Origin of the sequence: Vreelandella sp. F11, assembly GCF_042466685.1 — a bacterium.
Lineage (GTDB): Bacteria > Pseudomonadota > Gammaproteobacteria > Pseudomonadales > Halomonadaceae > Vreelandella.
Map to the genome: position 1 here is coordinate 3,021,095 of NZ_CP170448.1, position 57,671 is coordinate 3,078,765.

50 protein-coding genes (2 of these 50 running past the window's edge) are annotated in these 57,671 nt (G+C 54.7%); 29 read left to right on the plus strand and 21 right to left on the minus strand.

Going from position 1 to position 57,671, the window contains the following annotated elements:
- On the plus strand, positions 1-861 hold the 3' portion of the coding sequence (gene pabB / locus ACFIOZ_RS13860) for an aminodeoxychorismate synthase component I (RefSeq protein WP_386078732.1). The gene continues 495 nt to the left of window position 1, outside the view; 861 of the gene's 1,356 nt are visible here — the last part of the coding sequence; its start codon lies off the left edge, out of view; it ends in the stop codon at positions 859-861.
- 131 nt (positions 862-992) lie between these two features.
- Positions 993-1,613, plus strand: coding sequence for a phosphoadenosine phosphosulfate reductase family protein (locus tag ACFIOZ_RS13865; RefSeq protein WP_386078735.1), 621 nt, complete (start codon positions 993-995; stop codon positions 1,611-1,613).
- 13 nt (positions 1,614-1,626) lie between these two features.
- Here ACFIOZ_RS13865 and cysB read toward each other — a convergent pair whose 3' ends face one another.
- Positions 1,627-2,601 carry an HTH-type transcriptional regulator CysB gene (gene cysB, locus ACFIOZ_RS13870; RefSeq protein WP_386078738.1) on the minus strand — a complete coding sequence of 325 codons (975 nt, stop codon included), beginning with the start codon at positions 2,599-2,601 and terminating at the stop codon, positions 1,627-1,629.
- A gap of 424 nt (positions 2,602-3,025) precedes the next feature.
- Between cysB and trxA the strand changes: the two genes are divergently transcribed.
- Positions 3,026-3,349 (plus strand): thioredoxin, encoded by a 324-nt coding sequence (gene trxA, locus ACFIOZ_RS13875; protein ID WP_007113240.1) that lies wholly within the window; start codon positions 3,026-3,028, stop codon positions 3,347-3,349.
- A gap of 55 nt (positions 3,350-3,404) precedes the next feature.
- On the opposite strand, the gene ACFIOZ_RS13880 is transcribed toward trxA, so the two are convergent.
- Positions 3,405-4,508, minus strand: a complete 1,104-nt coding sequence (locus tag ACFIOZ_RS13880; RefSeq protein WP_386078741.1) for an AI-2E family transporter — start codon at positions 4,506-4,508, stop codon at positions 3,405-3,407.
- Between the two features lie 224 nt (positions 4,509-4,732).
- Between ACFIOZ_RS13880 and ACFIOZ_RS13885 the strand changes: the two genes are divergently transcribed.
- The gene (locus ACFIOZ_RS13885) at positions 4,733-5,632 is read left to right on the plus strand and encodes an SIMPL domain-containing protein (RefSeq protein WP_386078744.1); all 900 of its coding nucleotides are present in this window, start codon (positions 4,733-4,735) and stop codon (positions 5,630-5,632) included.
- Here the strand turns inward: ACFIOZ_RS13885 and serS are convergent.
- Positions 5,577-6,854 carry a serine--tRNA ligase gene (gene serS, locus ACFIOZ_RS13890; RefSeq protein ID WP_386078747.1) on the minus strand — a complete coding sequence of 426 codons (1,278 nt, stop codon included), beginning with the start codon at positions 6,852-6,854 and terminating at the stop codon, positions 5,577-5,579. The two genes, ACFIOZ_RS13885 and serS, sit on opposite strands and share 56 nt — an antisense overlap.
- Positions 6,855-7,284: 430 nt before the next feature.
- On the opposite strand from serS, the gene ACFIOZ_RS13895 reads away from it, so the two are divergent.
- The 5 genes from ACFIOZ_RS13895 to ACFIOZ_RS13915 all read left to right on the plus strand — a co-directional run bounded on the left by ACFIOZ_RS13895 (position 7,285) and on the right by ACFIOZ_RS13915 (position 16,833).
- Positions 7,285-8,532, plus strand: a complete 1,248-nt coding sequence (locus ACFIOZ_RS13895) for a dicarboxylate/amino acid:cation symporter (RefSeq protein ID WP_386078749.1) — start codon at positions 7,285-7,287, stop codon at positions 8,530-8,532.
- A gap of 159 nt (positions 8,533-8,691) precedes the next feature.
- Positions 8,692-9,282: a DUF4202 domain-containing protein gene (locus ACFIOZ_RS13900; protein ID WP_386078752.1), complete on the plus strand. Its 591-nt coding sequence runs from the start codon at positions 8,692-8,694 to the stop codon at positions 9,280-9,282.
- Positions 9,283-9,396: 114 nt separating this feature from the next.
- Positions 9,397-12,498: an FAD-binding and (Fe-S)-binding domain-containing protein gene (locus tag ACFIOZ_RS13905; RefSeq protein ID WP_386078755.1), complete on the plus strand. Its 3,102-nt coding sequence runs from the start codon at positions 9,397-9,399 to the stop codon at positions 12,496-12,498.
- 103 nt (positions 12,499-12,601) lie between these two features.
- Positions 12,602-13,672 carry an efflux RND transporter periplasmic adaptor subunit gene (locus ACFIOZ_RS13910; RefSeq protein WP_386078758.1) on the plus strand — a complete coding sequence of 357 codons (1,071 nt, stop codon included), beginning with the start codon at positions 12,602-12,604 and terminating at the stop codon, positions 13,670-13,672.
- Between the two features lie 17 nt (positions 13,673-13,689).
- Positions 13,690-16,833, plus strand: a complete 3,144-nt coding sequence (locus ACFIOZ_RS13915; RefSeq protein ID WP_386078760.1) for an efflux RND transporter permease subunit — start codon at positions 13,690-13,692, stop codon at positions 16,831-16,833.
- A 7-nt stretch (positions 16,834-16,840) separates the two neighbouring features.
- On the opposite strand, the gene trpC is transcribed toward ACFIOZ_RS13915, so the two are convergent.
- Genes trpC through ACFIOZ_RS13930 form a run of 3 tightly spaced genes read right to left on the minus strand, consistent with a single transcriptional unit; the run spans position 16,841 to position 19,374 of the window.
- Entirely contained in the window at positions 16,841-17,644 is an 804-nt protein-coding gene (trpC, locus tag ACFIOZ_RS13920) for an indole-3-glycerol phosphate synthase TrpC (protein ID WP_386078763.1), read from the minus strand.
- A gap of 37 nt (positions 17,645-17,681) precedes the next feature.
- On the minus strand, positions 17,682-18,701 hold the full coding sequence (gene trpD, locus ACFIOZ_RS13925; RefSeq protein WP_386078766.1) for an anthranilate phosphoribosyltransferase: 1,020 nt from the start codon (positions 18,699-18,701) through the stop codon (positions 17,682-17,684).
- A gap of 37 nt (positions 18,702-18,738) precedes the next feature.
- Complete coding sequence (locus ACFIOZ_RS13930) at positions 18,739-19,374, minus strand: anthranilate synthase component II (RefSeq protein ID WP_386078769.1); 636 nt, start codon at positions 19,372-19,374, stop codon at positions 18,739-18,741.
- 386 nt (positions 19,375-19,760) lie between these two features.
- Between ACFIOZ_RS13930 and ACFIOZ_RS13935 the strand changes: the two genes are divergently transcribed.
- Positions 19,761-20,681, plus strand: a complete 921-nt coding sequence (locus tag ACFIOZ_RS13935) for a metal ABC transporter substrate-binding protein (protein ID WP_386078772.1) — start codon at positions 19,761-19,763, stop codon at positions 20,679-20,681.
- Positions 20,682-20,698: 17 nt separating this feature from the next.
- Here the strand turns inward: ACFIOZ_RS13935 and ACFIOZ_RS13940 are convergent, their stop codons facing one another.
- Positions 20,699-21,424: a phosphoglycolate phosphatase gene (locus ACFIOZ_RS13940; RefSeq protein ID WP_386078775.1), complete on the minus strand. Its 726-nt coding sequence runs from the start codon at positions 21,422-21,424 to the stop codon at positions 20,699-20,701.
- Positions 21,425-21,542: 118 nt separating this feature from the next.
- Between ACFIOZ_RS13940 and ACFIOZ_RS13945 the strand changes: the two genes are divergently transcribed.
- Positions 21,543-22,841: an NAD(P)/FAD-dependent oxidoreductase gene (locus tag ACFIOZ_RS13945; RefSeq protein WP_386078778.1), complete on the plus strand. Its 1,299-nt coding sequence runs from the start codon at positions 21,543-21,545 to the stop codon at positions 22,839-22,841.
- A 13-nt stretch (positions 22,842-22,854) separates the two neighbouring features.
- Here ACFIOZ_RS13945 and rpe read toward each other — a convergent pair whose 3' ends face one another.
- Positions 22,855-23,547 (minus strand): ribulose-phosphate 3-epimerase, encoded by a 693-nt coding sequence (gene rpe, locus ACFIOZ_RS13950; protein WP_386078780.1) that lies wholly within the window; start codon positions 23,545-23,547, stop codon positions 22,855-22,857.
- Positions 23,548-23,771: 224 nt separating this feature from the next.
- Between rpe and cysP the strand changes: the two genes are divergently transcribed.
- From cysP to ACFIOZ_RS13970, 4 genes are read left to right on the plus strand one after another with little or no spacing between them, the layout of a single operon-like run.
- Complete coding sequence (gene cysP, locus ACFIOZ_RS13955) at positions 23,772-24,782, plus strand: thiosulfate ABC transporter substrate-binding protein CysP (protein ID WP_386078783.1); 1,011 nt, start codon at positions 23,772-23,774, stop codon at positions 24,780-24,782.
- Between the two features lie 26 nt (positions 24,783-24,808).
- On the plus strand, positions 24,809-25,663 hold the full coding sequence (gene cysT / locus ACFIOZ_RS13960; protein ID WP_386078786.1) for a sulfate ABC transporter permease subunit CysT: 855 nt from the start codon (positions 24,809-24,811) through the stop codon (positions 25,661-25,663).
- Positions 25,663-26,490 carry a sulfate ABC transporter permease subunit CysW gene (cysW, locus tag ACFIOZ_RS13965; RefSeq protein WP_386078788.1) on the plus strand — a complete coding sequence of 276 codons (828 nt, stop codon included), beginning with the start codon at positions 25,663-25,665 and terminating at the stop codon, positions 26,488-26,490. The genes cysT and cysW overlap by 1 nt, the downstream gene beginning before the upstream one ends.
- Positions 26,487-27,581: a sulfate/molybdate ABC transporter ATP-binding protein gene (locus tag ACFIOZ_RS13970; protein WP_386078790.1), complete on the plus strand. Its 1,095-nt coding sequence runs from the start codon at positions 26,487-26,489 to the stop codon at positions 27,579-27,581. The genes cysW and ACFIOZ_RS13970 overlap by 4 nt, the downstream gene beginning before the upstream one ends.
- Positions 27,582-27,649: 68 nt before the next feature.
- Here ACFIOZ_RS13970 and ACFIOZ_RS13975 read toward each other — a convergent pair whose 3' ends face one another.
- On the minus strand, positions 27,650-28,303 hold the full coding sequence (locus ACFIOZ_RS13975) for an alpha-ketoglutarate-dependent dioxygenase AlkB family protein (RefSeq protein WP_386078793.1): 654 nt from the start codon (positions 28,301-28,303) through the stop codon (positions 27,650-27,652).
- A gap of 101 nt (positions 28,304-28,404) precedes the next feature.
- Between ACFIOZ_RS13975 and ACFIOZ_RS13980 the strand changes: the two genes are divergently transcribed.
- Positions 28,405-29,346, plus strand: a complete 942-nt coding sequence (locus ACFIOZ_RS13980) for a DMT family transporter (protein WP_386078795.1) — start codon at positions 28,405-28,407, stop codon at positions 29,344-29,346.
- Positions 29,347-29,504: 158 nt separating this feature from the next.
- Positions 29,505-30,098: a YajG family lipoprotein gene (locus tag ACFIOZ_RS13985; RefSeq protein ID WP_386078797.1), complete on the plus strand. Its 594-nt coding sequence runs from the start codon at positions 29,505-29,507 to the stop codon at positions 30,096-30,098.
- Positions 30,099-30,146: 48 nt separating this feature from the next.
- Here the strand turns inward: ACFIOZ_RS13985 and ACFIOZ_RS13990 are convergent, their stop codons facing one another.
- From ACFIOZ_RS13990 to ACFIOZ_RS14000, 3 genes are all read right to left on the minus strand, one after another.
- Complete coding sequence (locus tag ACFIOZ_RS13990) at positions 30,147-30,779, minus strand: thiopurine S-methyltransferase (RefSeq protein ID WP_386078800.1); 633 nt, start codon at positions 30,777-30,779, stop codon at positions 30,147-30,149.
- A gap of 55 nt (positions 30,780-30,834) precedes the next feature.
- Positions 30,835-31,470, minus strand: a complete 636-nt coding sequence (locus ACFIOZ_RS13995; RefSeq protein ID WP_386078803.1) for a TIGR04211 family SH3 domain-containing protein — start codon at positions 31,468-31,470, stop codon at positions 30,835-30,837.
- Positions 31,471-31,558: 88 nt separating this feature from the next.
- Positions 31,559-31,888, minus strand: coding sequence for a DUF1820 family protein (locus ACFIOZ_RS14000; protein WP_007113264.1), 330 nt, complete (start codon positions 31,886-31,888; stop codon positions 31,559-31,561).
- Positions 31,889-32,094: 206 nt separating this feature from the next.
- Between ACFIOZ_RS14000 and ACFIOZ_RS14005 the strand changes: the two genes are divergently transcribed.
- The 3 genes from ACFIOZ_RS14005 to ACFIOZ_RS14015 are packed head-to-tail and all read left to right on the plus strand — an operon-like array spanning position 32,095 to position 36,240.
- Positions 32,095-33,318: an ATP-grasp domain-containing protein gene (locus ACFIOZ_RS14005; RefSeq protein WP_386078808.1), complete on the plus strand. Its 1,224-nt coding sequence runs from the start codon at positions 32,095-32,097 to the stop codon at positions 33,316-33,318.
- A gap of 30 nt (positions 33,319-33,348) precedes the next feature.
- On the plus strand, positions 33,349-35,421 hold the full coding sequence (locus tag ACFIOZ_RS14010; RefSeq protein ID WP_386078810.1) for a hypothetical protein: 2,073 nt from the start codon (positions 33,349-33,351) through the stop codon (positions 35,419-35,421).
- Between the two features lie 60 nt (positions 35,422-35,481).
- Positions 35,482-36,240 (plus strand): TlyA family RNA methyltransferase, encoded by a 759-nt coding sequence (locus tag ACFIOZ_RS14015; RefSeq protein WP_386078812.1) that lies wholly within the window; start codon positions 35,482-35,484, stop codon positions 36,238-36,240.
- A 22-nt stretch (positions 36,241-36,262) separates the two neighbouring features.
- On the opposite strand, the gene mscK is transcribed toward ACFIOZ_RS14015, so the two are convergent.
- Positions 36,263-39,580, minus strand: a complete 3,318-nt coding sequence (gene mscK / locus ACFIOZ_RS14020) for a mechanosensitive channel MscK (RefSeq protein ID WP_386078815.1) — start codon at positions 39,578-39,580, stop codon at positions 36,263-36,265.
- 215 nt (positions 39,581-39,795) lie between these two features.
- Between mscK and ACFIOZ_RS14025 the strand changes: the two genes are divergently transcribed.
- The 4 genes from ACFIOZ_RS14025 to ACFIOZ_RS14040 all read left to right on the plus strand — a co-directional run bounded on the left by ACFIOZ_RS14025 (position 39,796) and on the right by ACFIOZ_RS14040 (position 41,967).
- A complete protein-coding gene (locus ACFIOZ_RS14025; protein WP_386078818.1) occupies positions 39,796-40,827 on the plus strand; it encodes a phospholipase A in 1,032 nt (343 codons plus the stop codon).
- 129 nt (positions 40,828-40,956) lie between these two features.
- Positions 40,957-41,289: a DUF883 family protein gene (locus tag ACFIOZ_RS14030; protein WP_386078821.1), complete on the plus strand. Its 333-nt coding sequence runs from the start codon at positions 40,957-40,959 to the stop codon at positions 41,287-41,289.
- Complete coding sequence (locus ACFIOZ_RS14035) at positions 41,289-41,693, plus strand: phage holin family protein (protein WP_386078823.1); 405 nt, start codon at positions 41,289-41,291, stop codon at positions 41,691-41,693. Before ACFIOZ_RS14030 ends, ACFIOZ_RS14035 begins: the two co-directional genes overlap by 1 nt.
- On the plus strand, positions 41,668-41,967 hold the full coding sequence (locus tag ACFIOZ_RS14040) for a YqjK family protein (protein WP_386078826.1): 300 nt from the start codon (positions 41,668-41,670) through the stop codon (positions 41,965-41,967). Before ACFIOZ_RS14035 ends, ACFIOZ_RS14040 begins: the two co-directional genes overlap by 26 nt.
- Positions 41,968-42,000: 33 nt before the next feature.
- On the opposite strand, the gene ACFIOZ_RS14045 is transcribed toward ACFIOZ_RS14040, so the two are convergent.
- Positions 42,001-43,185, minus strand: coding sequence for an NAD(P)/FAD-dependent oxidoreductase (locus tag ACFIOZ_RS14045; RefSeq protein ID WP_386078829.1), 1,185 nt, complete (start codon positions 43,183-43,185; stop codon positions 42,001-42,003).
- Positions 43,186-43,320: 135 nt separating this feature from the next.
- On the opposite strand from ACFIOZ_RS14045, the gene ACFIOZ_RS14050 reads away from it, so the two are divergent.
- Positions 43,321-44,403 carry an efflux RND transporter periplasmic adaptor subunit gene (locus tag ACFIOZ_RS14050; RefSeq protein ID WP_386078832.1) on the plus strand — a complete coding sequence of 361 codons (1,083 nt, stop codon included), beginning with the start codon at positions 43,321-43,323 and terminating at the stop codon, positions 44,401-44,403.
- Positions 44,403-47,549 carry an efflux RND transporter permease subunit gene (locus ACFIOZ_RS14055; RefSeq protein ID WP_386078834.1) on the plus strand — a complete coding sequence of 1,049 codons (3,147 nt, stop codon included), beginning with the start codon at positions 44,403-44,405 and terminating at the stop codon, positions 47,547-47,549. The genes ACFIOZ_RS14050 and ACFIOZ_RS14055 overlap by 1 nt, the downstream gene beginning before the upstream one ends.
- Positions 47,550-47,644: 95 nt before the next feature.
- On the opposite strand, the gene ACFIOZ_RS14060 is transcribed toward ACFIOZ_RS14055, so the two are convergent.
- Positions 47,645-48,073 carry a DUF3617 domain-containing protein gene (locus ACFIOZ_RS14060; RefSeq protein WP_088700405.1) on the minus strand — a complete coding sequence of 143 codons (429 nt, stop codon included), beginning with the start codon at positions 48,071-48,073 and terminating at the stop codon, positions 47,645-47,647.
- Positions 48,074-48,220: 147 nt separating this feature from the next.
- On the opposite strand from ACFIOZ_RS14060, the gene ACFIOZ_RS14065 reads away from it, so the two are divergent.
- On the plus strand, positions 48,221-48,430 hold the full coding sequence (locus ACFIOZ_RS14065) for a CPXCG motif-containing cysteine-rich protein (protein ID WP_386078837.1): 210 nt from the start codon (positions 48,221-48,223) through the stop codon (positions 48,428-48,430).
- A 6-nt stretch (positions 48,431-48,436) separates the two neighbouring features.
- Here the strand turns inward: ACFIOZ_RS14065 and ACFIOZ_RS14070 are convergent, their stop codons facing one another.
- The 4 genes from ACFIOZ_RS14070 to ACFIOZ_RS14085 all read right to left on the minus strand — a co-directional run bounded on the left by ACFIOZ_RS14070 (position 48,437) and on the right by ACFIOZ_RS14085 (position 52,594).
- Entirely contained in the window at positions 48,437-49,264 is an 828-nt protein-coding gene (locus ACFIOZ_RS14070; RefSeq protein WP_386078840.1) for an ABC transporter permease subunit, read from the minus strand.
- Positions 49,264-50,172 carry an ABC transporter permease subunit gene (locus tag ACFIOZ_RS14075; protein ID WP_386078843.1) on the minus strand — a complete coding sequence of 303 codons (909 nt, stop codon included), beginning with the start codon at positions 50,170-50,172 and terminating at the stop codon, positions 49,264-49,266. Before ACFIOZ_RS14075 ends, ACFIOZ_RS14070 begins: the two co-directional genes overlap by 1 nt.
- Before the next feature lie 35 nt (positions 50,173-50,207).
- Positions 50,208-51,389, minus strand: coding sequence for an ABC transporter ATP-binding protein (locus ACFIOZ_RS14080; RefSeq protein WP_386078845.1), 1,182 nt, complete (start codon positions 51,387-51,389; stop codon positions 50,208-50,210).
- A gap of 101 nt (positions 51,390-51,490) precedes the next feature.
- Complete coding sequence (locus tag ACFIOZ_RS14085; protein ID WP_386078848.1) at positions 51,491-52,594, minus strand: polyamine ABC transporter substrate-binding protein; 1,104 nt, start codon at positions 52,592-52,594, stop codon at positions 51,491-51,493.
- A gap of 385 nt (positions 52,595-52,979) precedes the next feature.
- Here ACFIOZ_RS14085 and ahpC point away from each other — a divergent pair, with 385 nt between their 5' ends.
- Complete coding sequence (ahpC, locus tag ACFIOZ_RS14090; RefSeq protein ID WP_226250748.1) at positions 52,980-53,543, plus strand: alkyl hydroperoxide reductase subunit C; 564 nt, start codon at positions 52,980-52,982, stop codon at positions 53,541-53,543.
- Between the two features lie 171 nt (positions 53,544-53,714).
- Positions 53,715-55,271, plus strand: coding sequence for an alkyl hydroperoxide reductase subunit F (ahpF, locus tag ACFIOZ_RS14095; RefSeq protein ID WP_386078851.1), 1,557 nt, complete (start codon positions 53,715-53,717; stop codon positions 55,269-55,271).
- Positions 55,272-55,366: 95 nt separating this feature from the next.
- Here the strand turns inward: ahpF and phaC are convergent, their stop codons facing one another.
- Together phaC and ACFIOZ_RS14105 are read right to left on the minus strand one after the other, a co-directional pair.
- Positions 55,367-57,286 (minus strand): class I poly(R)-hydroxyalkanoic acid synthase, encoded by a 1,920-nt coding sequence (phaC, locus tag ACFIOZ_RS14100; RefSeq protein ID WP_386078854.1) that lies wholly within the window; start codon positions 57,284-57,286, stop codon positions 55,367-55,369.
- Between the two features lie 118 nt (positions 57,287-57,404).
- Positions 57,405-57,671 carry the 3' portion of a phasin family protein gene (locus tag ACFIOZ_RS14105; RefSeq protein ID WP_007113285.1) on the minus strand. It continues 144 nt past the right edge of the window, so only the last 267 of its 411 coding nucleotides appear in the window; its start codon lies beyond the right edge, outside the window — the gene reads right to left on this strand; it ends in the stop codon at positions 57,405-57,407.

Sequence of the window (57,671 nt, forward strand, 5' to 3'; positions counted from 1 at the left end):
TGGCTTACCCAGCCCCCAGCGCCCACTCATGCATTCACATTAACGGATACCTTTAAGGCAGAACTTAGCCACGCCCAATACGAGGCACGCTTTAACGCCGTTCAGCGCTATATTCGGGCGGGTGACTGCTATCAAATTAACCTGGCGCAGCGCTTTTATGCCGACTACCAGGGGGATGAGTGGCAGGCATACCTGCAACTGCGTAAAGCCACCCCTACGCCCTATTCAGGCTATATGGCCTGGGGCGACAAAGCGGTCATGTCACTTTCACCAGAACGGTTTATTCAGTGCCGCAACGGCGAGGTAGAAACCCGGCCGATTAAAGGCACCCGCCCGCGTGGTGCAACATTTGAAGAGGATCAGGCGCTGGCGGAGCAGCTTTTGAGCAGCACTAAAGATCGCGCTGAAAATGTCATGATCGTCGACCTGCTGCGCAATGATTTAGGTCGCGTCTGCCAACCCGGTACCATCCGCGTACCGCAGCTGTGTCACCTTGAGAGTTACCCTAACGTGCACCATCTGGTCAGTGTCGTACAGGGAACCCTGGCCAATGCTTATACCCCGCTGGCACTGCTTAAAGCAGCCTTCCCCGGCGGCTCGATTACCGGCGCGCCTAAAATTCGTGCGATGCAGATCATAGATGAACTGGAACCCTGCCAACGCAGCGTGTATTGCGGCAGCCTGGGCTATGTGGATGTACGCGGCAGCATGGATACCTCTATCGCTATTCGCACGATGGTGGCCGAGGCGGGAAGAGTGCATGTATGGGGCGGAGGGGGGTTGGTGGCAGACTCCCAAGCGGAGGAAGAGTACACCGAGACGCTGGATAAAATTCGCCACCTAATTGGCGCTTTGGAATAAGCAGCGCGAACTCTATATCAAAAAGGAATATAAAAGCCAAACTAAACGGTATTGGGGCTCGCTGCCTCCTGTTTGGTAGCCTAGTCGGCATGATTTAACTCTCGATATTTAATTCTCGATTAGGAGGCAGCATGTCCTCAGAGCTTGAAGCGATTAACAGGGATTTCGCCAATAATCCTCAAGGGCTAGTTGAGTGGGCGTTGGCACAGGGTGCACGGCCTATTTGCACCACCAACTTTCGCCCCTTTGAGGCAGTGATCCTGCATATGGTGACCCAGGTGCGCCCGGATATTCCCATTGTGTGGATGGACAGTGGCTACAACACCGAGGCGACCTATCAGTTTGCTGATGCAGTCATCAAACAGCTCAATCTTAATCTGGTGAGCTTTATACCCCAGCGAACCCGCGCCCACCGCGAGGCACTGGAGGGATCTATGCCTGGCATCGACGACCCGCGCCACGCGGCCTTTACTCAGGAAGTAAAAATCGAACCCTTCGAGCGCGCGTTGCGTGAAATGCAGCCCGACGTATGGTTCACCGCGCTGCGCGCTGAAGACACGCCCGAGCGTGCCAAAATGCAGCCGGTCAGCCGCAACAGCGATGGTCTATTGAAAGTTGCCCCGCTGTTACAGTGGAGCGCCAAAGACATGTACCAATACCTTCAGACGCATAACTTGCCTAACAACTTTGACTACTTCGACCCTACCAAGGTGGAAGAGAAACGCGAATGCGGGCTGCATTTACAACACTGATTCACACAGCAAATTAATACTCGGGCAGGTCTAAGTCATCGAACAGCGACTGTTCATGGCGCGGGCCTGCCATTAGCGCTTCTTCTACCCGCTCGCGGGTCAGGTGAGGCGCAAAGCGCTCTAAAAAGTCGTACATATAGCCGCGCATAAAAGTGCCACGACGAATACCAATTTTGGTTGTCGAGCTAGCAAACAGGTGACTGGCATCTAGGGCAACGAGATCATCATCAAGCGCCTCATCCACGGCCATATGCGCCACAATGCCGACTCCCATCCCCAGCCGTACGTAAGTTTTAATCACATCCGCATCAGCCGCTGTCAGCACCACATTGGGCGTTAACCCTTTCGCTTTAAAGGCGTCGTCTAACTGCGAACGACCGGTAAACCCAAACACATAGGTGACCAATGGATGTTCGCCGAGCGCCTCTAGGGTCAACGGGCCCTGATACGTGGCTAGCGGGTGCCCCTTGGGTACCAGTACGCAGCGATTCCAGCGGTAGCACGGCAGTAGCACTAAATCGGTAAACAGCTCTAGCGACTCGGTAGCAATAGCAAAATCGGCTTGCCCCTCACTGACCATCTGGGCTATCTGCTTGGGCGTACCCTGCTGCATATGCAGCGCCACATCGGGGTATTTAAGGGTGAATTCGCTGATAATAGGCGGTAAGGCGTAGCGAGCCTGGGTATGGGTCGTGGCTATGGCCAAGCTGCCACGACGCTCATCGCTATGTTCCTGAGCCACCTGTTTAATATTTTCGGTGAGGCGCAGAACCTGCCCCGCCAGATCAATAATCGACTGCCCGGCAGGCGTGACCCGTGTCAGATGTTTGCCGCTGCGAGCAAAAATCTCGACACCAAGCTCGTCTTCTAACAGACGAATTTGCTTGGAGATCCCCGGCTGTGAGGTAAATAGACTTTGCGCTGTGGCCGAGACATTCAGGTTATGCCGATTGACTTCCCAGATATAGCGTAGCTGTTGTAGCTTCATGTCCTCACCTTATTTATTCTCTAGACAGATCTATGTAGACCGTATCTCTATGCAGGCCGAATGTTTAAGTGCATCCATACACTGGTGCCACGTCACGTCTGACTGGGTGTATTGCTTTGCGCTGCTTTGCTTTATGTTGCACTGCTTGGCTCAACCGGCACTCTACAGCACCATATAGAATAAAAAACACCATAATAATGCTTTTATATTATAAAAAAAATGCCCTACCAGCACTCATTAATTTCTGCTATTTAGTTAACTCACTAGGCGGGAAATTTGCCAGCAACCTTCGCGCCCGCTAACATCTGCCCACGCTTATCGCGATAGACACGAGGCGCGGCAAAAGTACGCCAATGGATCGCGTAATGACCGTTGCTCCATTTGAGGCAACGAAACAGTAAGAGCAACGCAAACGGAGAAGCAAATGGCTAATAATGTTGATGTCACCAACGCCAATTTTGAGCAAGAAGTCCTCAACGCTGAACAGCCTGTGCTAATGAAATTCTGGGCGCCGTGGTGTGGCCCGTGCAAAGTGATGGCCCCGGTCGTTGATGAAGTGGCCGCAGAACGTCAGGAGAGCCTGAAAGTCGTTAGCGTTAATGTAGACGACGCTCCTGAAATTGCTGCTGAGCAAGGCGTTCGCGGTGTACCTACCGTGATGCTGTTTAAATCCGGCACCAAAGTCGCCTCACTGGTTGGCGCGCAGTCTAAATCGCAACTGACGCAGTTCATCGAACAAAACGCTTGATCAGTGCGTTTAGTGCTTGTGAAAACCGCCGACGCTGTCGGCGGTTTTTCTTTCGCTAGTTTCGGCGTTTCCAGGGTGGCAAACTTGCATCACTCGCTCGGATATCTTTAACGCGACGTTTCCCAGGCCCTAACAGCCGAGCTATCCAGCGTGTTTGAGGGTGGCTATCCAAAGCGATTTTCAGAGTCATTGTCAGCATCACCGAGAGCAGCATCCCCGCCGCACCAAAGATCCACCCCCATACCACTAGCGATAAAAACGCCACAAATGTGGAAAGCCCCAATGCTTGCCCCATTACCCTAGGCTCTATCAAATTGCCGAGCACAAAGTTAATCACCAGATAAGCGGAAGCCAGCAGTAGTGCCTGAAAGGCGCCGCCATCCTGAGACACCAGCAGCAACAGCACCGGTGGAATGGCAGCAATGGCCGAGCCGATATTGGGTATAAAGTTAAGGGCAAAAGCCAGCACGCCCCACAGTAGCGGAAAATCCACTCCCACAACCACACAGGAGAGCCATACCAGCACCCCAGTGGCCAGGCTGATCATGGTTTTAACAGCCAGATAGCGCTTCAGCGTTAAACTGAATTCGCTAAAGCGCTTCAAGCTGGGGGCAGGGTTTTCCAGTGCACGAGAGACTTTGTCACGCACATTGAGTGTTTCAAACAGCATGAAGATGACCAGCAACCCCACAATAATGCTCTGCATAAACAGATTGCCTAGCTGGCTCAACAGCTCGGGCATCCAAGAGCCCTCATCCTCTCCCTCAAAAAGCGAGTTAATCTGGTCGGGATTAATCGCCAACCCCCGTGAAGAGAGCGCATTAAGCAAGTTCCAGTACTGTTCGTAAAGCCGCGACTCAATGTCCGGCAATGCCGCCACAAAGGTACTAAAACTATTGACCACCAGCAGGCCAATAAGCGATAAAAACCCTAGCAATACCATCAAGGTTAGGAAAGCCGACACCCGCATACTCAAGCCACAGCGATGCAGCCACTGCACTGGCGAGGTACATACTACGGCGATAAAAATCGCCAGTAACAGCGGCACAAGTAGATCAGCGCCCACTTTCATACCCGCAATAATCACTACCAACGCAGCGAGCGCCAACGTGGCATGAAGCGGTATACTGCGGTAATCTTCATCTGACAATTTCGACATGATCCATCCTTAGCTTGCTGTCAATATATAATGGCTGCATACGTCATATTGCACAAACCGTGCAAATAATAAGCAACTGTTTTGCGTTCACTCTTCCCTGCTGAACTTTCTCTTCTTCTAAGCTTCAAAACGACCTGTACGCTTCCCAGTAACGTCTACCCTAACGTTTTGAATTTCGGGCTTAACTCAGCGGCGCAACAGCTCGCACACTAAGGAAGTCATTTATGAAAGCAACTACCCTTAATTTTCCAAAGCCAAGTTTTCGTAAACCCGGTTTTCGTAAACCAGGCTCTCAAAACCTGGGCACTAAACGCTTACGCAGCGGTCTGATTGGCGGAGCTCTGCTGGCACTCATTTGCGCTCCCTTAGCCCACGCTTCACCGCCTCACACGCCCCAACCAAGCCTGCACGTTCAAGCGCAGTCATGGGTGGAGGTAGAACCCGACAAAGCCACCCTCAATGCGCGACTGTGGGAAAACACGCCTGCCCTTTCCACCCTGGAAGAGAGCGATAGTAGCGCACTTAGCGATGCCCGCGAACGTTTGGAGAGCCGTGCCAGCGAATTAATCGAGAAGATGGAAGCCACCGGCCTTCAACGCAACGCCATAAATGCGGGCTCGTTGAACGTCTACCCCGAACACGTTCAAGGATCACGTAACGAAGATGGCGAGCATGAGACCTTGCAGCGCACGCGTCTCGAGCGCCCGATCACCGTCGAATTAACCGATCTGGATCAGTTGAGTGAAGTGTTAGACGCGCTAATAGCCGCGGGTGTCAACTCACTGGACGGCGTGCAGTTCGACCTTCAAGATCGCGACGCTGCCACTGACGAAGCGCTGGTTAAAGCGCTAGAGAAAGCACAGCACAAAGCCACCCTGATGGCCGATAGCTTAGATGCTGAGCTTGGCCATGTGCAGCGCATTGAAGAGACCCAATCGCCCATCTTCCAACCGCGCATGATGGCGATGCGGGCAGAGAGCGATAGCGCGGGTGGTCAATCCGCTCCCGCCAGTGATTACAGCCCCGGCACCATCCGCATTGATGCCGGGGTCAGCGTTGAGTGGGCGCTTAAAGGGCCAGACGCTCCAGGCCGCCCAGATAGCGACGTAGCGGCTCAGGAATAGTTACCGAGCCATCCGCCTGCTGGTGGTTCTCAAGCACCGCCAGCAGGCAGCGACCTACCGCCAGCCCTGAACCGTTCAAGGTATGCAGCAACTGCGGCTTTTTGGCATCCGGATGGCGATACCGCGCTTGCATACGTCGTGCCTGGAAATCCTCGCAGTTTGAGACCGAAGAGATCTCACGATACGTCTCCTGGCTAGGCAGCCACACTTCCAAGTCGTAGGTCTTGGTCGCCCCAAAGCCCATATCACCAGTACACAAAGTCACCACACGGTACGGTAGCTCCAGCGCCTGAAGAATGGCTTCCGCATGCCCGCGCATCTCTTCCAGCGCTTCGTAGCTCTTCTCCGGCTCCACAGCCTGCACCATTTCGACTTTATCGAACTGATGCTGGCGGATCATACCGCGGGTATCGCGTCCGTGTGAGCCCGCCTCGGAGCGGAAACAGGGGGTATGAGCAGTAAGCTTCATCGGCAACGCCGCCTGCTCGACGATTTCATCGCGCACAAAATTGGTCAGCGGCACTTCAGAAGTGGGGATCAGGTGGTACTCGCGCTCATCGTCCAGTTTGAACAAATCTTCGCCAAACTTCGGCAGTTGGCCGGTGCCCATCAGCGAATCGCGGTTGACCATATACGGCACATAGCACTCTTCATAGCCATGCTGCTCGGTTTGGGTATCCAGCATAAACTGGGCCAGCGCGCGGTGCAGCCGCGCAATCGGCCCACGCATTACCGCAAAGCGGGCACCGGTGATTTTAGCTGCCAGCTCAAAATCGAGATAACCGGACTTCTTGCCTAGATCAACGTGATCCAGCACCTCGAAATCAAACTCCCGCGGTGTGCCCCAGCGGTGGAGCTCGACATTATCGTCTTCGCTTTTACCTTCCGGCACGCTTTCGTGGGGCAGGTTGGGAATACCGCTGATAGCGTCGTCCCACTCCTCCTGCACCTCGGACAGTTCGCGCTTGGCGTTATCCAGCCGATCGCCTAAATCGCTGACTTCATCCAGCAGCGGCTGAATATCTTCACCGTTGGCCTTGGCTTTACCAATCGCCTTGGAGCGCATATTGCGCTCGTTTTGCAACTGCTCGGTTTGGGTTTGCAGCTCACGACGACGCGACTCCAGCGCCTGCAGTCCCGCTTTATCAAGCACAAAGCCCCGGCGGGCCAGTTGTTGAGCAACCGTATCAAGATCACCGCGCAGCAGTTTCGGATCGAGCATGAATCCTGTCCCTTGGCCTGAAAACAATAAGAGCAACGCGCCAATGCGCGTGCATAAAGGGGCCTATTGTAGGCAAAAGCGCGGCAGGGAGCCATGGCCGGCATCACCAGATACACCTTTAGCGACGCTTAAAAGCTCCAGCACCAGATAAGTCTGCACTAGCACTGCTCTTTATAACTCCACACTCCAGTAGCGCGTGGTAAGCCTACGGCGCACCTGCTAATGCAGTGCGCAGCGCTGCTAGAAGGTAGCGGCACGTAATAAGCTTGCACTATCGCTAAGTAAAATTCAGTTATCGAGCCGCCCGCATGTGCTATTACCACTCGGCATAACCGCCCGCGCCCACTAGTCAAAAGTGATAGAGTGCCCGCCGATTCGACTGGCGAATCGATGAATAATAGGTTTTCACACTTTTGACAGGAGAAAAGCAGTGCAGGAAACAGCACAGCAAGGAAAATTTGCTTGGTGGCGACGAATTGCCCTATGGAAGAAGATTCTCGCCGGTTTGGCGCTGGGTATTTTGGCGGGCGCGCTGTTAGGTGACACCGCCAGCGTGTTTAAACCCCTGGGCGATATTTTTATTAATGCCATTATGATGCTGATTGTGCCGCTGGTGTTCTCCACGCTGGTGGTGGGTATTACCTCCATGCGCGACCCACAGAAAATGGGCCGTATCGGCGCACGCACGATTACGCTCTATTTGATTACTACCGCCTTCGCCATAAGTATCGGCTTATTGTTATCCACCCTGCTACAGCCGGGCGTGGGCGTTGATTTAAGCTTCGACTCTGAAGTGGCCGCCAACGAAGCGCCATCGTTGGTCTCTATTCTGGTTAACTTAGTGCCACGTAACCCCCTGGACGCCCTGGCCAACGGCAACATTATGCAGATCATTGTGTTTGCCATTGGCCTGGGTATTTCGCTAACGCTGATTGGCGATAAAGGCGAGCCGGTCATGAAGGTATTCGATAGCTTTGCTGAGGCGATGTACAAGCTCACAGGCATTGTGATGGCCTTCGCCCCGTTCGGCGTCTTTGGCTTAATCGCCCATGTCTCGGGCCAGTACGGCTTAGAGATACTGCTACCGCTGGCCAAGCTAATCGGTGTTGCGTACCTGGCCAGCATTCTCCACGTGCTAGTGATCTACTCAGGTTTTATTTCGCTACTAGGGCGGCTAAACCCCATGCGCTATTTGCAGGGCAGCCTGGACGCTATTGTAGTAGCGTTCTCGTCCGCCTCTTCTGCGGGCACCCTGCCGGTCTCTATCCGCTGTGCTCAAAAGAACCTGGGCGTTTCTGAAGGGGTTTCCGGGTTTGTACTGCCCGTGGGTGCCACCATCAATATGGACGGCACCGCGCTTTACCAGGGCGTGGTGGTGCTCTTTATCGCCCAGATGACCGGCACTGATTTGAGCATGATGGACTATGGCATGATTGTTGCCACCGGCACGCTGGCCTCCATTGGCACGGCGGGCGTACCGGGCGCGGGCTTGATTATGCTCTCGATTGTCATGGCACAGGTTGGCCTGCCGCTGGAAGCCATCGCGGTGGTCGCAGGGATTGATCGTATCCTTGATATGGCACGCACCAGCGTCAACGTCGCCGGTGATTTAATGGTGACGACCCTGGTAGGTAAAAGCGAAGGGGAGCTCAACGAAGAGGTCTACAACCGCCGCTAGCCTGAAGCTAGCCATTGATAGCGTCTGACTGGGTGCCCGCTGTGATGAGCAGCGGGCACTGCGCTCTCCCTTCATAGCCTTCCCCTGCCATACAGCAGTTGTGATTCGCACGGTTTCTCGGCAACCTATTAGCATCATTTCTAGACGAGCAACGCAGCTATGCCTACCGCTTTTGATCAAACGCTCGACGCCATCGATGCCCTGCATGCTGAGGATCCGCGCGCAACGACCCTTGCCGATGGCACCTCCATGCCCCAGGAACTGGCCTATGCCCAGCGCATGAGCGACTGGCTAGACCGCGTGCATGACAATCCAGATGAAGTGCTGCGCTTAGCCGTCCGCGCCCAGCACTTACAGCGCTGGTTAGTGCCGCGTGAGGAGTACCCTGAAGGGCGCGTGGGCTATTTAACCTGGCGGCGCGACCAGGGCAAGCGCGCGGGCGAGACGACCGCTCAACTAATGGGCGAGGCGGGCTACAGTGACGAAAAGGCCAATCGAGTCAAAACCATTATTGGCAAGAAAGGTCTGGGTCGGGATCCGGATGTGCAGGCGCTGGAAGATTGCGCCTGCCTAGTGTTTCTAGAGAACTACTTTGCCGATTTCTCGCGCAAGATCGAGCATGACCATATGGTACGGATCGTGCAGATGACCTGGCGCAAAATGTCGCCCCGCGCCCACGAACTTGCCTTGAAGCTCCCCATGTCAGCCACCTCATTAGCACTGGTAAAAGAGGCCCTGGGGGCGGAGTAAGGTGTTAGGTAAGCGACAGAGCAATGCGCTACCGTGAGATGCAGTCGGGCAGCCGCTGCGGTAAAGTAGCGGTCTTCTTTTATTGCGCCCCCGGCACTGACGGTTTGATCAATTATGATTGCATCCTTGGACACCCGTACCGCCCCGTTTGAACGTTTGGGCAAAGATTACCTGCGATTTCTACAAGCTCTCAAAACCCGCGGATTTGAGGGCGAAATAGCGCCTGACTATGCCAACCGCACGGTGCTGGCAACGGATAACTCGATTTATCAGCGTTTGCCCCAGGCGGCGGTTTACCCCAAGCATGCTGAAGATCTCGAACGGCTAACCCGGCTGGCGGGGCAAACTACCCATAGAGGGATTGTGCTAACGCCCCGCGGCGGCGGCACCGGCACTAACGGCCAGTCCCTCACCGACGGTATTGTGGTAGATATCTCCCGCCATATGAACCGGATCCTTGAGATCGACGTTGAAAACCGTCGGGTGCGCGTTCAGGCTGGGGTGATCAAGGATCAGCTCAACGCGGCGCTCAAACCCCACGGGCTGTTTTTCGCCCCGGAGCTGTCGACGTCCAACCGCGCCACCCTTGGCGGCATGATCTCTACCGATGCCAGCGGTCAGGGCAGTTGCGAATACGGCAAAACCCGCGACCACGTACTGGAGCTCGATACCGTTCTGATTGGCGGCCAGCATCTACACAGCCGCTCCCTGTCCCCGGACGAAGAACAGGCCGAGCGCCAGCAGGAAGGCATTCTTGGCCGCGTGCATACCACCGCCGCCGAGATTATCGACCAGCAGCGTGAGCTGATAGAGGCAAAATTTCCGCCGCTCAACCGCTGCTTGACCGGCTACGATTTAGCCCACCTGCGCGATGGTGATGGCCAGCTTAATCTCAACAGCCTGCTGTGCGGCTCGGAAGGCTCGCTGGGGTTTCTAAACGAAGCGGTGCTCAATGTGCTGCCGATCCCCAAGCACTCCACGTTGGTCAATGTGCGCTATACAAGCTTTATGGACGCTCTGCGCGATGCCAAGACGCTGAAAGCCGCCAGCGCCCGCCCCACTTCCATCGAAACGGTGGATGACACCGTCCTCCAGCTTGCTATGGAGGACTTTGTCTGGGACAGCGTGGCCGAATTTTTCCCGGCAACCGGAACGGCACCGATTCGCGGCATTAACCTGATCGAGTTCAATGACGACGATGAGAGCGCCCTGGCCGCTAGGGTTGAAGCCTTCACCGGCCATCTAAGCCAAGACACTACTGTCGAACGCCTGGGCTATACCCTGGCCGAGGGACGCGGGCAGATTCAGAAAGTCTACGCTATGCGCAAACGCTCGGTGGGGTTGCTCGGCAATGTGCAGGGGGAAAAGCGCCCAATTCCATTTGTGGAAGATACCGCTGTACCACCGGAACATCTGGCGGACTTTATTGCCGAGTTCCGCGCCGCGCTGGATGCCCGCGGGCTCTCCTATGGGATGTTTGGTCATGTGGATGCGGGGGTACTCCACGTACGCCCCGCCATCGATATGAAGGATCCAGAGCAGGAAAAACTGATTCGAGCGGTCTCCGATGAAGTGGCAGCGCTTACCCAAAAATATGGCGGCCTGCTGTGGGGCGAACACGGCAAGGGCGTGCGCTCGGAGTACGCCCCCAGGTTCTTTGGCGAGCTCTACCCCAGTCTACAGCGGGTCAAAGCCGCCTTTGATCCGTTTAACCAGCTTAACCCCGGCAAGATCGCCACGCCCTCCGAGATCGGCGAGCTCATCGCCAAGGATAGCGACCCCGACCTGCTGACCATTGATGGCGTGCCCATGCGCGGCCAGCTTGACCGCACCATTGACGAGCGCGCCTGGCAGGCCTACGACGCCGCGGTCTACTGCAACGGCAACGGCGCCTGCTACAACTACGACCTTGACGACCCCATGTGCCCCTCCTGGAAGGCCACCCGGGATCGCCGCCACTCGCCCAAAGGCCGCGCCAGCTTGATCCGCGAATGGCTACGCCTACAGTCACAGGCAGGGATCGACGTCGTTGAAGAGTCACGCAAGAAGAAAGCCGAAGGCGGCTTGGGCTTTATTAAAAGCTTTCCATTGCGGGTGGCGAACACGCTGAGCCGTAAGCACCACCACGACTACTCTCATGAAGTCTACGACGCCATGGCGGGTTGCCTGGCGTGTAAATCCTGCGCGGGTCAGTGCCCGATAAAAGTGAACGTACCGCAGTTCCGTTCGCAGTTCTTGGAGGTCTACCACGGCCGCTACCTACGCCCAGTGCGGGACTACTTGATTGGTGGCACTGAGTTTATGCTGCCCACCCTGGCCAAGGCCGCACCACTGTATAACGCAGTCATCGGCCAGGGCTGGGTGGAAAAGCTGATGCGCAGCACCTTGGGCATGAGTGATTCCCCCGCCCTCTCCCGCGCCAGCGTTAAGAAACAGCTGAAGGCCTGGGGCATCGCCGAAGCGACGCCGCTCTCGCTGGCGCTGTTAACCGAACAGCAGCGCGCCAACAGCGTGATTATTGTCCAGGACGCCTTTACTACTCACTTTGAAGCCAAGCTGGTGTTGGACGTGGTGGAGTTACTCTCGCGGCTGAACCTACGCGTATTTGTCATGCCCTTCTCCGCAAACGGCAAACCGCTCCAGGTGCAGGGCTTTCTGGGCGCCTTTGAACGCACCGCCGCCAAGCAGGCCGAGCGGCTACGCACGTTGGCCCGCTTTGATATCCCCATGGTGGGCATCGACCCGGCGATGACGCTCACCTACCGCCAGGAGTATGTCAAAGCACTAGGCAATGAGGCGGTGCCCGAGGTGCTGATGTTGCAGGAGTGGCTGGCGACGCGCATCAATACACTGGCGCCCAGTCAGCTTAAGCTCACCGACCCAGGCTTTAAGCTGCTCTCCCACTGCACCGAGAAGACCAACGCGCCGGGAAGCCCCAAAGCATGGCAGCAGGTATTTGCCGCCTTTGGTTTAGAGCTTGAACTGATGGCCACCGGCTGTTGCGGTATGTCCGGCACCTACGGTCACGAAACCCGCAACGCCGCTACCTCAAAAACGATCTACGCCCAGTCGTGGCAGCCCCCGGTTGAAGCAGAGGAGAACGCAGGCAAGCTGCTGGCCACCGGCTACTCCTGCCGCAGCCAGGTGAAGCGCTACTCGGGACAGGTGCTGCCGCATCCACTACAAGCCTTGTTGATAGCGTTAAAGCAGCACTAAAGTTTGTACACAGATTAAATCTTGTATAACGTTGACATGACTAACGGGCGACAGTGTTAAAACTGTCGCCCGCCGTATTGATTCGTTATCAGGAGCTTACTTGTTGCCTCGATTCCCCACTCTGGCCCGCCTAGGCGCTGGCATTGTGCTAATCATAACGCTGATGCCAAGCCTAGTGACCACGGCGACTGCTCAGGAAAGTCGCGTTGAAACACAGGTGGTTGAAGACACTCCTCGCGTAGAAGTATTGCCGCTCACCGGCAGCGTCAGCGCCCCGCAAACCTCACAGCTGTCGAGCGCTGAAGCAGGTCAGGTCAGCGAACTAGCGTTTGAGATGGGCGACACCGTCACTCAAGGCCAGCCGCTACTCTCTCTAGATACCCGCGACATTACTCTAGAAAGCCAGCGCGCCCGCGCCGACTTATCCCAAGCTGAAATCGAGCGTGACGAAGCGCAACGCTTAGTCAGCGACGCCAACCAGCTCTCTGCGCAAAACTTTGCCGCCAGCCAGCGTCGCCAGCGCGAAAGCTCTTTAGCGGCGGCCCAGGCCACCCTTGAAGCGCGCCAAGCAGATTACAGTTTGGCCCAGCTGCAGCTTGAGCGTCACCAGATACGCGCGCCCTTTGACGGCATGGTCACCCACCGTGAGAGCAATGTCGGTGAATGGATCAACCCTGGCGATACCCTGCTTACCTTGGTCGATTTAGCGTCTCTTCGCTTGGATTTCTCGGTGCCGCTCTCTGCCCATCAGCGCTTTGCAGACTCTCAATTAGAGGTGCGCTTAGAAGGCAGTGAGCAATGGCACCCGGCGCGCACCCTCGCGCGCATTCCGCTTAATGTCAGTTCACGTCAGTTTCTGCTCCGTGCTGTGCCTGAAAAGCCACTGGAAATGCTACCGGGCATGGCCGTAGAAGGCCGCTTGCAGCTCAACGGCGAAAGTGGCCCTAGCGTGCCGCGGGATGCGCTAATCCGCCGTCCAGATGGCAGTGTCAGCGTTTGGCTCGCCCGCCAAGAAGAGGACACTTGGCGAGCTTTTGAGCAGCGGGTTGAGATCGGTAGCAGCCACCAGGACGGAGTCGCTATCAATGAGGGCCTATCGGCGGGTGACCGTGTCATTGTCGTCGGCAACGAACGCCTTGAAGAGGGGCAAAGCGTGTCCCTGAGCGACGACTAAAGGAGCCGCCCTCAGCTATGTTTGCCGCCATTATCCGTCACGGTATATTGGTTAGCGTGACGACGCTGATCCTGTTGATTATAGGTATCGCTGCCATCTGGCGTATTCCGGTGCAGATGATTCCCGACCTGGAAACCCGCGTCATCGGCATTGAGACCCAGTGGCCAGGCGCAACGCCGCAGGATATCGAGAAGGACATCTTGATCGAACAGAAGGAGTTCCTGCGCAATGTGCCCAACCTGCAGCGCATGGAGTCCACCGCCAGCAGCGGCAGCGCCGAAATCGAGCTGGAGTTTCCCTTCGGCGTCGATCTCACCGAAACGTTGATTCGGGTAAACAATGCGCTCAGCCAAGTCCCCTCTTATCCCAACAACGTCGATCAGCCGCGCATCGTCGCCAACTCCTTTTCCGCCAACGCCTTTATGTACTTTAACGTTGGCCCCCGCGAAGGCAACCCACGCCAGCTCGCTATGCCCGCCATGCGCGATTACCTGGAAGATAACGTCCGCCCGCGCCTGGAGAGCGTTGCTGGTGTGTCGGAAGTGACGGTTTCCGGAGGCGCCGAGCGGCAAATGCAACTGCTGATCGACCCTGAAGCACTAGTCGCCCGTGAACTGAGTATCTCTGATATTCAAGCCGCCCTTCAGGCCCGTAACCAGGATGTCTCCGGCGGCAACCTAGAGAGCGGCAAGCGCCGCTACCTGCTGCGTACCGTGGGGCGCTTTGAGGATGTAGCAAGCCTCGAAGCACTTATTCTTAAACGGGAAGGCGACGCGGTTACCCGGCTAAGCGATGTCGCCGAGGTGCGCCAATCCTATGCCGAACTCACCTCCCGGGCTTACAGCTCGGACGGTCAGCCGGTGTTGAGTGTTCAGGTGCGCCGGGAACCGGGCGCTAACGTCATCGATATCAAGCGCGCCATGCTTGACGAAGTGGCAGTGCTTAATGAGGGCCTGCTAACCGAGCAGGGCATGCGCATGACGCTCTCCAGCGACGACGTGCGCTATGTGGAGTCGTCAATTGCCAATGTTTGGGTCAACCTAGGCCTGGGTGCGCTGTTTGCCACCCTGGTGATGTACGCTTTTTTACGTTCGGCCCGAGCCACGCTTGCTGGTGTGATCGGCATTCCCATTTGCACCATCGCTGCCTTTCTAGGCCTGCTGCTGGCAGGCCGCACGCTCAACGTTATCTCCCTGGCGGGTGTTGCTTTCGCTATTGGCATGACCATTGATAACACCATTGTGGTGCTGGAGAGCATTGAGACCCAGCGCCGCCGTGGCTTGGCACGCTTTGAGGCAGCTCTTGAGGGCGTTAAGCAAGTATGGCCCGCGGTGCTCGCCTCAACGTTGACCACTATTTTAGTCTTTGTGCCAATCTTCTTTATTCAGCAGGAAGCGGGGCAACTCTATTCGGATATTGCGGTAGCCATCTCGACGTCGATTATTGTCTCGATGGTGGTCGCTATTACCGTGATTCCCACCCTGGGTGCGCATATCGACTTTCGCGGTAAGGAGAGCGCCTCAACCACTTCGCCTCGCTGGATACGCGGCTGCCTGTGGGTGGTTAATAGCATTATCCGCACCGCTTCCCGGCGTTTTCTTGCCATTGTGCTGGGTATCGTGGGGGGTATCGGCATATTTGTCTGGCTGACGCCCCCGGCGGAGTACCTACCCGAAGGCGAAGAGGCTAAAACCTTTGCCCGCATGAACGCCCCGGCAAGTTACAACCTGGCCACCATGGATGTGATCGCCCAAACCCTTCAGCAAGAACTTGAGCCCCATGTAGGCGCAGAGCCTGAACGCTTTGAGCGTAGCGATACCGACATCCCGCCGATTCGCACCATGGGCATTCAAGCCGAAGCACAGAGTCTAAGAATCATCGCTGAAACTATCGACCCCAGCCATATTGAAGCCTTGATGGACGCCCTCACCCAGCGCTTTGAAAGGTATCCAGACATGCGCGCTTTTGCTGCTCGCGGCTCGATTATCTCCAGCAATGACGGCGGAACACGCAGTATCACGCTGGATATCGCGGGTAACGATCTAAACGAACTCTATACCACCGCCAATGCGATTTATCAGCGCGCCGAGACCGTTTTAGACAATCCGCGCATTCAGTCGCGGCCCTCTGCCTTGGATCTTGGTCAGCCGCTGATTGAGATTTACCCTGATTGGGAGCGCGCCGCCGAAGTCGGCATGGGTACCGGAGAGCTGGGTACCACCGTCGCGGTGCTCACCAACGGCGCCTACCTGGATGACTTCTATCTCGACGATGAGAAAATCGACCTTTACGGCTACGGCCCGGAGGCGGGCGATATCGACTTGGGTGCTCTCACCACACTGCCCATCTATACACCCTCAGGGGTAAGCGTTCCTCTCAACACCCTCGCCGAGATTCGTGAAACCGTGGGAACGGCGACGCTGCGGCGGGTAGACGGTCGCCGCAGCGTTACGCTAGACGTTATTCCACCTCGCAGCGTAGCGTTGGAAGCGGGTATCGAGCGGATGCAGCGCGAAGTAATCGAACCTCTGCGCGATGAGGGGGTAATACCCGCCAACATTAACGTCACCGTGACCGGCGCGGGGGATCAGTTGGACGCGACCCGCCAGGCACTTACCGGCAATGCATCAATCGCATTGGCAATTGTGTACTTGCTGCTAGTGGCGATTTTTGCCCACTGGGGTTACCCGCTGCTTATTCTCGCCACGATTCCGTTAGGTGCAGCAGGCGGGATTGTAGGGCTTTGGCTAATGAATACGGTGGGCGCCCTATTGCCGAAAGTGGGCTTGAACGCCATCAGCCAACCGTTTGACATGATCACGATGCTGGGCTTTTTGATTCTAATGGGCACGGTGGTCAACAACCCGATACTGGTGGTTCATCAGGCGAGGGAGAATTTACGTAGTGCGTCGATGAGCGTTCGCGAGGCGGTTCAACAGGCGGTAGAGAGTCGCCTACGGCCTATCGCCATGACCACGCTCACTACCTTGTGCGGCCTTTCACCGCTGGTATTTCTACCGGGGGAAGGCACCGAGCTTTACCGCGGTGTCGGTGCCATTGTGCTGTTTGGCCTGCTCGGCACGGCGATTGTGACCGTTACGTTCCTGCCCGCTCTAACCGTGGCCGTGCTGAGCTGGAATAGCGAAAGGCAATCCACTTGAGCCTTGTCTAAAAGAACAGCCGTTTAAGTGCCAGCCCTGGATCACTCTCACGCATAAAGACCTCGCCGACCAAAAAACCATTAACGTTGTGGTCACGCATTAGCTCAACGTCATCGCGAGTATGAATACCCGATTCGGTAATCACCGTAACGCCCTCTGGAATACGCGGCAGCAGATCCAGGGTGGTATTCAGGCTGGTTTCAAAGGTATGTAGGTTACGGTTGTTGATGCCCACCAGCTTTAGATCCAGCGCTAGGGCGCGCTCAAGCTCCTTAGCATCGTGCACTTCGACCAACACATCCATCCCCAATTGCGTAGCCTGCTGATGCAAGTCGCGCAGCTGGGCGTCGTCCAGAGCGGCGACAATCAGCAGAATGCAGTCAGCGCCAATGGCGCGTGCCTCACAGACTTGGTAGCCGTGAGTGATAAAGTCTTTGCGGATGACTGGCAGCGTGCAGACATCCCGAGCGGCAATGAGATAGTCTTCGTGGCCTTGGAAAAAATCAGCATCGGTGAGTACCGAGAGACAAGCCGCCCCTCCTTGAGCATAACTTTTTGCGATATCAGAGGGGTGAAACTCTTCACGAATCACGCCCTTCGAGGGCGAGGCTTTTTTCACCTCGGCAATGATGGCCGGATCACCTGCTGAGATGCGCGTGTTAAGTGCATCGATAAAGCCACGCGGCGCACTCTGCTGCTCACCGAGGGCGAGCAGATCCGCCTCTGAAACGGCCTGACGGCGCTCAGCCACTTCCTGCTCTTTGCGAGCCAGAATGCGCGTTAAAATAGTCGGCGTTGCCTGTTGAGTCATGTTGATCTCTTTTTTTAAGCTTATCTTGTTTAAGCACCTACTGCTTAAAAACGCTGGTGAAGTGCGACAGCTCTTTGAGTTTTTCAAGCGGCAGTTTAGAAGCCTGAGCGTCCTGGGCCACCATCACCCCCTCTTTTAAGGTGTCTGCCACGCCCGCACAGTAGAGCGCGGCGCCGGCGTTTAGCGCGACCATATCGGCAGCCGCGCCTTCACCGGACAGCGCGGCCTTGACCAAGCGTAGGCTGTCTTCTGCAGTGGCGGCTTTCAGCGTTGCCAGGCTCTGGCGCTCAATACCCAGCTCTTCGGGGGTAATGGTGTACTGGCTAATCTTCCCCTCTTTGAGCTCGGCTACCAAGGTGGGGCTGGCTAGTGAGATCTCGTCCAGGCCGTCCTCAGAATGTACGACCATTACATGACGGCTGCCCAGAGTTTTCAGCACTTCCGCCATCAGCGGCACCAGCTCCGGCGCGTAAACACCCAGTACTTGGTTGGGCGCCCCCGCAGGATTGGTCAGCGGGCCTAAAATATTAAACAGCGTGCGCACGCCCATTTCTCGGCGCGGGCCAATAGCATAGCGCATGGCCGGGTGATGATTGGGTGCAAACATAAAGCCTACGCCTACCTGCTCGATACAGAGCGCTACTTGATCAGGCCTGAGATCCAGGTAGATACCCGCCACATCGAACAGATCCGCACTGCCCGATGACGATGAAACGCTGCGGTTACCGTGTTTGGCCACGTGTGCTCCAGCAGCCGCGGCGACAAAACTGGCAGCGGTGGAAACGTTAAACAGGTTAGCGCCATCACCACCGGTACCGACAATATCCACAACGTTGTCAGCACTTAGCTCAACGCGCTTCATCAGCTCGCGCATTACCTGGGCTGCGGCGCTAATTTCCGCGGCGGTTTCGCCTTTCATGGCGAGGCCTACCAGCAGGCCGCCAATTTGCGCGTCAGATGCATCGCCGGTCATGATTTGGCGCATCAAGGCGTGCATCGCATCGAAAGAGAGGTCTTCGCGGCGCATCACCGCATTAATCGCATCTCGCATTTGCATGAGCAGAGGGGCCCCTAAAAGCGTGTGAAACCGGCCATTAGCCGCGTTTTAAAAAGTTGGCCAACAGCTCATGGCCTTGGCGGGTAAGAATTGACTCAGGGTGAAACTGAACCCCTTCAATATCCAGTTCGCGATGACGAAACCCCATGACTAACCCGGGGGTTACATCGTCATCGCCTGTCCAGGCAGTGACTTGCAAACAGTCGGGTAGGCTCGCTTTATCAACCACCAGGGAGTGATAGCGAGTCACCTCAACGGGATTATCCAGCCCTTCAAAAACGCCTTGATTAGCGTGTCGCACAGCAGAGGTTTTGCCGTGCATCACCTGCGGCGCACGCACGACCTTCCCCCCATACACTTGGCCAATCGCCTGATGGCCAAGGCAGACGCCCAAAATAGGTAGCTTGCCTGCAAAGTGTTTGATGGCAGCCATGGAGATTCCCGCCTCGTTGGGCGTGCAGGGACCGGGCGACACCACCAGGTGCGTCGGCGCGTGCTCTTCGATTTGCTCAATGGTGATATCGTCATTGAGATGAGTGATAACTTCTGCGCCCAGCTCACCCAGGTACTGTACGATATTAAACGTAAAGCTATCGTAATTATCGATCATTACCACTTTCGGCGCTGACTGTTCCTGAGATGGCTGTTTCTGCACCGACTGAGCTTGCGCCATTGCCCCACTTACTCCATTGCGTCATTACGACCACAGATTAAACCGCTATTGAGTGATGATACCCCAACCGAGCACTCCCTTGCAGGGGGTAAGTGACAGCCAAGCCTCCCCTTTTGACCACCAGCCCTACGGGCAATAGATCACAGCTTTGGATGACCAAGTCGATGCGGCAAAGAAGAAACCATTCGGACGGTCATAAGGAACGCTATGCTTAGGAGTGAAATACAGGCTCTTTTCAACATAGTGGCCCTTTCCACTTGAGGGTATTCTGCCTTGAGCAATACTTGTTTCGGCCTGCCGCTGTATCGGAACTGGCAACCAGCCACCGCAGTCTTTATTATCTGCCGTCTTTTTAGATAGCCTTTTTAACCAGTTAGGAGCGTAGGATGTCAAAGTGGGTTACCTGGGTATGTGCGCTCTTATTCGTCGCGCTGATAAGCGCTGCGCCAGCGTATGCCAATACAACGCTGCGCGTTATTGCTTCCTTTTCAGTCATGGAGGAGCTGGTCAAACGGGTGGCAGGCGACTCAGTCAGCGTTAATGTCATTGTACCGCGGGGGGAAGATGTTCACCGCTGGGAGTTAACGCCACCCAATGTGCTGGCGTTAGAAGAGACCCATATCGTGTTTTATAACGGGCTCGGGCTAGAACCCTGGATACGCCACGTCGAAGCGATGTCTGACGATAACCTTACGTTAGTGGAAGTGGCTAGAGAAGCCGACTATACACCGCTAATCATCACGACCGGGCAGCATAGAGGCGAGCTGGATCCGCATATGTGGATGGATCCAGAGGGAGCAGCGGCCTACATTGATGTCATTGCCGAGACCTTGGCAGAGCACCTACCCGACCAGGCCGAAGCGTTTTATACCCGGGCTGAAGAGGCACGCAAAGCGTTGGACAACCTTAATCTAGCGGTGAAAGAGCGCCTGGAAGGCATCCCCCAAACAAACCGCACATTGGTGACCAGTGAAGCAGGTTTTGGCTATTTCGCCCGCGCCTACGCCTTTGAAGCCCTAGGAGTGTGGGGCGTTAATCACGAAACCCAGGGCAGCGCCAAGGCAATGGCCAAAATGAGCGAATATCTTACTACTAATCGCCCACGCCCTCCGGCGCTGTTTTTTGAAAGCACCACCCCCAGTATTCATATGGACGCCCTGTCACGAGAAGCATCAATTCCTCTCGCAGGCCCGCTGTATGTGGACTCATTAAGCGGTGCAGACGGCCCGGCAGCCAACTATTCGGCCATGCTGCACCATAATGCAGAAGTCATGCATACCGCCCTAGGGGGCGCGACGGCCGAGTAGTCGGCCGTCTGTAGGTATTAATCAGTTGCCGGTGTCTTCAGGGGAGCGGTCAGTAACTCGGTTAACGAACTGAGCACCAAGTCGGGGTGGCTACTTTCAATTGGCTCACCATGATTGTAGCCGTAGGGTAGCGCCAGCGTCGTAAAGCCCGCCGCCTTTCCAGCAGCTATATCATGACGGGAGTCGCCCACCATCACACACGCCTCTGGCGGCACTTGGCAGTGTCGAGCAGCGTGCAACAGCGGCAAAGGGTGGGGCTTCTTCTCGGGCAGCGAATCACCACCAATGCAGAGGGTGAAGTAGTCCAGCAGCTCAAAGTGACTTAGCAACGGCTCAATAAAGCGTTCGGGCTTATTGGTGATCAACACCAGCGTCAGTCCTTGCTGATGCAGCGCCTGCAGTGCTTGCGTGACGCCTGGGTAGAGCGTTGTCAGGCTATTGGGAGCGGCGCCGTAGTGCTCCATGAACACATCATAACCGCGCTGCAAAAGCGCTGGTTCGGGCGCCGCTCTTAGGGCCCAGGTCAGGGCTCTTTCGACCAATACGGGCGCACCATTGCCGACCCAGTCCCTCACCTCCGCCTCACTCGGCGCTGGCAATCCCAACTCATTTAGGGTGCGCGCCACTGCGGCGGCAAGATCCGGCACTGAATCGATCAGCGTGCCGTCCAGGTCGAAGGCAATCAGCCGTTTTCCTTGCAGCGCCGCGTGTCGTTCTGCGTAGTGAATTGGATGTACTTGCAATGCTCTCTACCCCATTTTCATTAGACAACCATCTTACCTGTTCCCAGCAACGGTGCGCATTAGTAAGAAGCGCCAGAACCTTCTATGCTGGGGCTAATTTAGTTAAAGAGGTAGTGATATGCACACTCCCAGAATCGTGATTGTCGGCGCCGGCGCAGGTGGTTTAGCCCTCGCTACACGTTTAGGTCGCACCTTAGGTAAGCGAAAACGCGCAGAAATTGTGCTGCTGGATCGCAATACCACCCATGTATGGAAACCGCTGCTCCACGAACTGGCTACCGGCGTGCTGAACTCCAGCATGGACGAGGTGGATCTTCGCGGGCACTCATCGGCGCACTTCTATCGCTTTCAGCGCGGCTCGCTCACCGGCATCAATCGCGAGCAGCAGGTGCTCCAATTAGCCCCTATCCACGACGAAGATGGATACGAAGTCCTACCCGCCCGAGAGCTTGCCTATGACTATCTGGTCATGGCAATAGGCAGTGTTTCCAACGATTTCGGTACGCCCGGCGTGGCGGAACACTGCCACTTTATTGATTCCCCCGAGCAAGCCAAGGCGTTCCAGCGCGATATGATCAATACCTTTCTCCGCTACACCGACCCAAACCTGCGACAGCATACGCAGTTGACCATTGGCATCGTCGGCGGCGGAGCAACAGGCGTAGAACTTGCGGCCGAATTGTTTGATGCTTCGCGCATGCTCAATGCCTATGGCGTGACGGCACTGGATAATCAACAAATCAGTGTGCACTTGCTAGAAGCAGCCCCGCGTTTGCTGCCAGGGCTTTCGGAACGGGTCAGTCAAACGGTCAAAACAGAGCTTGAGGAGATGGGCGTGACGGTTCACACCGATACCGCCGTGAAAGAGGCTCAAGAGTACCAGTTGGTCACTGGTGACGATGAAGTGATCAAGACCGACATCAACGTTTGGGCAGCAGGGATCAAAGCACCACCCTTTCTGGCTGAACTAGGCCTCACCACGAATAAGAAAAACCAAATTGAAGTCAACAGTACTCTGCAGAGTGTCGATGATGAGAAGATTTTTGCCTTAGGTGATTGCGCCAGCTGCCCAATGGGAGAAAGTGGCACGGTGCCGCCTCGCGCCCAGGCGGCTCATCAGCAGGCAAAACTGCTCGCCAAAAATATCGTTAATCAACTGGAAGGCAAACCGCTCGCCGATTTTCGCTACCGCGATCACGGCTCGCTGGTGTCGCTGGCCCGCTACGATGCAGTGGGCAATTTAATGCGCAGCTCCGCCTCCAAAGGGCTGTTTTTAGAGGGCTGGCTGGCCCGCCAGGCCTATGCTTCGCTCTATCGCATGCACCAGCTCTCTATTCATGGGGCGCCGAAGACGGGGCTAGCGTGGTTGGTCGATAAACTTAACCGTTACTTAAAGCCGCGCATGAAACTTCACTAAACAGCACTGACGTTTACTTGGCCAGCGCATCCCGCATCTGCTTGATTACCGTGTCATAGCCGTGTGGGTCGCTGGCCTGGTGGGCACTAAAGATCGCCGAACCAGCCACAAAGGTATCAGCGCCCGCGGCGGCGATTTCGCCGATGTTATCCACTTTCACCCCTCCGTCAATCTCCAGACGGATCGGGCGCCCTGAGGCGTCAATACGCGCCCGCGCCTCGCGTAGTTTGTTAAGTGTGCCGGGGATAAACGACTGGCCGCCAAAGCCTGGGTTAACGCTCATCAACAGCACCATATCGACTTTATCCATCACATAGTCGAGATGGGAGAGGGGCGTTGCGGGATTAAATACCAGACCGGCTTTACAGCCACCATCTCGGATCAACTGCAGCGAGCGATCGACGTGGTCAGACGCTTCCGGATGAAAGGTAATGTAGCTGGCGCCCGCCTCAATAAAGTCACTGATCATGCGATCCACCGGTTTGACCATTAGATGCACATCAATGGGCGCAGTCACTCCATGCTGGCGCAGCGCTTTGCACACCATGGGGCCAATGGTGAGGTTGGGCACATAGTGATTGTCCATGACATCGAAGTGCACCACATCCGCGCCAGCCGCCAGCACGTTATCTACTTCCTCGCCAAGCCGCGCAAAGTTAGCGGAAAGAATAGAGGGGGCAATCAAAAAGTCCTGCGCAGCGGTCATAGCACGTTCCTAAATTAACAGGGGAATAAGCCAGCTATGTTACCAGAGCCACCTACTAAGCCCCATCTCCTATACGGCTTTGCATTGGACATCTGCGCACAGTTATATTCTTAAATAGAATATAAAACATGATTGTAATTCCAGATTGATAGATTTAACCTTGCAGCTATTGTGACACTACTATTTAGCGATACGTTGCGCTTACTGTTTGAAGGAGTTTCTCTATGGCACTGCCCACCATTTTCCGCCGCAGCCTGGTTGCCATTGCACTAGGCGTTACAGTTAGTGGTACCGCCGCTGCCCAGGAGCGGGAACTGCTCAACTCTTCCTACGATATCGCGCGGGAGTTATTTGCAGCGATCAATCCCGAGTTTCAGGCGTGGTGGCAGGAAGAGCACGGCGAGGAGATTGAAATTAGCCAGTCTCATGGCGGCTCTTCCGCCCAGGCCCGTGCCATTCTTCAAGGCCTGCGAGCCGATGTGGTGACCTTTAATCAGGTGACCGACGTGCAGGTGCTGGCTGACGCCGGTCTGGTTGCAGAAGATTGGCAGGATGCCTTTGATAACAACGCATCCCCCTACTACTCCACCACTGCCTTCTTAGTGCGTAAAGGCAACCCTAAAGGCATCGAAAGCTGGGACGATCTGGTTAAAGAGGATGTAGAAGTGGTTTTCCCGAACCCTAAAACCTCAGGTAATGGTCGCTATACCTACTTAGCGGCTTGGGGCTTTGCCGAAAACGAATTCGATGGTGATGAGGAGCAAATTGAGGACTTCATGCGCACCTTCTTGGCCAACGTAGCGGTATTTGATACCGGCGGCCGTGGGGCGACCACCAGCTTTATCGAACGTGAAATTGGCGATGTGCTGATTAGCTTCGAGTCGGAAGTCAACAATATTCGCAGCGAATACGGCAGCGACGATTACGAAGTGATCGTGCCGCCGGTGAGCATACTGGCCGAGTTCCCGGTTGCCGTTGTGGGCGAAAACGCAGAGCGCAACGGCAACAGCGACCTGGCCCAGAGCTACCTTGAGTATCTTTATACCGAAGAGACTCAGCGTCTGCTTGCAGGCTTTAATTACCGCGTGCATAACGAAGCGGTGGTTGAGGAGTTTGCCGACCAGTTCCCGGAAACCGAACTGCTCGAAGTTGACGAAGTATTTGGCAGCTGGGACGAGGCCATGGAGACCCACTTTGAGGGTGGCGCCCTTCTCGACCAGTTACAGCGTCGCTAATAATCACTTATGAGCCAGCCTGAACTATGAGTCAACTTGCCACTTGGCGAACCGGCAGCACCCGTGTGCTGCCGGGTTTTGGCCTTTCTATGGGTATCAGCGTGCTGTTCATCTCGCTGGTGCTGCTCTTGCCGATTACCGGCCTGTTTGGCCAGTTAGCCGAGCTTAGCTTCGCCGAATATTGGGCGATCATCACCGAAGGGCGAGTCGTCGCCAGCTACATGGTCACCATTGGCGCAGCGGCCGTAGCAGCGATCGTCAACGCCATATTTGGTTTATTACTGGCATGGGTGCTGGTGCGCTACGAGTTCCCCGGTAAGCGTCTGCTAGATGCACTGATGGATCTCCCCTTTGCATTACCAACTGCGGTGGCTGGCATCACGCTGGCAACCCTTTATGCCGGCAGCGGCTGGATGGGTGGGTTGCTGGAACCACTGGGCTTTCAGGTCGCCTACACCTGGGTAGGTATTGCGCTAGCTATGGCGTTTACCAGCATCCCTTTTGTAGTGCGCACGGTGCAGCCGGTGCTGGAAGACCTTCCCGCTGAAGTCGATGAAGCAGCCATGTCGCTGGGCGCGACCGACGGAGTGGCCTTTCGACGGGTGATCCTGCCGCACATTTGGCCAGCTCTGGTTACCGGCACGGGCTTAGCGTTTGTTCGCTCATTGGGTGAGTTCGGGGCGATTATCTTTATCGCTGGCAACATGCCTTATGAAACCGAGATCACCGCACTGATGATTTTCGTCAAACTGCAAGAGTATGACTATGCAGGGGCATCGGCCATTGCCTCAGTGGTGCTGTTTGTATCCCTGGCACTACTGCTGGCGATCAATGTTTGGCAGGGTCGCTTCGTACGCCGCCTACACGGAGGTAAAGGGTAATGCGCCGAATTGGTGATGCGCCACTCATACGGCGTCTACTAATAGCTACCGCATTGGTATTATCAGCGCTGTTTTTGCTGTTGCCACTGGTGGCCATTTTTGCTCAAGCATTCTCCCAGGGCGTCATGGTGTTCTGGTCAAACGTCAGTAACACATTCACCCTGCACGCCATTGGTTTAACGCTGGTGATTGCGCTGTTGACCATACCGGTGTGCCTGATATTTGGCGTTGCCCTGGCGTGGCTGGTCACACGTTTCAGTTTTCCTGGGCGGCGTATTCTGCAAACCTTGATCGATATTCCCTTTGCGGTTTCCCCCGTGGTGGCCGGTCTGATCTATTTGCTGCTATATGGTCGCAATGGCTGGATCGGCTCTTGGCTGGACGGTCATGATATTCAGTTGATGTTTTCTTGGCCGGGAATTCTGATGGTGACTATTTTTGTTACCTGTCCTTTTGTGGCACGTGAGCTGATTCCGTTGATGCAGGCCCAAGGCTCCCGCGAAGAAGAAGCGGCCGTAACGCTTGGCGCATCGGGTTGGACAACGTTTCGCCGGGTCACTCTGCCCAACATTCGCTGGGCACTGCTTTATGGTGTGATTCTTACCAACGCCCGTGCGGTGGGGGAGTTTGGTGCGGTCTCAGTGGTCTCCGGCGCTATTCGCGGCAAGACCAATACGCTACCACTGCACCTTGAACAGCTTTATCAGGATTATAACGCCGTGGGGGCCTTTGCCTGCGCGGCCCTACTCGCATTGATTGCCCTACTGACGCTCGCCGCCAAGGCCGGGCTGGAGTGGCGCGCAGCGCGCCGGGAGGCATTTGCATGAGCATTCATTTATATAACATCGCTAAGCACTTCGGCAATACACAGGCGCTAGAGCCGATCAACCTGGATATTCACGAGGGCGAGCTGGTAGGTCTACTCGGCCCCTCGGGGTCGGGCAAGACCACTCTGCTGCGGATTATCGCCGGTTTGGAAAATGCTGACCGCTCTAACCAGCCGGGCAAGATTCTGTTTGGCGACCGCGATGTCACCAACGTGCATGTCCGCGACCGGCGTATCGGCTTCGTGTTTCAGCACTACGCCCTTTTCCGTCATATGAGCGTTTACGACAACGTGGCTTTTGGGTTGACCGTGCTATCCCGCAAGCGTCGCCCTAGCAGCGGTGAAATTCGTGCACGGGTGTTTCGGCTGTTGGAAATGGTCAAGTTAGAGCACCTTGCCAACCGCTATCCTGCCCAGCTTTCGGGTGGTCAACAGCAGCGGGTGTCGCTGGCTCGCGCCCTAGCCGTAGAGCCGGAAGTACTGCTGTTGGACGAGCCGTTTGGCGCTCTGGACGCCAAAGTGCGCCAAGAGTTACGCCGTTGGCTACGCCACCTACATGACGAGTTCAATTTCACCAGCGTCTTTGTCACTCACGACCAGGAGGAAGCGCTGGAGCTTTCCGACCGTGTGGTGGTGATGAGCAATGGCCGCATTGAGCAAATTGACACCCCCGATGAGCTCTACCGGGAGCCCAAAAACCGCTTTGTGTTTGAGTTTTTAGGCGATGTGAACCATCTCGAAGGCAAAGTGGCCAACGGCGTACTCACCTGTGGCGACGCCTATTGGCACGTAGATCTACCCGATGGCCATGAAGAGCTGCTGCTGCGCCCTCATGAGGTGCGGCTAACCGAGCAACCCACCTCTGAGAGCCATTTGCCGGTCACCATCACCGCAATATCGCCGGTGGGCGCCGAGGTGCGTGTGGAACTAGAGGCTGATTGGCTCGCCCAGCCCTGGCTTGCTACCGTGCGCCATACTGACTTTGAGCACTTGGCGCTGCGCCGTGGGCAACGCTTATTCGCCCACCCTCGTCACTGGCGGCGTTTCCCCAAAGCTGAATCGAAAGCGACAGAGCAAAGCCGCGTGGCATAACGCTATAGCTATAGAAGCACTGGCGGCCTCAAGTGGGGCCGCTAGTGCCAGCGTTTCATAAGATGATCTCAAAAGCGCATTTGCCTAAACGTTAGACTCACCCGTGGCTCAATATCTCGCTTGGTTTTGGGCAGGCTATGTAACCAATTTTTCTGCGTGGCACCTTTCATAATCAACAGGCTGCCGTGGGCCAAAACAAGCGAAACACTCTCCCCTGTCTGTCGATGTTTAAAAGAAAACTTCCTCTCCCCTGTCTGTCGATGTTTAAAAGAAAACTTCCTCTCCCCGCCTAAACTCAACGCTCCGATGACGCCATTCTCGATAAGGTCTTTTTCGGCATCGCTGTGCCAGCTCATCCCCTCCTCCCCTGTGCTATAGACATTACACAGGCACGAATTAAATACCTCTCCACACTCTCTCTCCACCCGCTGTTTAATCTCGCGCAGAAAGTTCGGCCACACTAATGCCATTTTTGTATACCCAGAGTAAGTATAGGAAACCGGCTGATCTGCATACCAGGCTATCTTGCGTTTAGTCACAATCTCTTTGCCATAAATAAAGGCGCGATCATGCTCCCAACTTAGCTCGCTTAGGCACTTTGCTAAATACATATCGGCAGTGGCGGTATCCACGATTTTGCCGTGGTAGTAGGCCTCGCCATCCTGTGGAAGCAAATTAATCAGCTTCATATCATCATTTTCAAACAGATCCGTATATGTCATGGCAATGCCTATTTTATACTCACTACAAAGACAGCAAGAAACGGGTTTTTCTCCCACTAATAGGGGGGCAATACTGAGCGCCAGGGGTAAACCTCCAGGGCTTGGCTGATACCTGCCGGCTAAGAGAAAACATTGAAAAGGGTCATAAAATGAGAGCAATAGACTATCTGCGTCTACTGGCGCTAGCCGCTATCTGGGGAGCAAGCTTTCTTTTTATGAGAATCGCCTCACCGGCGATAGGCCCGATCAACACAGCTTTTTTTAGAGTCTTTTTTGGCCTTATTGGCTTGGCTATTATCATCGCATTCATACGTAAAAGCCTGGCATTCAGAGGCAAGTTAGGCAAGATTTTGATTTTGGGTGCCATCAACTCAGGTATTCCCTTCCTGATGTACAGCATAGCTGCAACATTACTACCTGCTGGCTATTCAGCGATTCTAAATGCCACGACCCCTTTAACAGGGGCCATGATCGGTTTTTTTATCTTTAGCGAGCGTTTAACTATAAAAAAATGGCTGGGCGTAACGCTAGGTATTATCGGCATTACGGTTATTACCACCGTGGGTGATTCAAATATTGTTGGCAACATCTATATCGGCGTTGCGGCCTGTATCATAGCCACTATTGGTTACGGCTTTGCTGGCTTTCTTACCCGAAAATGGATAACTCAACAGGGTGGCCTGGATTCAACGTTGGTTGCGTTCGGCAGTCAAATAGGTGCTACCGCTTTTCTCAGCCCCTTTTTACTTTGGAACATCTCATCTGGCCCCAGCATTGATTGGCTTCAAGGTGATGTGTGGGTCAGCCTGCTCGCAGTCGGCTTTTTATGCACCTCCCTCGCTTATATCCTTTATTTTAGATTGATCGCTGACATTGGGCCGTTACGGTCGCTCACCGTTACATTCTTGGTGCCGCCCTTCGCTGTACTATGGGGCTTTTTAATTCTTGATGAAACGCTATCCAGCGGATTCTTGCTTGGCTCTTTGATCGTTTTACTTTCCGTTTGGTTAATCGTGGGGCCCGATTCGAAAAAAGCAGCCTAGCGCACTAGATTGCGTCTCTTCTTTCGCAGTCACAGCAGTGTGCAAAAGCAATATGCAGTGAGGTGTGGGAGGTGACTGAGCAAAGCCACATCGCCAGAACATACCCCCAATGCGCTACCCGCGTTATACTGGCGTTTTAGCCATAGCGGAGGATGACCATGCTTCGGCGTCACTTTTTACGGATTTCAGGTGTGCTGCTTGCCAGCGCGTGGCTTGCCGGTTGCGCCAGCCCTCAATATTTACAGCTCAGCCCACAGCGCAGCGCGGAGGTGCCCCAGGTAGGCTCGGGCCAGCAGGTCACGGTGATTGCCCAGGATGGCCGCGAGAGCGATATTATTGGCAACCGAGCAGGCGGCGGCATGTCGACGGCGCATATTACCGTGAGCAGCCACGAGTTGATTCCGCGTTTGCAGGAAGAGGCCGAACGCGCCGTGCGGGACATGGGTTTTAGCCCCACCATGGAGCAGGCCGAAGGCCGACCGAGCTTAACGCTGGAGCTTGCCAGCCTCAACTATGCCCGCGGCGACAGCGGCCAGCCACTGGTCGATGAAGCGCGTCTTGAAGGCGTTTTCCGCGCTATTGCTCAAAATAAGGGCACCACCTATACCGGCACCTATACATCGCGCCGTACCCAGGGTTATGCCCTTAAACCGGACGCTGATAGCAACACACGTATGCTCAGCGACCTAGTTAGCGATGGTTTGAACCGTGCCTTTAGCGACCCAGAGCTGGGCCGTTTACTCGCACGCTAAGACTCCCACGACAGCAACACTTCAGACACGGGCTGCGCCTCTTTTCTTTTAGAGTCGCGGCCCGCGTCGTTCCAGTGCCCATACGCTCTCCGTACGGCCACGCTCATCAGGGCTGCCCTCTTCCAGAAACGTCAGTGTGAAGTTAGGGGTGAACAGGCTTTCAATCTCGGTAGCGGGAACGCTATAAGGCGGTCCAGCATGACCATCGGGGTGCGATAAACTAATCAGCAGCCCCTTAGCACCGGGCGGTACCAATTGTGCCAAGTGAAATGCATAGCGCTGACGAGTGGCTGGCGGCAGCGCTATCAGCGAGGCGCGATCATAAAACGCCCCAATCTCGGCCGCCTGCTGGATATGCAGATGGAAAAAGTCCCCACACCATAACTCCACGCTGCCTTGGCGTGAAACCGTAAACCCTGCCTGGCGATAGCGCGAAACCGATGTGCTGCGCTGAGCCAAAAACTGCTCAATGGCCTCGGGAGCAAACTCAATACCCAACACAGGATGCCCTTCATCCGCCAGCCACCGCATATCAAGGCTTTTTCCGCACAGCGGCACCAGCACTTTGGTGCGGTTAGCAACACCGAGCGACTCCCAATGGCGCAGCAGTGCCGGGTGCGCCTGCTGCAAGTGAAAGCCTATACGCCCTTCTTGCCAGCGCTTGCGCCATTCGTCGCTCATTATTTGGCTACCTTGTACTCAATTGCACTATCCGTATTAGGGGCTTACCGCGCCGTTAGAACCAACGGTCACGCTTTTTACGCCGACGCGGTAGGTGAGGCACAATCAGCCCTACCAATAAGCCCGCGCCAGCCACACCACCGCCGTACATGAAGTAGCGCATCAGCAGGTCTTCTTCCTGGGTCTCCAGGCGCGCCTGAAGCGCCCTCACTTGCCGACGGGACTGCTCTGCTTGCGCATCCAGCTCTTGGTTGCTGGCTTCAAGCTCGGCAATGCGACGCTCGCGAACCTCAAGCGTTTCCGTCATTGAAGAAGTACGCTGTTCCCAGGTGTCATTGATGCCCTCAAGCTCAGCAGTTAGCTCCTCTACCTGGGCTTCTAACGCAGGTAGCTGCTCAACCGCGCTAGGCGTTTGCTGAAGCTCACTGCTCAACACCCACACCGCATTACCATCATTGTTACGCACACGGGTGTAATCACCGCTGGTTTCCAAGACCTCCACCTGCTCACCTGCGTTGAGCGTACCAATGATCCGATAACCATCGGTGGGGCCGCTGCGCACATAGGTGCTCAGCTCATCGGTCACCCATGCCTGATTAGCAGACTGGGCAGTGGCATCGAAGCTGGTAACAGTGAGTAAAAGACCAGCCGCAGCGGCGTAATTTCGATAACGAGTTCTATTTACTAGCATGACATCATGTCCTGATTAAAAACGCTGCAAGGCGGACGAAGCCAACAGCGCTTATCGCTTAACTTAGCGGTGCGCTTGTCTCATACGCTTACCCTTCGCCGCGCGGAGGCAACGGAAAGGGACGGGGGAACTCCGCTACCCGGGCATCGGTTTTGACCGCCTTCAATGGCCCCTCGCGCTCTACTTCATCAATGCGCACAATAGCATTTAATGGCAGATAGCTACGCTTGACGCCATCGAAGGTTCGTTGCAATTTTTCAGTCGCAGGGTCAACCACTACCCGTGAAGCATCGTCAAAGACAAACTCCTCGACTTCAATAAAGCCCCAGAGTTCGCTTTGAAAGATCTCTCGGACGTATAAATCCCAAATTTCACCCTGTTGGTGAACCACCACACGGTAGATCGGCTTGGCCGCCATCTTGGCCTAATCCTCTTGCCATTCGTACATTGAGTTGAACCGCCAAGCTTACCATATTCCCGCCGCCACGCCTTTACGCTGATACCTTAGTAAGCTTAGCGGTAATGCGACGTATAGTGGGCTCATTAGCCGCGCATGCCCCCCTCGTGTATGGTGGTGAGCGTGATTTGGCAATTATGTTCGTTCACCAAGTAGGAGTCATCAACATGCAGAAGGATCCCAATAAGGGCTATATCGCTCTATTAGGCTGGAGTCTCAATGCGATTGAAGCGGCCGAGAATTTTGACCGTCGCTACATTGTCGTTGCACCTGACTGGGCGGAAGAGTATTGCCAAAAACACGATATTCCTTACGTACCTTGGAATTTCGAGCGACTCAATGATCGCTCGATGGAAATTGCCGAGACGCTCAAAGAAAAAGGCGTCGATGTTGCCATTCCGCTTTATGAAGAGACCGTTGAGTGGGCAGGTGCCATTAACTCTGTACTCCTGGATAACCCTCGTCTTTATGGTCAGTCGCTGCTGTTGCGCGACAAAGCGTTGATGAAGCGTCGCGCCCAATTAGGTGGCATACGCGTGGGTATTTTTGAAGAGGCTCACGACAAACAGGATGTGGTGCGCTTTCTTAAACGCGTTAACCAGACACTGCTAAAGCTGGACGGCGACCCCAACGATCCGATTCACCTTAAAGCATTTGATAAAGCCGGCTGTCTTGGTCACCGGGTTATTCGTACGCCCGATGAAGTCGATACCATTCCCGATGAAGAGTTCCCCGTGTTGATGGAATCGCACCTGGATGGCTGGGAATTTGCCGTGGAAGCGTGGATTCACGATGGCAAAATCGCCTTCTTGAACATCTCTGAATACGTCACGCTGGGTTACTCAGTGTTTGTGCCCGCGTCGCCTGAGCTTGAGATTTACCGCGAGCAGATCACCCAACAAATCGAGAAGCTGATTAAAGCGTTCGACATTGAGTTTGGTTTGATCCACCCAGAATACTTTGTCACCAGCGATGGCGAGATGTACTTTGGCGAAGTGGCCTACCGTCCGCCCGGTTTCAAAGTATTCGAACTGCTGGAGCGTGTTTACGGCTTCAATGCTTATCAAGCATCCATGCTGGTGTTCGACCCGAAGGCCACAAATGAGGAAGTGGCTAACTTCTTCCCGAAAGAAGTGGTCGATGCCGATGGCTTTGCCGGTTGCTTTGGCGTTTACCCACGCCGTCGTGTGGTCAGCCGCTTGGAAATTCCCGAAGAGACTGAAGATCACCCCTACTTTGAGTCTCATGAGCTAACCTCACCTGTAGAAGAAACCGTTACTAAACGCACCGCGTTTGGTACCCATTGGGGTCTGGTCTACTTTAAAGGCAAAGATGCGCATACTATTCGCGATCTGTTAAAACGCCAAGAAGACCTCGACTTCTATGTATAATCCCCGCTGATGCTGGGATAAGGAGTCACCGTGGAGACTGATCAAGCGACGTCTTCTCAAGACGATAGCAAGCTCGATGGATTGTTGAGCCAATTTGACGAGGCGGTGCGCTTACTGAACCAGGCGCCTGCCTTCTCAAAACCCGCCAAATTGCCGCGCGTGATGGACACTGCGCGGCGAGTTTTGCTTCAGGAGGGGGGATGTGAAGCACTGGAGCTTCGCGCCCAAGCGTTTGAGGATGCCGGTGTTTTTTGGGGGTCTGATTGGGAAACTCCCCAATACTTGGTACCCACCTTAACGACTTTCTCACTGAAGAGCGCGGACGCCAATGTCGTCGTCATTGAGGCATTAAGCGAGCTTAGGCTTCTTGCAGTAGCTAAAGGCAATTTTGAGCACCCGCTGGTTTCTGCAGAACACTCGCATCACTACCTCACTCAGGTAATGGCGATTAATTTGTGGCTGCTTTTCTTGCCGCCCAGCGAGGCGGAGAGGGAAACCCAAGGGCGTCTGGCAACCATCCCACGCCAGCTTTTCCAGCATTTAGCCGAGCGAATTGGTTACGAACATATCGTTGATCGACTGATTGATGAGATTTGGCGCATTTTAAAACAGCGCCCTATCCAGGTTGATTCGATCAAACAGATGATCACCCAAATTGCGTTATGTCAGGCTAATCCAGAGATTGACCTTGGCGCTAGTGGCCAAGGCGCTGATCGACTTGTCAGCTCGCTTTACGGTCCCACTCAGGCATGCCGCGAAGATCCTGGCGTCGATGTTTATCGCGACCGGCTAGAGCATATGGATCAGGCTGCCCTGCAAGCCGAATCCACCGGTTTCGCCCGGGCGATGCACGATACTGGCTTGGTCTCACCGTATCACGCCGTGCTGCTGCGTCACCTACTCGAAGAGGGTGACCACTTACTCTCTGAAGCACTGGGCCTTTCAGCCACCGGCCGTGACTGCCTACTCTGCTATCGCGAGCTGGTGCAAGCACTTATTCGAGGTGGTGTTTATCCAGCTACCGCACAAGCGGTTTACGGGCTGGCGCTGATGCTCGAGCGCGGCATTCTCTATCAGCCGCCAGTGGCCCCCGCCATGTGGCGTCAACTGAACCTGCCGCTATCCGAGTGGGCGCAGTCGCGGCTTACCCTCGCCTATGGCGATACTGTTTCCCCCCGGGCACGCTTGATTGAAGGCGTACTCTGCATGCTGGGACTGCCGCTAGGCGTTGGCCAGGGTAACAACCCTACCTGCCAGTCAGCCCGAGCGCTCTCTATGTGGGCATATAACGACCCAGATTATCTGCTGCAAATGGTGGCATGGGCAGCCCGGGATGACGAAATCATTATGCATTTTGAGGGGCAAGCCATTTCATCGATGGCAAGCCTCTCTGGTGTAGCGACCCAGTTGCCCATCGATCTCGATCCGGTTTCGCTAATTGTTGTCCCCCACCTGGATCGCATTTATGCGGAAATGGGCCGACGCTGCATTGGCCGTGAAGGTGACCCACACCGCTGGGTAAACCCTGAATTTCATGGGTGGTGGTCTGGACGGGGCTTTCGCATCAATGTCGATGTCGCCACCGGCCAGCTAAGCGATGTCGATGACTTCATACGCCACTTTTTCGCCTACTATCATCCCTATTACAATGGCAACCAGCCGCTGATCCATCCTCAGCCAGCAGGCATTGCGGTCACCGATAGTGCCGCGCGCTTTATCGGCTGGCATGCGATCACCATTTTGCGGGCGTCCATCGACCCGTCCGAGATTATGCGAATTTATTTCTATAATCCCAATAATGATAGCGGGCAGGATTGGGGTGATGGTGTCATTGTGAGTACATCAGGCAACGGTGAGCGCTTTGGCGAAGCCTCGCTGCCTTTCGATCGCTTTGCATCGCGGCTGTATATTTATCACTACGATCCTCTTGAGCGCGTTGACGTAGCCGATGTCACTAGTGAAGAGGTGGAAAATGTTAAGCACTTCCTGCACCGGAGCTGGGGCGCTTCGCGCTTACCACCGACTGAACTGCAAGCGGATCAGGGCTCTAGTTCAACCCTACCCCATTCACCACTACCCAATACGCCCTCAGACGAAGGGTAACCGGTACGCTGAGCGACACTTTCAACCACAATATTTTCCACCACGATCTTATCAACCACTATGATGCGTCTCGATCAACTGTTGGTCAGCCAAGGGCTGGCCAACTCGCGTACCCGCGCCCAAAGGCTTATTCGTCATGGGCGAATACGGCTTGCCGATAGTGGCAAGTCGTTAACCAAAGCGTCTGAAAAATGGCCCGAAGATACACGGTTCGAAGTAGATGAAGATCCCGAAGAGCGCTATGTATCTCGGGCAGGGTTGAAGTTAGAAGCGGTGCTCACAGCGCTTGAGCTGCGTTTTGATCACCGCATCGTGCTCGATATTGGCCAATCCACCGGTGGCTTCAGCGACTGCGCGCTGCTTTTTGGTGCCCGCCATGTGATTGGCGTCGAAGTTGGCCACGGGCAGCTTGCTGCGAAGCTGCGTGACGACCCACGTGTCACCTGCCTGGAGGGGTTAAATGCCCGCTCGATGAGTAGTGACGAGACACTTGCCAAGGTACTTTCTGATTACCCTATCGACAGCGCCATTATGGATGTGTCGTTTATATCGCAAACCCTGATTCTGCCCGAAATTGGCGCCCTGCTGCCATCGGGCGGTCAGCTAATTTCACTGGTCAAACCACAGTTTGAACTAACGCCCGCCGCACTAGATAAACGCGGCGTGGTGCGCGACGCTAAACGCTTTTCAGAGGTGGAAGCCAGCATTCGTCGCAGTTGCGACGAATGCGGTCTGGCCATTCAGCACTGGCAGGAGAGCCCAATTACCGGCGGGGATGGCAACCGCGAATTTCTCCTGCATGCAGTAAAAGGGCCTTAAAAAAAGAGAGCTTAAAAATGCATTACGTTGATGCAGGGGGAAGCTGATTCGCCGACTGCACTTTAACCGCTTCGCCCTGCTCAGGATGAAGCCACACATCCATCTGCTCAAACGCCACGCGTACTCCGGCTTCGCGGAACAGTGCGTCTATACGGCAGTTGATTTCATCGGCAGCAAACAGCCGATCAAGGAGATCATTGACAAAAATCCGCAGCTCAAAATTTAGGCTGTGCTGCCCATAGCTCAAACAGAAAACCTGGGGTTCAGGGTCTGCTAGCACACGAGGGTTTTCATCCGCCACCTGACGTAATAGTTGGTGCACCTTGGTCATATCGGAGCCGTGGGCCACGCCGTAAGTGAGCACAACGCGGGTGATATTATCCGACAGCGACCAGTTGATCAGTTGGTCGGTCACAAAGGTCTTATTGGGGATAATAATCTCTTTACGGTCGAAATCGGTGACAGTGGTCGCACGGATACGGATACGGCTGACGGTTCCGTGCAAATTGCCAATCGTGATGGTGTCACCAATGCGAATCGGACGCTCAAACAGGATGATTAAACCGGATATAAAGTTGGCAAAAATCTCCTGTAAGCCAAACCCCAACCCTACGCTCAGGGCAGCCACCAGCCACTGAAGTTTGTCCCAGGAGACCCCAAGGGTCGACAGCCCCATCACAATCCCGGTACCCACAATAGTGTAGGAGAGCAGCGAGCTAATGGCATAGGCGCTACCCTGTTTCAATGACAGCCGGGAGAGCACCATCACTTCCAATAGACCCGGCAAATTGCCCGCCATGATAAAGGTAATAGCCACAATCAGCAGGGCAGCAAAGACGTCGGATATCGATAGCGCGTTATCGACCAAATCCCCTTCTTGCGCTTCCCACAATGATACGTTGTCCAAATAGCCAAGCACCGAGAGCAAGTCTGACCAGACCAAATAAAGCAGCGCACTAAAGCCAATCAAAACAATCAACTTAGAAAGTCGTAGCGACTGGCTATTGATCTGGGCCATATCAAGCGGAGGCTCTTCGACTACCTCAAGACCACCCTCCGCCCCCTCTTGTACCTGAGCGCGACGGCGCGCTAACGCACGGCGATAAGCAAGTCGCCGTGCGGCCACTGCGAGACTTCTCACCAATGAGGCTTCCACCACGACCCATAGCCCTAGTAAGTAAAGGGTGATCGCGAACCGTCCGACCAATCTTAGTGCGGTGTATTCGTAACCCCAGACCACCAATCCCAGTAGGATCAATGGCACCGAGGCCATCGCCAGCCCTAATAGCAAACGAAACAGATGCACGCCAAAAATGGGAATATGCGCCAGTATCAGTTGCGCCAACCACCAGCTCATTGCTACCAACCCAGCGGAAAACAACCCCAAAGCGACAGGACGCTGCGCTAGCGGCGTTTCCATCTCTCCAGACATCGCGGCAATGGCAATGACCGGCACCAGGGCGATACCTAGCCCGCCTAACAGGTGACGTAACCGGGCGTTGTACTGTGGCGACCAGGTAAAGTGGCGCTCGGCCACCCCATCGGTGACCAGTAGTCTGCGTCCCCAAGCGACGACGGCCCAACTTAAAGCCAATTGAAGCAGCGCTGGGGCCACGCTATTCGCCAATGGCCCAGCCGCCCCCTGCAACCCCACGCCAATACCCGCTAAAGCCAACGGGCCAGAGAGCGCCAGCAGCGCATTCATCAGCACCGCCCTAGGGGTATGCAACTGGGTATCGCTCTTTAACCGACCAATCTGTGAATGCAGCGTGGCCAAGCGGGCCTTAATGTTCCGGCGCAATCCAATGAGCACCAAGCTCAACGCGATCAGGGGTGCGCCTTGGAGCACGCCCCAGGAAAACCCTTGCCAGCGTGTGGGTAAAATGGCGCGCCACTCCCCTTCTTGCCATTCCAGCTTCAGGTTGCGGGGTAATTGGCGCACCCAATTCAGATCCATTGGCCGACTGTTGGCGACCCAAAACAGCTGCTCATCGATAGTTTTGCGTAACTCAACGGTTGTCGTGACCAGCTGCTGCTGGTTGAGCTGTAGCTCAATAGCCGCGCTTAATAAGCTGCCGTAAGACTGCTCTAGTTGCTCGACCAGCTCACGTCGCGATTGATAAAGCTGCGAAAGTGAGTCGACTAACCCCGGCGTTGCTTCAATGCCCGCCTCAGCCAAACGCGTAGTAGCAAACTGCTCGCTTTGGCGCAGCTGATCGCGCTGACGAACCAAATCAAACTGTTTTAAACGCAGATCGGCAATTTCGTCCTGCAAATTTCGGGGTGCCACCAAAGGAGGGAGTGACTTGCGCTGCTCGCGCAGAATACGCGACAGTAGCTGGCTGCCGCGTATCGCCTCAATTTGTTCATTAAGACTACGCTGTAGCTGGCGCACACTTTCCAACTGCCGCTGGGCTTCAATATTTTCGCGAACCACCGTGTTGGCGCGGTCGGTTGCCCGCAGCAGTTCCAAACTGAGTGTTTGATTGGTTTGCTGTGCTTGCACGACAACAGGATGCCCAGCAGCGATTAATGGGTTATCCCTTGCTGCATCGGCAATGGCTTGTTCTGAAGCCAGCCGGCGCTGACGATCAATCACCCCTTGCAGCATGGTCAGCTGCTGCTCTTGATAATCGATCTGCACCATCAGCACATCCCGGCGCTCCTGAGCTAGTTCGCGCAGGCGGCTATTAGCGCTTAGCTCACGCTGATAAAAACTCACTTCGCGTTCGGCAAGTGCACGCTCCAGGCGCAGCTGGATAAGCCGTGCATCGTTTAGTGCAGAGAGTTGACGATCCGCCAGCAAAGCCTCCCGCTCATCGTGCTGACGGCGTAAACTTTCCGCGCGCTGGAGAGTTTCTGCAATGGATTGCTGGGCACGCTCAGGCAGTGTTTGAGCGGCCAGCAGTTGCGAGTTCACTTCTGCCAGTTGGCTTTGCAACTGCTGTAGCTCGACCACAGCGTTGGTTTGCAACGTCTCCAGCTCATCGAGAGGACGATCGCTCAAGTCGGCAACGGTTAACTGCTGAGAGGCTTCTTCAGCTTCGCTCAGCTCGCGCTGCAGACGTGCTAGCATTTCAGGGGCTTGCTCTACCCGGGTGTCTAACGCAGCAAGACGCTCGTCCACAGAGGCCAGGCGTTCATAAGCTTCGATAGCCGCTTCCAGGGCCTCTTTATCCCTGGCCTGCTGGTCACTCAAAGGCTCCTCAAGAGTCTCTAACTGAGCTAGTCTTGAAGCCAGCTCAGCCTGCTCAGGCACCCGGTCAAGCATGCTTGCCTGAAGCGCAGCGTGAGCTGAATTAAATGCAACGCTACTGCTAATGGCGAGTAGCAGAAACAAACAGGGTATACTCCACTTACAGGCGCTTCTCACCACGTTACGTATCAACACGTTACCTTAGGCCTCGCTGACATCGAAAGCTCCGAGGAGACGGAGAATGAGGTTATTGTCAGGCGTTCCGATGTCCAGCGCAATCAGAGGTGTTGACTTCCGTAGGGGGCGTGATAGAAACGAGCTTGGCCTTTGCCTATTCATTCATTTTGCGAGTCACCTTGATGGTCACCCGAAAACTGCCGTTGACGAAACTTATTGTTCTGCTGAGCCTTGCTACGTTTAGTGCGAATGCCTTTGCCGAGTCTCAACAAGAGATTGAGGCGCGTATCCGTGCCCTCAATGCTGAGCTACATGCTCTGCATCAACAGTTGCAGCAGATAGAAAGTCCCGAAGACGCCGCGCAAGGCTTACCCTTTGAACAGTTGCCTGAAGAGGCTGCCCGGGAAGATTTGAGCGAGCGCCGTGAACTTGAACAGGAATCAAGCCGCAACCCGTTTGCCATTACCACCCACCGCACCAACTACCTGTTTCCGGTTAGCTTTAACACCAACCAGAACCGTGAAAGCTTTCGCAATATCTCTGACGATGGCGAAGTGAGTGACGTGGAATTAAAATTCCAGTTTAGCGCCAAGGTTAATCTGGCTGAACAGGTGTTCGGTAACTACGGTGATGTCTACTTTGGCTACACGCAGCGCAGTTGGTGGCAGGCGTATAATACTGACGCTTCCTCCCCTTTTCGGGAAACCAATTACGAGCCTGAAATCTTTATCGACTTTGACAATGCCTGGGCAGCACTGGGCTGGGTAAACACCCGCAACCGGATCTCCCTTAACCACCAGTCCAATGGTCGTTCAGATCCTCTCTCGCGTAGCTGGAACCGGGTGTACCTTGAAAGTACCTTTCAACGCGGCGACTGGGCGTTCACCCTGGCACCCCATTGGCGGATACCAGAATCCTCAGATGATGACGACAATCCAGATATCGAGCGCTACATGGGATACGGCGATATTCGCCTCGCCAAACGCCTTAATAACAACCATGAAGTGAGCGGTCAATTACGCGGCAACCCCAGTGCAGGAAATATAGGCACCCAGATTGATTACAGCTGGCCGGCTTTCAACAGCTTGCGGGCGCACGTACAGTACTACTACGGGTATGGTGAAAGCATGATCGATTACGATCATCGTGTGCACCGGTTAAGCCTTGGATTTAGTTTAAATCCCTTATTTAGTGCTACAGGGCTGAACCGATAGGCGCATTTGCTTGTCTGTTGCTAGGTGGCTGCTATGCTTGTGCTTGTAGTCAGTAGCTAAACACCGTAACTAATAGGTAAGTAACTAGTAGTTAGTAGCCCAATCATTCACTCGTCAAAGGAAGACTCCATGGCTAAACGTCAACCCACTTACGCAACTCAAGCTGATCAACTCAAAGATGACCTGCGCCACTTGAGTGAAACCGTCGAAGAGCTGGTCAATGCGACCGCTAAAGATGCCAGCGGAGAGATGAACGATCTGCGCAGCCGCGCTGAACGCCGTCTGAAAGACACCCGTGCGCGTCTTGAAGCTCGCGGCGAGCGTATTTATGACGAAACCCGCGACTCGCTGACCCATCAAGCCGATGCCTGTGATCGCTACGTGCATGAAAATCCCTGGACAAGCATAGGCATTGGTGCCGCCGCAGGTATGGTTGTGGGTATGCTGCTCGGTCGTCGCTAATGGCTTTGGGTCCTACCCAACGCGTCTTCTCAGCCGCCAAACGCTTACTGAAATCGCTGATTGCTAATAGCGAAACCCGTCTGCGTCTGGCGGTGTTTGAGTTAGAAGAGGAGCGTGCGCGCTTACTGGTGTTACTGCTGCTGGCAGGAGCAAGCTTATTGCTGCTCTTGTTGGGCATTGCCACGCTGACGGCACTGGTAGTCGTTCTATTCTGGGACACCTATCGATTAACCGCCATTGCAGTCAGTGCTGGAGTGTTGATAGGCGCCAGTCTACTACTCGCGATTATTGCGATTCGCCAGTCCAAGCGCCACTCTCTGTTGAAAGAAACACTCAAACAGCTTGCCGCTGATCGAGCGCTGCTTGAGGAGCCAAGTGATGAAACCATCCGCAGACACCGCTAAACCGCTCAGCCGTGCTGAGCGCAAAGCGCTTTTGTTGGCCGAGCTAGAACAGCAGCGCGTGGATATCTTGGTCGATAGCGAATTTTTACAGCAAGCCGCTGCACCACTGGATAAAAACTGGCAAAGCTTCAAGCTGCCGCTCTACGCAGTCGGCGGCTTTGCCGCATTCAAGATAATGCGCCACCCAGGCGGTGCAATGGCAGCAGGTAGAAAAGCGCTTGCTGGCTATATGCTATTCAAGAAGCTTAAATTGTTAGCCAAAGTGGCTAGCTAATTTTGACGCTACTGCCTGGGCTTGTGGCGTTGCCTAACAAGATTGTCCACAGGCGACGCCACTCGCCCACGCCCATTGAAAGTTATACCCGCCTAGCTCTCCCGTCACATCCAGCACCTCACCGATAAAACGCAGTTGCGGCAGGCCTTTAACTTCAAACGTCTTGGACGACAGCGCGTCGGTATTGACCCCGCCCATAGTCACCTCTGCTGTGCGCCAACCTTCGGTACCCGCTGGCTTCAATTGCCAAGCATTGAGTCTCTGCGCCCACTCATCCAATGCGGCGTTAGCATACTGAGCCAGAGGTCGCGCCAAGTCATGGTCGGGATACCACTCCAGCAGTGCTTGCGCCAACCGCTTAGGAAAGCGCTCGCCAAGCCAGGTCGAGAGCTGACGCTTGGGCGTCTCTTGGCGTGCATGGCGCAGCGATTCCGCCACGTTTTCAGTGGCCAGCAGATCAATACTAATGCTCTCCCCTGGCTGCCAAACGCTGGATATCTGCAGCATCGCTGGCCCAGACAAGCCGCGGTGGGTAAACAGCATAGGATCCACAAAGCGGCGACTGCCAGCCCTAACAGCCACCGGCACGCTCAAACCAGAGAGCTCCGCTGCGCGCGCTTTCCAAGTATCGCTTAAGGTAAACGGCACCAGCCCAGGTCGCGTAGCGAATACCTCCAAGCCAAATTGACGGGCTATATCGTAGCCAAATCCTGTCGCGCCCATGCTCGGAATGGAAAGCCCACCGCTCGCGACGACCACCACCCCGGCATCGATTTTTCCTATTGAAGTCGTTAGCCGCATGGCACTGCCCCGTTGCTCCACGCGGGCAACCTGGGTGCTGAGCCTGATTTCAGCCCCGGCCCACTCACACTCTGTCAGTAGCGTACGGACAATCTCTTTAGCCGAGGTTGCACAGAATAGCTGTCCCGGCGTTTTCTCAACATGTTCAACGCCATGGCGCTCTACCAGCTCAACAAAGTGCTCAGGGCGGTAACGTTTGAGCGCTGAAATACAAAAGTAAGGGTTTGACGAGTAAAAGTGCTGTGGTGTCGTGCCAAGATTGGTAAAGTTGCAGCGACCGCCCCCTGACATGAGAATCTTCTTACCTGCTTTGTTAGCATGATCAAGCACTAAGACCCGCTTTCCGGCATAGCCCGCTTGTGCTGCGCACATTAACCCTGCGGCGCCAGCACCGATGATGACAACGTCATAGATCATAAACGACAGCTCATATTGAGGGCGATTCCCACTATAAAAAGCAGGCATTCTAACAGGGTCGTACTTAAAAATTATTATATAGCCAAATTACCCTATACAATAATTGTATAAATAGCATCTAACGCTGAGAACACTATGCCTTTGTCTATTCATCGACGATGTCTGCTGAGACTTGTGCTTGTCCCCCTTACCCTACTGTTATCCAATATGACGATCGCCCAATCGGCACCGTCCGTTATCGGCACACGTGTGGCCATGACCACGTGGTCGGATCCCCTGGAAGCCTTGGGCACTCTTAGAGCTGAAGAGAGCGTCACGCTCTCGGCCACCGTCACGGACATCGTTGCTGAGATCAATTTTCGCGACGGTGAGCAGGTCGAGCAGGGCCAGTTGCTTATTCGTCTGGAGGATGCAGAAGAACAGGCCCAATTGAGGGCGTCTCAGGCGCTGCGCGAAGAGCGGCTTAACGCATCAAATCGTGCTTCTCAGTTGCAAGATCGCAACCTTGCGGCCCGGGCCGATGTAGAAGATAGCCGGTCACGGCTACGCCAGGCCGACGCTGATATTCAAGCGATTGAAGCCCAACTGGCTAATTACCAGATAAAAGCGCCCTTCAGCGGCCGTGTTGGCTTTCGCAACATCAGCACCGGCGCCCTGGTCACTCCAGGAATGGAGCTGGTGACACTCGATAAACTGGATATTATGCAGCTCGATTTTGGCGTACCCGAGGTATTTCTGGGTCGTCTCTCAACAGGTTTGATGCTCAATGCCACCACTGCAGCCTACCCTGACGAGGTGTTTAGTGGTGAAATTGCCACCATCGGCACACGCGTGGATCCGATAACGCGCAGCGTAAGCGTCCGCGCCGAGCTTGAGAATAGCGATGGCCGTCTGCGCCCAGGCATGCTGATGAAAGTGATCGTTCAACAGCGCGTACGCGATACTATTGCCATCTCTGAGGCAGCCATTGAGCCTAGCGGTGACCGCCACTACGTGATGCTTATCGAACAGGATGACGGCACGACACGTTTGGCCCGGCGCGAAGTAGCAATTGGCGAGCGGCGCAATGGCGAGGTAGAAATTCTTGAGGGATTAGCCCCTGACGACTTAATCGTCGTGCATGGCCTACAGCTGGCTCGAGATGGGCAAGAAGCGAGATTGATCGGCATTGTCGATGACGAGACCGGCATACGAGCGCTACTGGAGGCCGACCGCTAATGCGCTTATCGGACATCTCTGTTCAGCGCCCAGTACTGGCGATGGTGATCGCGGCATTGATTATTGCCTTCGGCCTACTAGCGCTTAATCGCTTGCCGCTGCAAGAGTACCCCACTATCGACCCACCTGTGGTCACTATCGATACCCGCTACCCCGGCGCCTCGGCCAGTGTCGTTGAAACACGTATTACCCAAGTCCTAGAAGACCGTATTGCGGGCGTGGAAGGCATTGAGCTGATTACTTCGCAAAGCGAAGATGGCCGCTCGCGAATCGAAATCGAGTTTGGTATCGATATGGATATCAATGCTGCCGCTAATGATATTCGCGACCGCATTTCCGGCGCACTGCGAAACCTGCCCGATGATGCAGACAACCCCGAGGTCACCAAAGCCGATAGCAGCGAAGAGATAGTCGTGTGGTTAAGCCTCTCCGGCGAAGACTACTCGATCACAGAGCTGACCGACTACGCTAACCGCTTTCTGGTCGATAGCCTTTCCGTACAGCCAGGGGTCGCACGGGTGCGTGTGGGCGGCGGCAGCGACTATGCCATGCGGGTATGGCTAGATCGCAATGCCTTGGCCGCACGCGGGCTCACCGTTAGCGATATCGAAGATGCCTTACGGGCAGAGAACGTTGAGCTGCCTGCAGGTTCGCTTGAATCTGAAGATCGTCAATTTATTGTCCGCCTACCACGTAGTTTTGCCAGCGCCGAAGACTTTCAGCGTCTTGCCATCAACTCTCCCCGCAACACCTCACTCAATCAGGGCGGCAACGGCTACCTGGTGCGTCTTTCCGATGTAGCAAGAGTCGAAGTCGGCGCGGTGGAGGATCGCTCGGTATTCCGCTCCAATGGCATCCCCATGGTGGGCCTGGGGATGATCATGCAGTCGACGGCCAATGTGATCGAGCTATCCGAGGCCGTACAGATCGAACTTGAGCGCCTGCAAGGTACGTTGCCCGAAGGCATGTCGCTAAGCCTGAACTACGATGCCTCACTGTTTGTCTCCGGGGCGATTGAGCAGGTCGTTATGACGCTATTTATCGCCATGGGCTTGGTCGTGGTGGTGATTTTTATGTTTTTGGGCAATTTGCGTACCACCCTGGTACCTGCGGTGACCGTTCCTATTGCCGTTATTGGGGCTTTCACCGCCCTCGCGGCGATGAACTTCTCGATCAATCTGCTAACCCTGCTGGCGCTGGTATTGGCGATCGGACTGATTGTCGATGACGCCATTGTAGTACTTGAAAACATTAACCGTCGCATGCACGACTACGGCGAAACACCGCTAGTCGCCGCCTTTCGAGGTACTCGACAGATCGCTTTTGCAGTTATCGCGACCACGCTGGTATTGGTGGCAGTCTTCTTACCACTCAGCATGTTGCAAGGCGATATAGGTCGACTATTTTCCGAGTTTGCGCTCACCATGGCTGCCGCGGTAGTCGTCTCTACCCTGTTGGCGTTGACGCTTACGCCGATGATGGCGTCTAAAATTCTCAAGCCGGGCATGCATGACAGCCGGATCGGCCAAGCTGTGCAGTGGTTGCTCAGCGGCACGCAGCGGCGCTACCAATCCACGCTGGAATGGATGCTTAAAATGCGCTGGTTGGTAGTGGCTGCGTTTGTATTACTGATTGGAGCCACTGCCTGGCTGGCCACAGTACTGCCGAATGAATACACCCCACAGGAAGATCGCGGCAACTTTATCGTGTTAGTGAATGGCCCAGAAGGTGCCACTTTCGACTACATGATGGACTACATGGATGAGATTGAAGCACGGATGACGCCGCTAGTAGAGAGCGGTGAGCTAGAGCGCGTGGTGGTGCGCGCCCCACGCGGTTTCGGTAACATCGAGAACTTTAATAGCGGCTTTATTATCGTCAATATGGCCGATTGGGGCAGTCGACGCAGCGCCTGGGAGATTATGGCCGAAGTGCGTGAAAAACTAAGCTCCCTGCCGGGGGTACAGGCTTTCCCTGTAATGCGCCAAGGGTTTGGGCAACGCACCCAAAAGCCGGTGCAGTTTGTGCTGGGCGGCGGGACATACGAAGAGCTGGCCCGCTGGCGCGATACGCTGATCGATCATGTGCGCGAGAATAACCCACGTTTAATGGCACTTGAGAGCAATTACAACGAAACACAACCACAGCTGCGGGTGGATATTGATTATGAACGTGCCGCTTCGCTGGGCGTTACCGTTACCGAGATAGGTAGAACGCTTGAAGTGCTGTTAGGTGGCCGTAACGTCACTCGCTATGTGGATAACGGTGAAGAGTACGACGTGATTTTGGAAGGCGACCGGGGCAGTCAGAACAGCCCGAGAGCGCTGGATAACATACAGGTGCGCTCTGCACGCACGGGCGAGCTGATCCCCCTGGCGAGTCTCGTCACCCTTTCCGACTTTGCTGGCGCCAGCACCCTAAACCGCTTTGACCGTATACGGGCAATTACCATTGAAGCCAATCTCGCCGATGGCTATCCCCTTGGCGAAGCCCTGGCCTATTTAGAACAGAGTGCTGCGGAGTTACTCCCCGAAGAGGTGCAAACCAACGTGGCAGGCGCCTCGCGGGACTTTCAACAGGCCAGCGGCGCCACCGCGTTTCTGCTGATACTCGGCGCATTAGTGGTCTTCTTGGTGCTAGCAGCGCAGTTCGAGAGCCTGATTCACCCCTTTGTGATTATGCTGACGGTGCCGTTGGCGATGAGCGGTGCGCTACTCGCCCTCCTGTTAAGCGGTCAATCGCTGAATATCTACAGTCAAGTAGGCTTGGTACTGCTGATTGGCCTAGCGGCGAAAAATGGTATTTTGATTGTCGAGTTTGCCAACCAATTACGCGACGAAGGTAAAGCCTTTCGTAACGCGTTGATTGAAGCCTCAGTGACACGCCTGAGACCCATCTTAATGACCGCCGTGACCACCATGGCCGGCGCCATTCCGTTGATTGTCTCGACCGGGCCGGGGGCTGAGTCACGCCTGGTTATCGGCACCGTGATTATGGCGGGGGTCGGCTCGGCAACGCTGTTTACGCTGTTTGTCGTGCCTGTAGCCTACGACTTGCTGGCGCGCCACACCGGTTCGCCCGGAGCAGTGAAACGGCAGTTGGAGGAGGAAATAGCTAACGCTCCAGGGGGAGCGACCGACAATTAAAAACGACAAACTAAAAGGGCGCCCTAGAGAAGGGGCGCCCTTTTAGTGAGCTACTGCTGGTTATTAACTAACGAGTTATTAACAGCAGAAAGCGATCACTCACACTCGCCAAGATACTCGCCTTCAATTACGGTATTCATGCTCAGCTCACCCATGGGCGACTGGGTAAGGATATCGACGCTACCTTCGATACGCTCGCCCATAAAGCGCATTTCGCCATCGATGGTGGCTTCGCCACCCTCAGCGCGACACACCATGCTGTAGCTTAGACCATCCGCATTTAGATCCTGGTCGAGCAGCTCGCAGCCTTCTTCTTCCTCGATGAAGCCAAATTCAGCTCCCTCTAGCTCCTCCTGACTAATACACTGGCGCTCGGTTTCCGTTTGATCCGGAATTTCCATTTCGCCGCTGATGCTGGTTTTACTCACAAACTCCCACTCACCAGCGGTGACATTGGGGGTTTCAGCCAACGCGACCATCGGAAAGGCCACTAGGGCCGCTACTGCCATGTTACGTAACATCATCGCTACTCTCGCTGCGTTGCTTTAGGAACTTAAATCCTGGGATATCCTACCTGATTCAACCCCACGATGCCCTACCCGACGACCACACTGCTACACTCTTTGGGTAAGAAACTGATTTAGCGCATCCGCTATACAAGGTAGCCAACAATGCAAGACGACGCCCTGATCAATTATGATTTCCACTGCCCCTACTGTGATTCACCGCTGACCTTTCTCATTGATACTTCCCAGGGCAGTCATGACACCTGGGAGGATTGCCATCAATGCTGTGCGCCCATCCAGCTACAAATCATCGTCTCACCGATGAGCGGAGAACTCGAAAGCGTCGTCGCCGGGCGCGACGACGACGTTCTATAGCGTGATCTAACCTTCTCGTAGAGCGGCCTTCCGCCTGGTCTCATTACGCCGCATAAAAAACCACGCCAACAGTGTCGCCAGCGATACCGTTAGGATGATCAATGTAGCAAGCGCATTGATCTTCGGTGATACTCCCATACGCACCGATGAAAACACCACCATCGGCAGCGTGTTGGCCCCTGGCCCAGAAACAAAGCTGGCAATCACCAAGTCATCCAAGGATAGGGTAAACGCTAGCAGCCAACCTGCAGCCAGTGCAGGGGTAATGATCGGCAGCGTGATAGAGAAGAAGGTTTTCACTGGAGGCGATCCCAAATCCATGGCCGCCTCTTCGATCGAGTGATCCACTTCCCGCAGGCGTGCAGCCACCACAACCGCCACATAGGCACTGCAAAAGGTGGTGTGAGCAATCCAGATGGTTGCCATGCCCCGGTCGGCTGGCCAGCCGGTAATTTGCGCCATTTGCACAAATAGCAGCAGCAGCGAAAGGCCCGTGATAACTTCCGGCATTACCAGCGGCGCCGTGACCATACTCGACAGTGCCGTTTTACCACGGAAGTGGCCATAGCGCGTCATTACAAAAGCGGCCACTGTGCCCAGGCAAACCGCCATGCTGGCAGCAAAAAACGCGATACGAAGGCTCGTCCATACCGCCGACAAAATCTGCTGATCGCGAAACAGTTCGCCGTACCACTGGGTGGAAAACCCCGCCCACACCGTAACCAGTTTCGAGGCGTTGAACGAATACACTACCAGTACAAACATTGGCAGATAAAGGAACAGCAGGCCAAGCACCAGCATGACCATTGAGAAGCTCGGCCGTCGCATGCTCATTATTCAAGCTCCTTGGACTGGTAACGATGAAACCAGACTATCGGCACCAGTAGCAGCAGAAGCATGACCATCGCCAGCGCTGACGCCACGGGCCAGTCACGGTTGAGGAAGAACTCCTCCCATAGCACTTTGCCGATCATTAATGTATCAGGGCCGCCAAGCAGCTCAGGAATCACAAACTCCCCTACCGCCGGAATAAATACCAGCATCGAACCGGCCACAATCCCCCCCATTGAGAGCGGCAAAGTGACTTTGACAAAGGTATTAAATTTGCGTGAGCCAAGATCTGCAGCGGCCTCTAACAGCGAATTATCCATGCGTGTTAAGTGGGCGTAGAGCGGCAACACCATGAACGGCAAGTAAGCGTAAACAATACCTATGGTGACCGAGAACTGGGTATTCATCATACGCAGTGGTGAATCAATGAGGCCAATCCCTATTAATAGGTTATTGATTAACCCACTGTTGCTTAGAATGCCCATCCAGGCATAGACACGGATCAAAAACGACGTCCATGACGGCAGCATGACCAGCAGCAGTAACAGCAACTGCCAACGGGCTGGGGCGCGGGCCATGGCGTACGCCATCGGATAACCCAGCAACAAACAGGCCAGCGTGGCAGTAAACGCCGTTTTCACCGAGCCCCAATAGGCGGCAATGTACAACGAGTCTGAGAGCAGAAAGAGGTAATTGCCCAGATTCAGAAATATATGCAGCGTCTGATCAGCGTACTCAAGCAGCGGTCCATAGGGCGGAATCGCAATCGCCCCCTCGGAAAGACTGATTTTGAGTACCAGCGCAAAGGGCAGTAAAAAAAACAGCGTCAGCCACAATAGTGGAAACGCAATCACTGCACGACGCCCTAATTGCCAGCGTTTGAGCATCGCTGACACACGAGATAGCATCATTTAGAGTGGTCTCCCCGCGGTAAAAAAGCCATGCATCAACGGTTTAATACAATCGTGCTGTGGTCTTCCCAGTAGACATACACACTGTCTTCCCAGGTAGGTCGATCACCGCGACGCTCTGTATTGGCCATACTGACTTTAATGATTTGGCCCGACTGGGTGCGCACGTAGTAGAGTGAGAAACCGCCTAAATAGGCAATATCATCCACCTTGCCAGCCGCCCAGTTGTACTCCGTCGTGGGCTTTTCACGGGTAAGCCAAATCTTCTCAGGGCGCAGCGCGACCCAAACCCGCCGATCTACCGCCTGGGTGGTAATACCGTGGTCAATATAGATGGGGCGCTCGAGTACGGGGGCAACGATGCGGCAGTGGTCGGCAGCGTCTTCGATAATCTCGCCTTCAAACAGATTCACCGTGCCGACGAACTCCGCCACCATACGGCTCACCGGGCTTTCATAAATATCGATAGGCGAGCCTATCTGTTCGATCCAGCCATCGGCCATAATCGCCACACGGTCGGCCATGGTCATGGCCTCTTCCTGATCGTGGGTGACCATAATGCAGGTCACGCCGACCTGCTCGATGATTTCAACCACCTCTAGCTGCATTTCCGTGCGCAGCTTTTTATCCAGTGCACCCATAGGCTCGTCTAACAGTAACAGCTTGGGCCGCTTGGCCAACGAACGCGCCAGTGCAACCCGCTGGCGTTGGCCGCCAGAGAGTTGATGCGGCTTGCGTTTGGCAAAGCGCTCCATATGCACCAGTTTCAACATTTGCGCGACGCGAGCGTCGATATCTGCTTTGGGCAGTTTGTCCTGCTTTAAGCCAAAGGCAATATTTTGCGCCACTGTCATATGCGGAAATAGCGCATAAGACTGGAACATCATATTGATAGGCCGCTTGTGCGGAGGCATGGCGGTGATATTCTCACCGTCTAATAAAATACGGCCTTCAGAGGGCGTTTCAAAGCCCGCCAACATCCGCAGCAGGGTTGACTTACCCGACCCTGAACCACCTAACAGCGCAAAAATCTCTCCGCGCTTAACCTGCAAATTGACATCATCCACCGCCAGCGCATCATCAAACCGCTTACTTAAGCGTTTAACTTCCAGCACCACATCCTCAGCAAACCGCGGGGTTTTGCCCTGGGGCCGCGACGTTGAAGGGGTGATGGGTGAAGCAGATGAAGGCTCGTTCGACAGGGGCGTAGTGACCATTCGCCACTCCCATCAAAAGGCCCGGCAATCCGGGCATTAAAAAAGACGAGCAGCGAGCCATAGAGCATTAACCCCAGGCTCGCCGTCGGATAAATGTCAGTTTAACGACCCGACTTTACGCGGTTCCAAATGCGCGTACGGGCACGCAGCACATCTTGAGGCTTTTCGGCCTGGACGTATAAGTTTTGCATGACCTCGGTTTCCGGATAAATAGCCGGGTCATTGATGATCTCTTCAGAGAGGTACTCATTGGCCGCCGCGTTAGGATTGGCATACCGCACGTATTCGGTAATTTCCGCGGCAATTTCAGGGTCGAGAATAAAGTTGATGAAGGCGTGAGCGTTTTCACTGTTCCGCGCATCAGCGGGTACTGCCATCATGTCGAACCAGAGCGCGGCGCCTTCTTTAGGAATACTGTAACCAATACTGAAATCGCGCCCTGCTTCTTCAGCACGCTCGGCAGCCTGGAAAACATCACCCGAGTAGCCTGCGGCCACGCAGATATCACCATTGGCCAAATCGGACACATAGCGCGAAGAGTGGAAGTAGGTCATGTCGTCGCGCACTTCGGCGATCAGTTCACCGGCGGCTTCCAGATCGTCGATATTCTCACTCAGTGGATCTAACCCCAAGTAAGCCATGGCGGGTGAGAGCATCTCATCGGCGGAATCCAGCATCGACAAGCCACAGCCAGCCTCGCTCAACGCGGCGGTTATTTCCGGATCAAACAGCAGCGCCCAGCTATCTACCGGCGCGTCGTCTCCCAAAATTTCTTTAACGCGATCAATATTATAGCCGATCCCATTGGTACCCCACATATAAGGAACCGAGTATTCACTACCGGCGTCAATGGTTTCCAGGTTGGCCATCAGTTCGGGATTAAGGTTGTCTAAATTGGGCAGTAACTCATGGTCAAGCGGCTGGTAAACACCGGCTTTCACTTGGCGGGTAAAGTAGTAGGTAGAGGGTACTACCACATCATAACCGGAGCGCCCGGCGAGCAGTGCGGCATCCAAGATTTCATTGCTGTCATAAACGTCATAGGTCACTTCAATGCCGGTACGCTCGGTAAATTTTTCCAGCGTTTCCGGGGCAATGTAGTCTGACCAGTTAAACACCCGCACCTCTTCGGCGTGGGCAGCGCTAGCCGCTGCGGCGAATGAGATAGCCGCAACGGCCGCGGAAAGTTTGTGGATGTTCCCCATTATCACTGCTCCTGTTGTCCCAACGAATCATTAAACAATTCAGCATCACTCAACAATTCAGCCAAATGTCTTGCCAAGTGTTGTTACCAAGTGCGCCCTGCTGCTGCCGGCAACAGCCCTCAGCGGCTAACCATAGCGTAGGCCATAATAGTGACCGTGCGAATTCTGCGGTGCAGTGACGCCTACCGCAAGCCAATGTGAAAAATTCTTGTATTTTTCTCAAATGGCCCCATTAAGAGTCTAGTAAAACAGCGACCTATGATTCGCTAATAGGCCAATGCTATTGGTTGGATGGCTATTTTTAATTTTAGACATTAGTCGCGAGCCGTTAGCATTAGCACTACTTTATAAGCCTTAACACTCATGACAACTGGAGACTATCTGAATGTCCTTGATCAACACTGAAGTAAAGCCGTTTAAAGCAACTGCTTACCTGAATGGCGAATTCGTCGATGTGACTGAAGCGGATCTGCAAGGCCAGTGGTCTATTTTCTTCTTCTACCCGGCCGACTTTACTTTTGTTTGCCCCACTGAGCTGGGCGATTTGGCTGATAACTACGCTGAGTTCAAGAAGCTGGGTGTTGAAATCTACAGCGTTTCAACCGACACCCACTTCACTCACAAAGCGTGGCACGACAGCTCTGAGACCATCGGTAAACTGCAGTACCCGATGATTGCTGATCCGACGCTACAGATTTCTCGTAACTTCGAAGTATTGATTGAAGAAGCAGGCCTTGCAGAGCGCGGCACCTTTGTTGTCGACCCCGATGGCAAAATCCAGATTGTTGAAATCAACGCTGGCAACATCGGCCGTAATGCCGAAGAGCTACTGCGTAAAGTAAAAGCCGCTCAATACGTTCGTGCCAACCCGAACGAAGTATGCCCGGCTAAATGGAAAGAAGGCGAAGAAACACTCGCGCCTTCACTGGATCTGGTAGGCAAAATCTAAACTGCCTACAGATGTCACGCGCTTGCGGCTAGTTACGCAGCGAGTGCGTGCAGATTCAACGCCCGGGTTTCGCCCGGGCGTTCTGTTTTAAACCCTTTTTAAAATATGAGTGATTAGCACCGTCACACGCGTGTATTCAATACGTCTGTTATTTGCGAGGAAGCTACTGTCATGCTGGACGCCAATTTAAAATCCCAGTTGAAAGCGTATCTGGAAAAAGTGACTCAGCCGTTCGAGATCGTTGCCTCCCTCGATGACGGTGCCAAGTCGCAAGAACTGCTTGGCCTGCTCGAGGATATCAGCAGCCTGAGCGACAAGATTACCCTATACAGCGACGGCCAGGACACACGCACGCCTTCGTTTGCCATCAACCGTCCGGGTGAAGAGACGGGCGTGGTGTTTGCGGGCATCCCCATGGGCCACGAGTTCACATCGCTGGTGTTAGCGCTACTGCAAGTCGGCGGCCATCCGCCCAAAACGTCTGATGAGCTACTCGACCAAATCAGAGCCCTTGATGGCGAGATGCTTTTCGAGACGTACTACTCACTCTCCTGTCAGAACTGCCCTGACGTGGTTCAAGCGCTTAACCTGATGGCTATTTTCAATCCGAACGTGCGTCACGTCGCTATCGACGGGGCACTGTTTCAGGACGAAGTTGAGTCGCGGGAAATCATGTCGGTACCGAGCATCTATCTAAACGGTAAACCGTTCGATCAGGGCCGCATGACGCTTGAACAGATTCTGGCCAAGGTAGATACCGGTGCTGCCGAACGCGACGCCAAAAAGCTCAGCGAAAAAGCCGCTTTCGACACCCTCGTCATTGGTGGAGGACCGGCAGGTGCTGCGGCGGCCATTTATTCAGCGCGTAAGGGCATTAATACCGGCATTGCCGCTGAACGCTTCGGTGGGCAGGTGGCTGATACCATGGGAATCGAAAACTTTATCTCCGTTTCCCATACCGAAGGCCCCAAGCTAGTTAGCGCCCTTGAAGAGCACGTAAAAGAGTACGAAGTCGATGTCATGAACCTTCAGCTTGCCACGGCGTTTAAAGCAGCCGAGGCCGAAGGTGGCCTACATGAGGTTACTTTTGAATCGGGTGCGACGCTTAAGAGCAAAACCCTGGTACTGGCGACAGGCGCCCGCTGGCGCGAAATGAACGTGCCCGGCGAACAGCAGTACCGCAATAAAGGGGTGGCCTACTGCCCTCACTGTGACGGCCCGCTGTTCAAAGGTAAGCGAGTAGCGGTGATCGGCGGCGGTAACTCTGGCGTTGAGGCGGCGATTGATCTGGCGGGTATTGTCGGCCATGTGACGCTCGTAGAGTTTATGGGCGAGATGCGCGCCGACGCGGTACTACAGAAAAAGCTTAAGAGCCTGCCTAACGTGGATATTATTCTCAATGCACAAACCACCGAAGTGACGGGCGATGGCAGCCGTGTTAACGGTTTGAACTATAAAGACCGCACCTCTGATGAGAGCAAATCGATCGCGCTGGAAGGTATCTTTGTTCAGATTGGTCTGGTGCCTAATACCGAGTGGTTAAAAGGCTCACCGATTGAGATGACTCCTCGCGGAGAGATCATCGTTGATGCTCATGGAATGACCTCCGTGCCAGGAGTGTTTGCCGCGGGCGATGTAACTACCGTGCCCTACAAGCAGATCATTATTGCCATGGGCGAAGGCGCCAAAGCATCGCTGGGTGCTTTCGACTATCTCATTCGAAACTGACAGTGGCGAAGAAAAGCCCGCTGACAAAATGTCAGCGGGCTTTTTAGTGGGAGGAAGCTTCGCTCGCGAAACCCTAGGCTATTCGCCTATGCTAATTACGAAGAAGACGGTATCTCACCCAACACCTCAGGGATCGTCATCTTCACATAGCGCCCTGGCGCAGGCTCAATCACCTTGAGCTCACCGTCACCGGGTTGGCGCACAGGTACCATTTTTTCGCTATCGGCATAGCCATTGTCGATCATCCATGCCTGCCAATGAGGCCACCAGGAGCCTTCCTGAGCCGTAGCGTTTTCCAGCCACTCTTCATGGGTTGCCGGTAATGCGTCGTTAGTCCAGTAGCCATATTTGTTTTTATGGGGCGGATTGACGATACCTGCGATATGCCCCGAGCCACCTAACACAAAAGTAACCGGCCCCTTGGGGAGCAAGGCCCCGTAGTAAGTGCTGTTCCACTTGGCAATGTGGTCTTCTTTGGTAGACACAAAGTAGCTGGGCGCCGATACCTTACGCAGATCAATTTTCACGCCATCCAGCTCGATGCCACCGGGCTCAACCAGACGGTTTTCCAGATACATATGGCGCAGGTACCAGGCATGCGTCCCAGCAGGTAAGTTAGTGCCATCAGTGTTCCAGTAGAGCAGATCAAAGGCGGCGGGCGTCTCGCCCTTCAAGTAGTTATTAATGTAAAACGACCAAAACAGATCATTCTCACGCAGCAAGTTGAAGGTATAAGCCATTGAGCGCCCATCAAGATAGCCCTTCACTTCTAGCGTTTTTTCGATTCCTTCGACGACCCCTTCATTAAGAAACACGCCAATGTCGCCAGGGTCACGGAAGTCCTGCAGCGTGGCCATATAGGTCACCGACTTTACTTTGCGCCCTCGCCGAGTGCTGGTGAGGTATGCCACTGTAGAAGCCGTTAATGTGCCTCCAACGCAATAGCTGAGTAGGTTAACCGACTTCTCGCCGCAGGCCTGCTCGATGGCTTCTATCGCGCTGATCGGCCCCATCTGCATATAGTCGGCCCAGGTGATATCGCGCTGTTCCGGGCCTGGGTTACGCCAGGAGATCAAGAACACCGTATGCCCCTGATCCACCAGCCACTTCACCATGGAGTTATCTTCACGTAGATCAAGAATGTAGTACTTGTTGATCCATGGCGGCACCATTAGCAGCGGCGTTTTAAAGGTCTTTTCCGTCGTTGGGGTGTACTGAATCAACTGGATCAATTCGTTTTCATACACTACCGAACCGGGCGTTACAGCGATGTTTTCGCCCACGCCAAAGGCTGCACGGTCTGTCATGCGGACATTGATGCCCTCAGCCGAGTTACCGAGATCTTCACGTAGGCGAGCCAAGCCATCCACAAGGTTTTGACCACGGGTCTCAATAGTACGACGCATGACCTCTGGATTGGTGGTGATAAAGTTCGTTGGCGACATCGCGTTGACCAACTGACGTGCATAAAACATCAAGTTACGCTGCTGGGTTTCGTCCAACCCACTTAAACTTTCAACCAGCTCTTCCACCATCTGCGAGAACAGTAAGTACTGCTGCATAATGGCCATGTAGTGTGGGTCTTGCGTCCAGGCTTCATCTTTGAAGCGACGGTCACTTTTGTCAGGGGTTATCAGCGGTGTGATCTGCTCGCCAGCCATGCCACGGACGGCTTGCTGCCACAATAACCACTGGTCTTGTAGCAAACGATTCTGGGTTTCCCAAAGCAGCGTCGGGTTTTGCATTAACGACTGCGCACCCGCTTCAAAGCTTTTGCGCATATCACTGTAAATTGAGTCGGCGGCTTCACTGGGCGCGATTCGGGAAAGCAGATCCTGCATCAATCCTTGGTACTGTTCACCAATCTCTTTAAGCTGGTTATTCCAGGCTTCAATCTCTGCTGGGGATAGCCCTTCAGGTAGCCCTTGATAAAGTCCTTTAGAAAGCTCCTTAGACATACTTTCAGAGAGCCCTTGCGATATTGCCTGGAACGGATTGTGCCACGCTGACTGCATACTTATTCTCCCTACGCCTATCTTCAGGCGCACCGACCGCTTTGGCTATGTAAGCATATATAAATTTAAGCTTATAAATGCATCGCGGCGCCCTTGGGCGCCGCGATGATGTCACTAATCAGCTCTTACGCGAGGACTGACTAGAGGCTTTGGCAGGCTGCTCACTTTTAGTAGCCGCCTTGGCCTGCTCGGACATTTGCTGACCAGCCTCACTGAACATTTTTTCCATTTCAGACTTAAACTGCAGGCTCATCTCGCTCATGACGCGTGCGTCTTCCTGCATTTGCTGGGACAGCTCGTTCATCATTTCAGCTTGCTTGGTGCCGAAATCGCGCAGGCTCTCTGCATCTTGAATCTCGGTAGCGCTGCGAATGCGCTCGGTACC

Bases quoted from the DNA above. Each gene is read 5' to 3' on its own strand.
- ahpF (WP_386078851.1), top strand. From the start codon at position 53,715: ATGCTGGACGCCAATTTAAAATCCCAGTTGAAAGCGTATCTGGAAAAA.
- trpD (WP_386078766.1), bottom strand. From the start codon at position 18,701: ATGCAAATGCGAGATGCGATTAATGCGGTGATGCGCCGCGAAGACCTC.
- ACFIOZ_RS13975 (WP_386078793.1), bottom strand. From the start codon at position 28,303: ATGACATATACGGATCTGTTTGAAAATGATGATATGAAGCTGATTAAT.
- ACFIOZ_RS13900 (WP_386078752.1), top strand. From the start codon at position 8,692: ATGCCTACCGCTTTTGATCAAACGCTCGACGCCATCGATGCCCTGCAT.
- ACFIOZ_RS14005 (WP_386078808.1), top strand. From the start codon at position 32,095: ATGCAGAAGGATCCCAATAAGGGCTATATCGCTCTATTAGGCTGGAGT.
- ACFIOZ_RS14085 (WP_386078848.1), bottom strand. From the start codon at position 52,594: ATGGGGAACATCCACAAACTTTCCGCGGCCGTTGCGGCTATCTCATTC.
- ACFIOZ_RS14025 (WP_386078818.1), top strand. From the start codon at position 39,796: ATGGTCACCCGAAAACTGCCGTTGACGAAACTTATTGTTCTGCTGAGC.
- ACFIOZ_RS14055 (WP_386078834.1), top strand. From the start codon at position 44,403: ATGCGCTTATCGGACATCTCTGTTCAGCGCCCAGTACTGGCGATGGTG.
- ahpC (WP_226250748.1), top strand. From the start codon at position 52,980: ATGTCCTTGATCAACACTGAAGTAAAGCCGTTTAAAGCAACTGCTTAC.
- serS (WP_386078747.1), bottom strand. From the start codon at position 6,854: ATGCTCGATCCGAAACTGCTGCGCGGTGATCTTGATACGGTTGCTCAA.
- ACFIOZ_RS14065 (WP_386078837.1), top strand. From the start codon at position 48,221: ATGCAAGACGACGCCCTGATCAATTATGATTTCCACTGCCCCTACTGT.
- ACFIOZ_RS13990 (WP_386078800.1), bottom strand. From the start codon at position 30,779: ATGAGCGACGAATGGCGCAAGCGCTGGCAAGAAGGGCGTATAGGCTTT.
- ACFIOZ_RS14000 (WP_007113264.1), bottom strand. From the start codon at position 31,888: ATGGCGGCCAAGCCGATCTACCGTGTGGTGGTTCACCAACAGGGTGAA.
- ACFIOZ_RS14080 (WP_386078845.1), bottom strand. From the start codon at position 51,389: ATGGTCACTACGCCCCTGTCGAACGAGCCTTCATCTGCTTCACCCATC.
- cysB (WP_386078738.1), bottom strand. From the start codon at position 2,601: ATGAAGCTACAACAGCTACGCTATATCTGGGAAGTCAATCGGCATAAC.
- cysP (WP_386078783.1), top strand. From the start codon at position 23,772: ATGGCACTGCCCACCATTTTCCGCCGCAGCCTGGTTGCCATTGCACTA.
- ACFIOZ_RS14030 (WP_386078821.1), top strand. From the start codon at position 40,957: ATGGCTAAACGTCAACCCACTTACGCAACTCAAGCTGATCAACTCAAA.
- ACFIOZ_RS13885 (WP_386078744.1), top strand. From the start codon at position 4,733: ATGAAAGCAACTACCCTTAATTTTCCAAAGCCAAGTTTTCGTAAACCC.
- ACFIOZ_RS13880 (WP_386078741.1), bottom strand. From the start codon at position 4,508: ATGTCGAAATTGTCAGATGAAGATTACCGCAGTATACCGCTTCATGCC.
- ACFIOZ_RS13905 (WP_386078755.1), top strand. From the start codon at position 9,397: ATGATTGCATCCTTGGACACCCGTACCGCCCCGTTTGAACGTTTGGGC.
- ACFIOZ_RS14050 (WP_386078832.1), top strand. From the start codon at position 43,321: ATGCCTTTGTCTATTCATCGACGATGTCTGCTGAGACTTGTGCTTGTC.
- ACFIOZ_RS14075 (WP_386078843.1), bottom strand. From the start codon at position 50,172: ATGATGCTATCTCGTGTGTCAGCGATGCTCAAACGCTGGCAATTAGGG.
- cysT (WP_386078786.1), top strand. From the start codon at position 24,809: ATGAGTCAACTTGCCACTTGGCGAACCGGCAGCACCCGTGTGCTGCCG.
- trpC (WP_386078763.1), bottom strand. From the start codon at position 17,644: ATGACTCAACAGGCAACGCCGACTATTTTAACGCGCATTCTGGCTCGC.
- ACFIOZ_RS13865 (WP_386078735.1), top strand. From the start codon at position 993: ATGTCCTCAGAGCTTGAAGCGATTAACAGGGATTTCGCCAATAATCCT.
- ACFIOZ_RS13985 (WP_386078797.1), top strand. From the start codon at position 29,505: ATGCTTCGGCGTCACTTTTTACGGATTTCAGGTGTGCTGCTTGCCAGC.
- ACFIOZ_RS13970 (WP_386078790.1), top strand. From the start codon at position 26,487: ATGAGCATTCATTTATATAACATCGCTAAGCACTTCGGCAATACACAG.
- ACFIOZ_RS13930 (WP_386078769.1), bottom strand. From the start codon at position 19,374: ATGGCGCAAGCTCAGTCGGTGCAGAAACAGCCATCTCAGGAACAGTCA.
- phaC (WP_386078854.1), bottom strand. From the start codon at position 57,286: ATGCAGTCAGCGTGGCACAATCCGTTCCAGGCAATATCGCAAGGGCTC.
- rpe (WP_386078780.1), bottom strand. From the start codon at position 23,547: ATGACCGCTGCGCAGGACTTTTTGATTGCCCCCTCTATTCTTTCCGCT.
- ACFIOZ_RS13915 (WP_386078760.1), top strand. From the start codon at position 13,690: ATGTTTGCCGCCATTATCCGTCACGGTATATTGGTTAGCGTGACGACG.
- ACFIOZ_RS14040 (WP_386078826.1), top strand. From the start codon at position 41,668: ATGAAACCATCCGCAGACACCGCTAAACCGCTCAGCCGTGCTGAGCGC.
- ACFIOZ_RS14060 (WP_088700405.1), bottom strand. From the start codon at position 48,073: ATGATGTTACGTAACATGGCAGTAGCGGCCCTAGTGGCCTTTCCGATG.
- ACFIOZ_RS13945 (WP_386078778.1), top strand. From the start codon at position 21,543: ATGCACACTCCCAGAATCGTGATTGTCGGCGCCGGCGCAGGTGGTTTA.
- ACFIOZ_RS14070 (WP_386078840.1), bottom strand. From the start codon at position 49,264: ATGAGCATGCGACGGCCGAGCTTCTCAATGGTCATGCTGGTGCTTGGC.
- ACFIOZ_RS14045 (WP_386078829.1), bottom strand. From the start codon at position 43,185: ATGATCTATGACGTTGTCATCATCGGTGCTGGCGCCGCAGGGTTAATG.
- cysW (WP_386078788.1), top strand. From the start codon at position 25,663: ATGCGCCGAATTGGTGATGCGCCACTCATACGGCGTCTACTAATAGCT.
- ACFIOZ_RS14035 (WP_386078823.1), top strand. From the start codon at position 41,289: ATGGCTTTGGGTCCTACCCAACGCGTCTTCTCAGCCGCCAAACGCTTA.
- ACFIOZ_RS13995 (WP_386078803.1), bottom strand. From the start codon at position 31,470: ATGCTAGTAAATAGAACTCGTTATCGAAATTACGCCGCTGCGGCTGGT.
- ACFIOZ_RS14015 (WP_386078812.1), top strand. From the start codon at position 35,482: ATGATGCGTCTCGATCAACTGTTGGTCAGCCAAGGGCTGGCCAACTCG.
- trxA (WP_007113240.1), top strand. From the start codon at position 3,026: ATGGCTAATAATGTTGATGTCACCAACGCCAATTTTGAGCAAGAAGTC.
- ACFIOZ_RS13935 (WP_386078772.1), top strand. From the start codon at position 19,761: ATGTCAAAGTGGGTTACCTGGGTATGTGCGCTCTTATTCGTCGCGCTG.